The organism is Moraxella sp. E33BD, assembly GCF_041807865.1.
Taxonomy (GTDB): domain Bacteria; phylum Pseudomonadota; class Gammaproteobacteria; order Pseudomonadales; family Moraxellaceae; genus Moraxella; species Moraxella haemolytica.
This window is the reverse complement of record NZ_JBGTZD010000012.1, coordinates 1-57671: the sequence shown is the minus strand read 5'-3', so window position 1 is coordinate 57671 and position 57671 is coordinate 1. Positions and strand designations below refer to the sequence as shown.

Below are 57671 nucleotides of genomic sequence, written 5' to 3'. Positions count from 1 at the left end.
GCTTCACGGTTTTGGCGAAGTCGCTCTTGCATCAAAACAGAACGCTTATAACTCATGCTTTTATTCTCTCTCATTTAAAAATGAATTGTCAATCATTTTTTTAATAAAATTCACTTTTTTTATTAAAAATATTATGCTACATTATTCCCAACCACCAAAACCAACCTCATAAGGGTTGATTTACCTTGTTTGGTTTTTGCTGGCAAGTCAAATATTTTAACACAAGCCATTCTTTGTTTAGGCATTTACACAAGGACGACACCATGAATCTAAGCAATCTAACTTTCGGCATCGATGAAACTTTATTGGCAGTACAAGATGAGGTACGCAAATTCTGCCAAAAAGAGGTTGCTCCACTCGCTGAACAGACGGACAAGAACAATCAATTTCCCAACCATCTTTGGAAAAAGTTTGGCGAGATGGGGCTACTTGGCATGACCGTCTCCGAAGAATTTGGCGGTGCCAACTTGGGATACCTAGCCCACATTCTGGTCATGCAAGAAATCTCTCGTGCTTCTGCTTCTATCGGGCTATCCTATGGAGCTCACTCCAATCTATGTGTCAATCAAATCAACCTAAACGGCAATCAAACACAAAAAGAGCGTTTTTTACCCAAGCTCATCAGCGGTGATTTTATCGGTGCATTGGCAATGAGTGAGCCGAATGCTGGCTCTGATGTGGTCAGCATGAGACTAAAAGCCGAACAAAAAGGCGATCGATTTATTCTAAACGGTTCAAAGATGTGGATTACCAATGGTGGTGATGCTGATGTGATGGTCGTCTATGCCAAGACCGACCCAAGTGCAGGTGCTAAGGGCATCACGGCATTTTTGGTAGAAAAAGGCATGAAAGGTTTTAGTCATGGCACACACCTTGATAAGCTGGGTATGCGTGGCTCAAACACTTATCCCATCTTCTTTGATGATGTTGAAATCCCAGAGGAAAATGTGCTTGGCGGTGTGGGCAATGGTGTAAAAGTACTGATGAGCGGATTGGACTACGAGCGAGCTGTACTTAGTGGCGGTCCTTTGGGCATCATGGATGCTTGTATGGATTTGGCGATGCCTTATGTGCATGAACGCACGCAGTTTGGGCAAGCGATTGGCGAGTTTCAACTCATGCAAGGCAAAATCGCTGACATGTACTCTACCATGCTCGCCTGCAAAGCTTTAGTCTATGCAGTCGGTAGTGCTTGTGATAAATCAAATCACGACAGAAGTCTAAGAAAAGACTGTGCCAGTGCAATACTGTATGCCGCCGAAAAAGCCACATGGCTGGCAGGCGAAACCATTCAGACGCTAGGTGGCAACGGTTATATCAATGAGTTTCCCGCAGGCAGACTGTGGCGAGATGCCAAACTGTACGAAATCGGTGCAGGCACATCAGAGATTCGCCGTATGCTGATTGGTCGTGAACTATTCAACGAAACCAAATAAGCATCAAGCGGACAATTCAATACAGGCAAAATCCCAACCAAAAACTAAAACAAGGACAGATTATGACCGCCGATTTTAATACATTGACCAGTAAAATCAATATCCGTAGCGATGCGTTTCAAACCAATCAAGCCGCCATGCTGTCGCTCGTAGAAGACTTAAACCAACAAGCGACTCGCATCTGTCTTGGGGGACATGAACAAGCCCGAGCCAAACACACCGCCAGAGGCAAGCTACTTGCTCGTGAACGCATCAACACTCTTCTTGATACAGGTTCTGCATTTTTGGAGATTGGGCAATTTGCTGCCTTAGGGGTCTATGAAGACGACATTCCTTGTGCTGGTGTGGTGGCAGGGGTCGGCATGGTCAGTGGTGTCATGTGTATGATTGTCGCCAATGATGCGACGGTCAAGGGTGGTACTTATTATCCTTTGACTGTCAAAAAACACTTAAGAGCCCAAGAAATTGCCAAAGAAAATCGCCTGCCTTGTATTTATTTGGTGGATTCTGGCGGTGCTTTTTTGCCATTACAAGACCAAGTTTTTCCCGATAAAGAGCATTTTGGGCGGATTTTTTATAATCAAGCACAGATGTCAAAAGCAGGCATTCCACAAATTGCGGTGGTGATGGGTAGCTGTACTGCAGGAGGTGCTTATGTGCCTGCCATGAGCGATGAAACCATCATCGTACGCAATCAAGGTACTATCTTTTTGGGTGGGCCGCCATTGGTCAAGGCAGCCACAGGCGAGGTGGTGTCCAGCGAAGATTTGGGTGGTGGTGATGTACATACTCGACTATCAGGCGTGGCAGACCATTTGGCAGAAAATGATGAACATGCCCTCATGATTGCTCGTAGCATCGTAAGCAATCTGAATCAGCCAAAACAAACCCTTAAGAATGAGTTTGAGGAGCCGAATTTTTCTCAAGATGAGCTGTATGGCATCGTTCCTGCCGATGCCAAAACCCCTTTTGACATCAGAGAGGTTATTGCAAGATTGGTCGATGGCTCACGCTTTGATGAATTTAAGGCAAGATTTGGCACAACTTTGGTTACGGGATTTGCCCAAATTTATGGTCAAAAAATCGGCATCATCGCCAACAATGGCATCTTGTTTTCAGAATCTGCCCAAAAAGGTGCTCACTTTATTGAACTGTGTTGCCAACGCAAAGTCCCATTATTATTTCTACAAAACATCACAGGCTTTATGGTGGGGCAAAAATACGAAAACGAAGGCATCGCCAAACATGGAGCCAAACTTGTCATGGCGGTGGCTACTGCCAATGTACCCAAAATCACCCTAGTGATTGGCGGTTCATTTGGGGCAGGCAACTACGGTATGTGTGGTCGTGCGTACTCACCACGATTTATGTGGACCTGGCCAAACTCTCGCATTTCTGTCATGGGTGGTGAACAGGCAGCAAGTGTGCTATCGACCATCAAGCGTGAACAAATTGAAAAAGCTGGTCAGTCTTGGTCTATTGATGAAGAAAACAACTTTAAAGCACCCATTCGTGAACAATATGAAAGACAAGGGCATCCCTACTACGCTTCGGCACGCCTATGGGACGATGGTGTCATCGATCCTGCTCAAAGTCGCCATATTCTCGGTCTTAGCTTTGCCATCGCCATGAATGCACCGATTGATGATATGGGCTTTGGGGTATTTAGAATGTAATTTGGTATGCAATGCAACATTTAGACGACAGATAAAAAGGACAATACCATGAATTTTGATACCTTAGAATGCACCATTCACGACCAAATCGCCCATGTTTGGCTAAACCGACCTGATGTGCATAACGCCTTTAATGCGACCGTCATCGCCGAACTGCACGCCTGCTTTGATGAGCTTGATGGGCGTGATGATGTGCGTGTCGTTGTGCTGGGTGGGCGTGGCAAAAGTTTTTCAGCAGGGGCGGATTTAACTTGGATGAAGCAAATGGGTGAAGCGGATTTTAATACCAACAGCCAAGATGCTCTAAAACTTGCCAAGATGCTTCATCGTATCGCCACCTTGACTAAGCCAACCATCGCCCGTGTTCATGGGGCGGCATTGGGCGGTGGTATGGGGCTTGCGTCAGCGTGTGATATTTGTGTTGCCAGTAGTGCTGCCAAATTTGCCACCTCAGAGGTTCGCTTAGGGCTGTCTCCAAGCACCATCAGTCCTTATGTCATCAAAGCCATCGGTGCAAGACAAGCTGGTCGTTATTTTTTAACCGCCGAACGCATCGATGCTAAGCAAGCCCATGCCATAGGACTGGTGCATGAAGTTACTGATGACGAGATGGGTTTGGATGCTTTGATTGATGATCTTATCGATAACATTTTAAAGGGTGCTCCAAAAGCACAGCACGCCTCCAAAGAACTCATCGACATGGTCGCTCATGCCGACATTGATGATGAACTACTACAAAAGACCGCCAATCACATCGCCAAGATTCGCACAGGCGATGAAGCCAAATCAGGCTTAGGTGCTTTTTTGAGCAAACAAACACCCACTTAGATAAAATAACAACTCTACAAAAGGACCATATCATGTTTCATAAAATACTCATTGCCAATCGTGGTGAAATTGCCTGTCGAGTCATCAAAACTTGTCGAAAGCTGGGGGTTGCCACTGTCGCTGTCTATTCGGACGCAGATTCGGACGCTGAGCACACACTACTTGCGGATGAAGCGGTTCATATCGGTGCCTCGCCTGCTACCCAAAGCTACCTGCAAATCGACAAAATCATCAATGCCGCCAAGCAAACAGGTGCTAGTGCCATTCATCCTGGTTATGGGTTTTTGTCCGAGAATGACCAATTTGCCAAAGCCTGTCATGATAACGGCATTGTATTTATCGGACCACCTGTTGAAGCCATTCTTGCCATGGGATTAAAAGCAACCTCAAAGGCTCTCATGGAAAAAGCTGGCGTGCCTTTAACCCCTGGTTATCATGGCAATAATCAAGACCCTGATTTTTTAAAGGCACAAGCTGACAAAATCGGCTACCCTGTTCTCATTAAGGCAAGTGCTGGTGGTGGGGGTAAGGGCATGAGCTTGGTAGAGCATGAAGCCAATTTTCTTACCCAGTTAAAATCCTGTAAACAAGAGGCACTGTCAAGCTTTGGTAATGATGATGTGCTCATCGAACGCTACATCGTCAATCCTCGTCATGTTGAAGTGCAGATTTTTGGCGATACTTTTGGCAATGTCGTACATCTGTTTGAGCGAGACTGCTCGGTGCAAAGAAGACATCAAAAAGTCATCGAAGAGGCTCCCGCTCCAAACATCAGCGAAGACAAGCTACAACAGATGCGTACTGCCGCCATCAATGCCGCCAAAGCGGTCGGCTATGTGGGTGCTGGTACGGTTGAGTTTATTGTTGAACAAGATGGCACTGCTTATTTTATGGAGATGAACACTCGGCTACAGGTAGAACATCCTGTTACCGAGATGATTACTGGGGTTGATTTGGTTGAGTGGCAGCTAAGAATTGCCGATGGGGAAGCACTACCAAAAACTCAAGATGAGCTAATGGCACAAGGTCATGCCATCGAGGCTCGCATCTATGCTGAAATTCCAGAGCAAGGCTATCTGCCCGCCACTGGTAAAATTACCCATCTAACCTACCCAAGCAGTAGCGATGGCATTCGCATTGATAGCGGCATCACCTTGGGTGATGAAATCACCACTTTTTATGACCCCATGATTGCCAAGTTGATTGTTTGGGGGAAAAATCGTGATGAGGCGATTGGAAAGCTGTATCATGCACTTAGTCAGACGCATATTGACGGACTGGGGAACAACATCGCCTTTTTAGGACGCATCTTACAATCTGAACGCTTTAAAAACATACAGTTAGACACCAATCTTATCAACAAAGAAGAAGATTTTCTACTCAATCCTGTCATTAACATCACTGATGAGCTGGTGATTAAAGCATCATTCATTAAGCTGATGAAGCAGATTGGTCAAGGCAATATATGGCAGATGCACCCATTGTGGCGACCAAATACCACCACCTGTCATCGCATTCATCTAAAATATCAAGACCAGGAGTATGTCGTCTCATGGCATAATGATGGCAAGCGGTGGCTGGCGAATCATCATCAACGCACCTTTGTCGTGAATGGTGAATTATTGGATGCCAATACCGCCAGCATCACCTTAGACGGTCATCATCAAAAAGTATCTTTTAATCACAGTAAAGATACTCTTACTCTGTATGACAATACATATGGGATTAATGCCGTACCGTTCGCTCTACCCAAGATTGGCTGTGGTCAAAACGATAGTGAAGCACAAGGCGGACTAACCGCCCCCATGCCAGGTATCATCGTTGATGTCTGCGTTCAAGCAGGGCAAGCGGTCGCCAAAGATGAGGTACTGCTCACGATGGAAGCGATGAAAATTATTTATACCATCAAAGCCCCCGATGACGGCATCGTACAAGAGTGCTATTATAAAACTGGCGACCAAGTCAAAGCAGGCGATGAGCTGGTATCTTTTGAGGCAAAACAATAATGACTAAGCGTGCTGTGTTTAAGATACAGCACACACATCAACCCAATGTATCAAGGATGGCATTATGACCCACATAAAAATCGTTGAAGTCGGTGCAAGAGATGGATTACAAAACGAAAAAACCCCACTTAGCGTTGATGATAAGCTGACGCTTATTCATGACCTAATGGCGGCAAATTTAAAATTCATTGAGGCAGGCTCGTGTGTATCGCCAAAATGGGTTCCTCAAATGGCATCAAGCACCGAAGTATATCGTCAGCTACCCAAAGATACAGACATCAGTTTTTCTCTTTTAACTCCCAACACTCAGGGCATCAAAGATGCGTTAGCGGTGGGCTGCCAAGAGGTTGCTGTCTTTACCGCTGCCAGTGAGTCTTTTACTAAAAAAAATACTAATTGCACGATTGATGAGAGTTTTGAGCGAATCTTAGACATCATATCCTTAGCCCAAGAACATGATGTTAAGGTGCGAGGCTATGTCTCTTGTGTGGTGGATTGTCCTTATGAAGGAGCGATTGACCCCACTAAAGTCGCCAGCATCGCACGCCGTCTGTATGATATGGGGTGCTACGAGATTTCTTTGGGAGAGACCATCGGCACAGCCACGCCCAATCAGGTAAGACGACTTTGGCAAGCGTGCCGTGATGAGCTTGATATTAGCATATTAGCAGGGCATTTTCATGACACCTATGGTATGGCGATTGCCAATATTTATGAATCGCTTGAACAAGGCATTGCCATCTTTGATGCCTCTGTTGGTGGTTTGGGTGGTTGCCCTTATGCCAAGGGAGCATCTGGTAATGTCGCTACCGAAGATGTACACTATCTGATGACAGGCTTGGGGCTATCTACAGGCATTGACATTGATAAACTGGTACAAGCCAGTCATGCCATATGTCAAAAATTAGCTCGCCCCAATGGCTCAAAATTTACCAACGCCTATCTGGCAAATTGCCACTAGTTAAAAGAGGTCATCATGAACGCCTACTACACTCGCCTCAGTCGTCACCATGACAATGATACGACCATCAGCCATTATCAATCCACCAAGCACGCACAAGGGGCTTGGAATGACTTTGAGCAGCACATGGCAGTTGCCACAGGGCTTTTGGCACATGAGCTTGAGCAGTTTTGCCCAAGAGATGATTTGATGATTGCTCGTCTTAGTCTGGATATTTTGGGTGTGATTTATTTGGGGGAGACCATCATACGCACTCACTTTATCCGCATAGGACGCACCATTGAGCTGATTGAAAGCACCTTATCTACCATTGATGGCGATGGGCGTGAGCGAGTAAGCCTCATCATGCGTGCATGGCGACTTGCCAAAAGCGACACCCGCAGCATCGCAGGGCTTGAAGACGCCATCCAAGACCCAAGCAACCTGCCCACTTGGCAAGGTCTACAAATATGGGGCGGCGGCTACATTCAAAGCCTACAAGCAAAGTCAGCACAGCATAGAGCAGGTAAAAGTGTGGTATGGCTAGACACCGATATTCAGATGGTCTTAGGCGAGGCAACATCGGATTTTGTGCATTTGATTGGCATGGTGGATACCGCCAATGGGATTGCTGCCAGAACCCAAGATAAGTCGTGGATTTTCCCCAGCATTGACCTACAAATTCACCTGCATCGCACCCCTGTTGGGCGATGGCTTGGGCTTGAGACCGTTCAGCAGATTGGGGAGAGTGGCGTAGGGTTGACCAGCAGTATTTTGCATGACGAGCTTGGTCCATTTGGTCGTGCTCTACAGATTTTGACCGTGCGGCAACTGAACTGATTGCTTGACAATCATGGGTTGCTTTGGTGAGTTTGCAAAAATAGTATTCTGTGCTATTATTTTTTAAGCTCAACTATAATTATCAAAAACCATGAAAATCCATGCCGCCCTAGCCCTGCTATTGGCTTTAACCGCCTGCCAATCGCCAACCAATACCCCAAAAACCACCATCAGCGACATCATGCCGTCAGTGCAAGTTCAACCCGCCACATCACCCAGCCATGTTACCGCTCGCTCTTTGCCCAATCAGACACTCCAACTCATCATCTTTGCCGACCAAGAACCCCTAAACATTCGCAGCTGCAAAGATTCTATCGGCATCACCTTAATCAACGACGACAACCCAAAAGAAACCCATATTCGCCCCCAGTTAACCTGCCTTGATAACGGTATTCATCTTCTTAAAGGCTCAAAACTCTCCTTGCTCATTCCTCTAGATTACGGCTTTATCCCACCTTTGGACATGGATAAGACTTATCGTGCCCACATTAGCCTATATGGTAATAAAACCATCTATGACAGCACCCCCTTACCAAAAGAAAAAACCACCAGCAACCCCTTTGCCATCTTCCCCTAAAATAAGACAAATTTCATGACAAGCACCCCCACCACCCCCCTTGCCGAGCGAGTTCGCCCACGCTCGCTCGCCGACATTGTCGGTCAAACGCACCTACTGGGCGAGAATGCCCCCATTGCCCAAATGGTCAAAAACCGCCATCTACCAAGCTTGATTTTGTATGGTGAGGCTGGCATTGGCAAGACAACCTTAGCAAGACTGCTTGCCAATGCGATTGGGCGTGAATTTCATTTACTATCCGCTCTTGATTTGACCGTCAAAGAACTTCGTGAACTAATAGACAGTGATAAAAGTACAGTTGGCGGTCTAGATTTTGGCTCACCTGTGCTTTTTATTGACGAAATTCATCGCTTTAACAAATCCCAACAAGACGCCCTGCTTGGAGCGGTAGAGTCTGGCAAAATCACACTCATCGGTGCAACCACTGAAAACCCGTCTTTTAGTATCAATAATGCCCTGCTGTCTCGTTGTCAGGTTTATCATTTAGAGCCACTGACAGCAGACGAACTGGTCAAGGTGCTACAAAGAGCGTTAGCGATTGATAAGGTGCTAAAACACTTCACGGTGCAAGGCAACCTTGCAGACATCGCATATCTTGCTAATGGAGATGCTCGTAAGGTATTAAATTTATTAGAAATCGCTTGTCAAAACTCGGACAACAACCAACTAATCATAGACGATACCCTACTACAAAATATCGCCCAAACCGTGCTACCTCGCTATGACAGAGCAGGCGATATACACTATGATATCATCTCCGCCTTCATCAAATCGGTGCGTGGTTCGGATGCGGATGCTAGTATCTATTGGCTTGCTCGGATGCTAAGTGCTGGCGAAGACCCTGCATTTATTGCTCGCCGTTTGGTCATTTTAGCTTCTGAAGACATCGGGCTTGCCAATCCCAATGCCTTACTGCTTGCTGATACCGCCTTGCGTTCAGTGCGGTCTATTGGTATGCCAGAGTCAAGAATCATTCTTGCCCAAGTAGCCGTTTATCTTGCCACCTCGCCTAAGTCCAACAGCACCTATAAAGCAATGAATGAAGCCCTTGCCTTCGTCAAAAACGACAGTTCGCCTGTACCACTTCACCTTAGAAATGGCGTAACCGAACTGATGAAAAAAGCAGGTTACGGCATTGACTATGTTTATCCGCATGATTATACCAATCATTATTATCCACAGCAGTATCTACCCGATCACCTTATGGGTAAATGCTTTTATCAATTTGCGGATAACCAAAAAGAGCAGGCAAGTTTTGCTTTTATCAAGTGGCTAAAAGGGCAAGCGTAAAGACCCAATAAGACAATTTAGTCATTTGGGTGTTTGGCTTACAATCACAACCTCCCAACACCAGCACGCTCAATATGTGATAGAATAATACCAACCCAACAAATAACACCCATACAACTAAATATGTACCAGATACTTTATCGCCAAACACGCATATAAAGTTCGTTTTATTCAGCAGCCACAAGGATTGTTTCACGTGAAACAACAGCCAAAGCCATCATCAGCCAAAGCCATTCCCATCGCCTTTCTTGCCATAGCATTGGTACTGCTCGCCATCAATATGCGAGCACCCATCGTGATGCTAGGCTCGGTTGCACCCATCTTAAAAGATGCTTTAGGGCTTAATGACGACATGATTGGTTGGCTTGGAGCTTTACCAATGCCTGCATTTGCCTTAGGCTCACTGCTATCACCTTATATCGCCAAGCGATTTGGTCTTGAGATGACACTAGTATCAATGATTGGGCTGATTACCCTAAGCCTTCTTGTGCGTGTGCTTGATGAGTCATCGCTATTTTTCATGGGAACGGCGATGATGGCGATTGCCATTGGTTTTGTTAATACACTTGGTGCTCCCATCATCAAAAAACACGCCCCAAATCACATCGCCTTAATGACAGGGCTACTTAGCCTATGTATGTCAGTGTTTGCGGGGATTATCGCATGGGCGGTACTGCCCATCACACACGCTGTTGGTTGGCGGATTGGCATGGGTCTATGGGCGTTCGTTGGTATGGCAACGCTCATCGTATGGCTCATCATTGCTCGCTACTCATCATTAAGGTCGGCATTATTACCACCTAACACCTTAGCTACCAATCAAGACAAATTAAGATTTAACGCATGGAAGGATATCAACGCATGGGTTTTGGCGGTATTTATGGGTATTCAGTCAATGTTGTTTTACGGTTTGGCGACTTTTTTGCCAATGATTGGCGTTGCCAAAGGGCTTATCCTTGAAGATGCCACTCAGCTTGCTTTGACCTTTCAAATAGCCGCCCCTTTTACCATCATCGGATTAACTTGGTTGGTTAATCGTGGTGTACCTGTGCGTATGGTGGCAATGATGGCAGCGGTATTGAACACGATTGGCGTAGCAGGTCTAATTTGGCTACCTAGATACTTGCATCTGTGGTCGCTATCAATGGGACTAGGAGCGGCATCTATTTTTACACTATCACTCATGATGTTCTCACTTCGCACACACGACAGCGATACCGCACGAGATGTCTCTGGCATGGTGCAAGCAGTCGGTTATTCCATTGCATTTTTTGGACCGCTCATGCTTGGTAAGCTATTTAATTATTATCAAGATTGGCAAACGCCACTTACTGCCTTGCTAGTACTCATGGTGGTAAATGTTGGTGTTGCATGGTTTGCCACCCGACCCTATATTTTTGGTCAATAAAAACCAAAATACAAAAATCTACAAATCACTCTTTATAAAACCCAGATCACCCCCATATTTAATAAATCATCAGTAAATCAGGCAGATTCTCATGGCTCTAAATACCGCCCAAGAAATCATCGAAGACATCAAAGCAGGCAAAATGGTCATCTTAATGGATGATGAAGACCGTGAAAACGAAGGCGATCTTGTCATCGCATCAAGCCACATCACACCTGAAGCCATCAACTTCATGATCAAGCACGCACGAGGCTTGGTATGCCTAACCATCACCGAAGAGCGAGCCAACCAACTCAATCTTGGGCTGATGAGCGGTAAAAACGGTGCCAAATTTAGCACCAACTTTACTGTATCCATTGAGGCTGCCACAGGGGTTACTACAGGCATTTCAGCAGCCGACCGTGCTTTGACAATCCAAAAAGCCATTGCACCTTATGCCAAGCCAACCGACATCGTCAGTCCGGGACATATTTTCCCTATCGTTGCCAAAAAAGGTGGTGTATTGCACAGAGCAGGACATACCGAAGCAGGTTGCGATTTGGCTCGCCTAGCAGGGCTTGAGCCATCTGCGGTCATCTGCGAAATCATCAAAGAGGACGGTGAGATGGCTCGTCGTGCCGACCTTGAAGTCTTTGCGGTAGAGCATGGATTAAAGATTGGCACGATTGCTGACTTGATTCACTATCGCATGACGAATGAGCAGACAGTTGAGCTTATTGATTCACAGGATTTTGATAGCGAATTTGGACAATTCACCTTGCATCGCTTCCAAGAATATGGTGCTAACGAAATTCACCTTGCTCTCACCAAAGGCGACCCATCAAGCGGTGTTAGTACCGTAAGAGTACACAGTCTAAACCCACTACGAGACCTATTGGGTGCAAGTGATAACACCACAGGTAAGACAGGTTGGACAATCCGTGAAGCCCTACAAGAAATCGGAAACAGCGAGCGAGGCGTGTTTGTATGGATTGACGATGGCAGTCCACTAAACCTAAGTGATGCTTTGGATAAATGCAAAGTCAATAGTAGCATACATCAATCCCAAGAGCCTTACCGCAGTATTGGTGTGGGTGCTCAGATTTTAAAACTCTTGGGTGTTCAAGATATGCGACTGCTATCAAGCCCTGCCAAATTTAATGTCTCAGGCTTTGATTTAAATATTGTTGAGTCGGTCTCTGCCCCTAGATGATACGGGTGGTGAATGATTCACATAAAATAACTGTTTGGTTGCTCTATGGATAAAGATGGTTTTTTAAGCCACAAACTCTATACAAATCCATCTTATAGATCACAGCACAAGCTCACATAATCTTGTATAATAAATCTCAAGGTTGTAAAAAATTTTTTAAAAATCTTAAAGGTTTTGCAAAATCTTAAAACACAAAATTGAGGAGAAAAAGATGATTGGGTCAATTATTGCTGGACTTGTGGTAGGTTTATTAGCTCGTGCAATCAAGCCAGGTGCTGATAGCATGGGTTGGATTTTAACCATTATTTTAGGTATTGTTGGTGCAGCTGTCGGTAGCTTTATTGCCAGTGCATTTGGTATCCAAGCGAACGGTGGATTTGGCGGTTTGGTGCTGTCGGTGATTGGTGCAATCATCGTATTGTTCATTTATGAGTTTTTTACCAAACGCACTTAATGACAAAACCAATCTGTAGATTAATTAAGCTGTTTTTTAAAATAAAAAGATGGGTATCACACCCATCTTTTTATTCATGCTAATTAACTTATTAGCCACAACCTTAGAACTTAAAGGTCGCCCCAATGCTAAAATTACGGCCCATCTGTGGAATGTTTGGCAAAAAAGTCTCGTGAGCATAGATTTTTTGATTCAGTAGGTTATTTGCTTTAAAGAACACCGAATAATCCACATCGCCTTGATTGCCTTGATAATTTAGCCCTAAATTTAGCAGATGATGCCCTTTTGTAGCATTTTCAAAACCTGAAGTCTTGGTCTGCTTAAAGGTTCGTACATATTCAACACCCCCCGACCAGCTTTCATTAAATTCGGCCTCAACTTTTGCCCCTACTCGCATCGGTGGCAGGCGTGGCGTGTAGCGGTCGTTGGGTTTGGTATATTCTTTGATTTCTTTGCCAAAAAATCCTGCTGGCTCATAGCGACTGACAATCGGTGCTAAATCATGTAGCCTACCATACACATAATCCCCAAAAATCGAGCCATAATAATTCGGTGAGAATCGATAGCCAACTTTCGCTTCCACGCCATAAAATCTGGCTGGCGACTGATCATAGCGGTTGATGCGTAGGTGTAGCGGATGATTAACTTTGGCAGTGCCTAGATATTCGTTAATGGTGTGCAGGTAGATATAATTATCAAAGTCATACAGATATCCAGATACTTGATAATCAAACTTCTCGCCCTTAAAATCAAGGCTTAATTCATAACTTTTTGACTGCTCTTTGGTTAAGTTGCGATTACCAATCTCAAAAGAATTTGTCGCCAGATGCATACCATGCGTGTATAACTCCTGAGCATTTGGTAATCGCTCTTGGTAAGAAGCGTTAAAAGACAGACGATAATTTGGCAAAAATCTCCAATGCACACCCACGCCATACGAATTGGCATGGCTTTCATGCGGTTTGGTTGTATCAATCGCATCATTGATGGCTTTGTCCAACGCCTCGCCTTTTAGAGCCACGAGACGATGATTCTTGATTCTATCTTTGATATAGTCAATGTCATAGTCCATCGCTACTGTCTGTTTTTCGGTACGCCCGCCCAATTCTAGCTCAACATTACCCAGTTTATATTGTCCCACGCCAAACAAACTTTGATTGGTTAAAGTGTTGTGCGTAAGTAGTGGCAATTTTCGCCACTTTGTCTGCGGTGATAGTCCGCTGTTATCCTGTTTGATGTATTGCACACCCCAAAAAGCACTAAAGCGGTCTGTTGGGCGATGCGTCAACTCAAGCCGTGCAGTCTTGCCTTTATTCTTAAAAGAAGTATTGATGGCGCCACCTTCTTTTTCATCATGCTGATAGTCCACCACGCCTGCATTGATGCGAACTTTATTAATGAGTGGCGTTGGGTTCTGCCATTCGCCACGCACATCATAACGGCGAGTGGTTAAGTCAATATATGGGTTGCCAACCTTTTCGTGTTCCGCAACCACACCATGCGAGCCATGCTGAGAACCGCTATGATTATGGATGTGCTTGCCACAGTCAGGGCGTGGATTGATATAGTTAATATCATCAGCATTGATGAGCTGTGGGTATCTTGCCAAGTAAGGCTTGGTGCGAATGGCATCAAAGGTAGAAATCACACCACAACCTTCGTACAGGTGGTTATGTGCAGGCAAGCCATACTTATCCTTTCGCTCACTAACTGACGCCCCCAAAAATCCAGTCTCACCCACCCAAGATATGCCAACGCTGCCCGACTTTGAGTCTGCCCAGCTGTGTGGCAGATGATCAAGGCGAGTTTCTTTAACGGCATTTAGATGCGATTCATACTGCTCTTTTTGTTCTAGATAATCCCGATCGGAGCGAATGTAGTGATTCTCATCACGCCAGTGTAGTTTTTTACCCTGTTTGAATACCTCATATTCAGCATTCAAGCTAGCAAGGCGATTGGGAGCGGCTACATAATTATCCAAATCCTTCAAAGAATCAAAGCTCTGATGAATATAGTCAGGCGTGGCGTAGTCGCTCGAAGTCTTATGTAGCCCCTCAACATGTAAGGCAAAATGACTGCCAAGCTGGGTAGTCAATCCACCCGTTACTAGCTTTTCGTTATTGCCTGTGTTAAAGCGAACGCTCACTTCGGCATCAATGGGCTTGGCAGGTAGAGTGCATGGAATTTTATTATCCACAACATTTACCACACCTGCCGAATTGCCAGACTTATATAACAAAGTACTAACCCCACGCACCACCTCAGCACGCCGTGCTAAAGCGGTATCCACCATCACTGCGTGGTCAGGTGATAGGTGTGCCATATCGATGACATCAGCGTTATTTTGCAAGATGGTAATGCGCTTTCCTTCTTGTCCACGAATGATGGGGGCAGATGCACCGCCACCAAACTGGTTGGAATGAATACCAAGCTCCCCATCTAAAGCATCGCCTAGCGTGGTGGGTTTGGTTTGCAGTGTTTCTTTGTTAACAACCACATCACTTATCTTTTTGGCACCACCAAAAGGGGTGGCATCCACCCTTGCTGTAGGCAATTCAACCACCAGCGTATCTAATAGCACCTCAGGCAGTGCAGATGGTATGGACGGTATAGGCAACACCTCATCAGCGAACGCACTCATACTACAGCCAAACAAAACCGCCCCCACTGACAGATGCAACGCATTTTTTACCATCAAAAACTCCATATCAGAAAAATAGAAATATTATATCATTAATATCATAGAAATGTAATAACACAACACCATGAATGATTTAAAAAATCCATCAATAATGATGGATTATATGTTTGATAAATGGAGTGACGGTTAAATCATCGCAAAATTTTACCTGTCTTAATATCAACGATCTGACTAGGACTACCAAAACCCAAACTCTTTGCGTTTAAATAACCCACCTGATGCCCAAAATACGCCATCGCCTCCTGTAGTGTGGTGGCAGATGGTTGACCGCTTAAGTTACAGCTGGTTGATACCAAAAAACCATAAGGATTATTCACATCAGTCAACGCTTGGCAAATCCCTGCTAGTACAGGGTGATGCGTTACCCTCACCGCCAAAGTATCAAAACCACCCGTCAGTACGCAGGGCAAGCCAGCCGATGTTGCCACAGGCATTAGCCAAGTCTGAGCTTGCGTGGCAGTGCGAACATCAAACGAATTGTATCGTTGCCTTATGTCTGTCATGAGCATATCTTGCATCTTTTGGGGTAATTCCGCCAACAAAGGCGACAACTTCTCCACACCATCTGTCAGCACAATCAGACCTTTATGCTCTGAACGAACCTTTAGCCTAAAAATCCGCTCTATCGCCTGCTGATGATACGCATCGCAACCAAGCCCCCACACACTCTCGCTTGGATAGGCAAGCACACCGCCTGACTTTAAGAATGTTGCCACCGCCTCGGTATCATCCATCTCAAAGACTCTATACTCGCCCATAACGACCTCCAACACTTGTAATCAATCCAAGCAGTTCTAGTTCTACAAGCTGTGCCAATAGCATACCTATATCCATGCCTGTCTGTGCAACCAAAGTATCTAAATCTTTAGGTGTAAGTTCTATACACTGCATCAGTGATGATAAGTGTGATGGTATTTCTGATGTGATGGCTGATGTCTGCGTCTGTCGCCCCGCTGTTTCTTGACTGGTGTCAGTCGTGGCATCAATAAAAGCTGATACACCTTTAGAGAATGATTTGGGTAAGGCATTGTATGGCATACCACCACAGACATCTTCAATGATTTGGTCAGGATGATAAATCAGTGTTGCCCCCTCACGAATCAAATGATGACAACCTTCTGCATTCTTATTATCAATATAACTTGGCACAGCAAATACTTGTTTACCTTGTTCAGCGGTTAGGCGTGCAGTAATCAGCGAACCACTTTGTAGGGCAGCTTCGGTAACTACCGTTGCCAATGACAGACCTGCTACCAATCGGTTGCGGCGTGGAAAGGTGTGTTTGCTGGCAGGTGTGCTTGGTAAAAGTTCAGTAATCAGCACACCACCTTGTGCGATGATTTGAGCAAACAAAGCATTATGGTTTTTTGGGTAGCACACATCAATGCCTGTACCCATCACACCGATGGTACAGCCTTTTAGCTTATCTTGACTTAGTGCCCCCAGATGTGCCTCACGGTCCACACCCTGTGCCAGACCACTGGTAATACTAAAACCAGATTGCACCAAATACTGTGCCAAATCAAAGGTGATTTTTCGGGCATGTTCGGTCGGATTTCGGCTACCAACGATGGCAATCTGCCTATCTGTTAGGCGTGCAATCCCCCCTCGATAAAATAACACAGGTGGCGGGTCGTAGATGGTTTGTAATTGCTCAGGATAGTCGTCATCATCCATAAACAATAGTCCATATGCCCCACGAGACACTTCATCATACACCCGACCAACAAAGGCAAGTACATCACTACTGTCTTCAAATCGCTTTAGATGAGCAGCATGAATGGATAGCGACTGCCATGCTTCTTTTGTCGCAAGCAAAGCTGTGTGTGCATCATCATAAGCATCAATCAGCTTATAATAAGACGACAGTGAGGTATTGACAATATACCATAATGCCAACACCGACTCATGACTATTTAAATTTTGATAAGTCATACCACCCTTTAAAAATAACAATGCTTATAAATAACCATTTTGAAAAAACAGCCAAACCCAAAGAGCATGGCTGTTTACCAATCATTCACCCCAACTCATCAATAATCAACGAGCCAAAACAAATCGCTCAATTTCTTTAGCAACCAGTTCAGAGCGATTAGCAAGTACTGTTACAAACTGGGGCTTGTCCTCTAAACCAACCGTATGAATGGGTCTTGGTAGAGTTACCTGACCTAATGCCTCAGTCATCGTCTCTTCAAACTTAATTGGCAATGCCGTCTCAGCAACAACAATACGCTCGCCCGCTTTTTGTAGCTCAAGAGCAACTTTTACGCCATCTGCAGTGTGAGGGTCAATCAGACGATCCGCCTTGGCATACACCTCCTTAATGGTGGTCAGGCGGTCAGCATGGGTAGATTTACCAGCAACAAACCCAAATTTATCTTGAATATCAGTCAGATGCTCAGACAATTCGAACCCCTTGCCAGTCTTCACATCACCAAATAGCTGACTTACCCGATTAGCATCTTTACCCAAGAGTAGATAGATAAAGCGTTCAAAGTTTGATGCTTTTGAGATATCCATTGATGGGCTTGATGTAACATAAGTCTCATCCGCCTTGCGTGGGGCATAATTACCTGTATTAAAAAATTCATTTAACACATCATTTTCGTTGGTCGCCACAATCAGACGGTCAATCGGCAGACCCATCTCACGAGCAATGTGTCCAGCACAGATGTTGCCAAAGTTGCCAGACGGCACACAGAAACTCACCGTTTCGTCATTGTTGGTCGTCGCCCCAAAATAACCTTTAAAGTAATAGACAATTTGAGCCAGAATACGACCCCAGTTAATGGAATTAACCGTACCTAGGCTATATTTTGCCTTAAAATCAGCATCTTCTTGCAGTGCCTTGACGATATCTTGACAATCATCAAACATTCCTTCGATGGCAATGTTATGGATATTGTCATCATCTAGGCTATACATTTGGGCACGCTGAAAGGCACTCATCTTGCCATGCGGAGACATCATAAATACCTGAATATTTTCTTTACCACGCAAAGCATATTCAGCAGCCGAACCTGTATCGCCCGATGTTGCACCAATGATGGTTAGGCGTTCACCTTTTTTTGCCAGTACATACTCAAAGACATTGCCCAAAAACTGCATCGCCATATCCTTAAAAGCAAGGGTTGGACCGTTCGATAACTCAAGTAAATACAGCTCATCATACAGATGAGTAACAGGTGTGATATCATCACTGTTAAACACCGCTTTGGTGTAGGTCTTGTTAATAAGTGCCTGCAACTCTTCACAAGGAATGTCGGTGGCAAATAAACTCATGATTTCTAATGCCAACTCAGGATACGACAACTGTCGCCAAGCATCCAAAGTCGCACGATCAACCTGTGGATAGCATTCAGGCAACATCAGACCACCATCGGGTGCAAGCCCCATGAGTAGTACATCACTAAAGGACATAGGGGCAGTCTGCCCACGAGTACTGATATATTTCATTATTCTCTCATCTCATCACAATAAATCACTAAATTTTAGCATAATCCACGCCCAGTTTATGTAATAATTTATACACAAAAAATACAAAGACAATAATGCTACACGGCTATTTTTTGTAATAAACCATAATAAAACCCATCGCCATCATCATTATCAAAAGGCAAACATTGATAGCCAACACTTTGCTTAATCTGATTGAGTAAGGTTAAATCAAAGTCCACCACTTTAGCATCTGAGTGTGCATTTAAAAAGTTTGATAATTGGTATTCGTTTTCAACTTTTAACAGCGAGCAAGTAACATACAAAAGGTAGCCACCAACCTTTAAGTTTTGCCATAAATTGGCTAAGATTTGGGCTTGCAACTGCACCGTTTGCACAATATCTTGCTCATCTCTAAGCAGGGCAATATCAGGATGCCTACGAATTACCCCTGTGGCAGTACATGGTGCGTCTAGCACAATCATATCAAAAGGTATATCACTCTGATAGGTTCGCCCATCAGCACAGATGACCTGAACACCATCTGTCAGCGATAAGCGATGTAGGTTGTCATGCACCCTACTTAGGCGTTTTTCGTCATTATCCAAAGCAATAATGCGTTTCACATGAAACTTACCTACACCGCTCAGCTCAAGTAGCTGTGCTAGCTTACCACCAGGAGCAGTACAAGCATCCAAAACTTTTAACTCATCAGGCAAGTTTAGTGTTGACAAGATATGCCCACACAACTGAGCATGACGATCCTGCACACTGACATAACCATCAGTAAAGTTTGGTAACTGAGCGATTCTAACGCCATCAACCAGTTTAATTACGCATTCATCACCAACCCCCAAAGGCAGGATATCATAAGCAATGCTAGCATCTGCCAACTTTTTGGCGTACTCATCAAGCGTGATATACTTTGGATTAACCCTTAAAAATACAGGGGCTACCTGACGCAAAGATTGTCCGATTGGCTCATAATACACTCCCCAATCGCTCTTTAATTGCTTGGCAAGCCAGTTGGGTAAACTGTGGTTTTTATTGATTTTTTTGGCAAACTTTTCAGGACTTGTAGCCACTTTTCTTAAAATGGCATTAATCAACCCCACGCCATAACTCTTGTCAAGTTCTTTAACAGCATTTAAAGTTTCATTGATGAGCGCATAGGCAGGCGTACTCATGTAGATAAGCTCATAAATCCCCATGTTCAACGCACAAGTGATGCTAACATCGCTGGGCGGTATCTTTATTAGACTTTCACCAATACGACTGATGGCGTGCCACTGGCGTAGCGTACCCAACAATAACTCATGAGCAAAGCCTCGCTCATTATCTTGAGTGGCATTTAATAGCCCATCAAGCAATGATGACAACGATTGTCCCTGATGGATTTTTTCAAGAGTGGCGATAACATTAGCACGCACCGATGGTTGTTTATTCATATAAATCGCTTTTAATCATTTTTTTGAATTATTTTTTTAAATTTTGGCATATTCTCAATCAAACACCCACCCATCTTGCAACTTATCGCCCACTGCAATTTGCTCAGCGGTCAATGGCTTACCCCCCGCCCATTGCATTTTGGTAATATTAATCAGATGTTGTTCACCATTATCAGCAGTCCCACAAGCGATTAAAATCGCTTTTCGCCCAACACTGACGATTGTACCAACAGGTGCTGTGGTAGTCTGGTCATGTTTGATGGGCAAACACTCAACAATTTTGATGCGTTCGCCATTCATAAAGGTATAGGCATTTAAACTGCGAATCTGGCGATTGATCTGCTCGGCAGAGCTTGTCCAATCAACCCGCCCCTCATCAGTGGTGATTTTTTCGGCATAGCTAGAAAGCATATCATCTTGAGCTTTGGCGTTGTGCTGATAATCTTTGAGATTTTTTAGCACCGAAACAATCGCCTGTCCGCCAAGGTCAGCCAACTTATCATGCAGACTTTGAGTTGTGTCAATATCGCTGATTGCACATTCTACCTTATGCAACATATCGCCTGTATCTAGTCCCAACGCCATCTGCATGATGGTAATACCTGTTGTCTTATCACCTGCCAAAATCGCTCGATGAATTGGAGCTGCACCACGCCATTTGGGCAGTAGCGAAGCATGAATATTTAGGCAACCATAGGTTGGCATATTTAGCACACCCAATGGTAATATCAACCCATATGCAGCAACAACCATGACATCAGGCTGATAGCTCGCCAATGTTTCACGTGAAACCAAGCCTTGCTCACTCTTTAAACTAAAACTCTGCGGTTGCTCCACAGGGATATCATGCAATAATGCCAATTGTTTAACAGGGCTTGCGGTCAATTTTTGTCCACGACCTGCCTTGCGGTCAGGCTGTGTATAAACCGCCACGATGTCAATATTAAGAGCATCTTGGTTATCAAGCAAAGTCTGTAGAGCAACTTTAGCAAATTCAGGCGTTCCTGCAAACACCAAGCGTAATTTTTTATCGGTCATACCTGTCCTTTGAGCATACTTTATCTATGTTTTATTTATATAATGTTGTTTAATCACTTACCTTAGCAACCACATCTTTATCAGTGATGATAAAACTTGATAAACTACCTAAAAAACCCGCTTTTAAGTAGCAGCTCTTCAGTAATGTTGCTTTGGGTTGTATTTGATTTTATGCCAATAAGTCGCTCCAGATAGCGCGCCACCAAATCCACTTCAATATTCACCGCTCGACCCACCATCCAATGGCGAGCAATATTTGTCATGTCTGCAGTATGCGGAATGATATTTAGGCAGACAATATTTTCAGCAGGCTTGATGCGGTTGGTGGTCAGGCTAATGCCATCTACCGTGATAGAGCCTTTATCGGCTGTATATTTCATAAGTTCAGCAGGTATAGCAACCTCTATATAAATTGAGCGAGCATCTTTGGCGATTTTTGCGATTTTGCCCACACCATCAACATGACCTGCCACGATATGCCCCCCAAAACGAGTGGTTGGAAGCATTGCTTTTTCTAGATTTACTGTGTCGCCAACTTTCCAGTCATTTAGTGCTGTCATGGACAATGTTTCCCGTGAAACATCAACCGCATAACTATCGCCATCAACCGCCACTACCGTCAAGCAAATGCCATTAGATGCAATAGAATCACCCAATTTCACATCGCTAAAATCCAAATTAGGAGCATGAATAACCAATCGAACATCTCCACCTATCGGGGTAATAGCACTTAGTACACCAGTTGTTTCTATGATTCCTGTAAACATCTTTCCGCCTTAATCATTCCACCCTCTTTATCACTACCAATCTTAACCCAAGAAATCAAGTCAAATTTTAAACACATAAACCTGTGGATAACCCAACTGCAAGCACATACATTTTATTGACAACAAAATTCTATTAAAAACTTATCCACAAGACAAATCTTGTAAAAAACAAAATTATTTATCAATAAAAATCAATAAGTTAAATAAAAAAATACCAAATAAACATAGATCAATGCAAAGTTATCCACAGCAAATGTTTTATATATAAATAAAAGAATCCTTGAATCAAATCAATGAATTTATGCTGTGGATAACTTAATTTTTAAGATTTCATACAATCCCAAAACCCATTCTAACTGCGTCTTAGTACTATTTTTAAGTCTTGACCGATTTTTTGATATTCAACCAAATCAAATCGTTTTTGTGCTGAGAATCGCTCAAGCGTCAACTCAAACCCCGCCTTCGCACCACTACCTAAGATGCAAGGTGCTTGATAAATAATCAACTCATCAACCAAATCTTGTGCAATAAAAGCCCCTGCCAACCCACCACCTGCCTCCACCAAGACATCACGGCATTCAGACATCGCCAACTCATCAAGTAGCTCATCAAGCCCTTCACGCCAAATCATAGTATCTGCACGGTCAAATACTTGATAGGGGCTGTTGGCATGCAACCTGCCACGCCTATCAAGTATCGCAACTTTTGGCTGCACAATGTTATCCATTGGTACACCCAAGCGAGATGATCGCACCGACAAAGCAGGATTATCAGCGATGATGGTGCCAGAACCTGTGATGATGGCACCGCTTTTTGCTCTTAGTAATTGCACATCTTCTCTGGCTTCTGCATCTGTAATCCACTTTGATTCACCATCTTGCATGGCTATCCGACCATCTAGGCTCATGGCCATCTTTAGGCGGACATAAGGTTTGCCGGTTTGCATTGCTTTTAAAAACCCACGATTGAGCTCATAGGCAGCCTGCTCACAAACACCCACAACAACCTCAATGCCCGCCTGCTCCAACCTATAAACACCCCTCCCTGACACCAAAGGGTTAGCATCAAGACAAGCAACCACTACCTTAGACACCCCTGATCGGATAAGTGCATCAGCACAAGGTGGCGTTCGACCTGTATGACTGCACGGCTCAAGCGTTACATAGGCAGTCGCTCCTTGTACATCAGCACCGCAATTTTGAGCATCTTGTAAGGCAAAAACCTCAGCATGAGACAATCCAGTTTGTGGATGGAACCCTCTGCCTATTATTAAGTTATTCTTAACAAGAATACAGCCAACTATAGGGTTGGGTCTGGCAGTAAATTGCCCTTTTTTTGCCTCTTCAATTGCCAAATTCATGTAATACACATCATCTGAATGAAATGCTATTTTTGCTTTATTTATTGGTAAACTTGATAAATTCACGGGTATTATCTCATTACTTTTTAGTTATGACATCAGCATGGATATTGGCAAGCTCCGCCTGAAATGCAGCAATATCTTGAAAATCTCGATAAATACTGGCAAAGCGCACATAAGCAACATCATCTAACGATTTCAACTCCAACATCACCACCTCGCCTAGTATCTTACTAGACACCTCCCTCTCTCCCATATTGCGTATTTTTTGTTCAATACGGCTGATGGTGGCGTCAATCTCTTCGGTCATGATTGGGCGTTTTTGCAGGGGCAGAAAAATGGAACGCTTCAATTTGTTTTGATCGTATGGTTCAATACGCCCATTTGCTTTGATGATGCGTGGCATAACCACCTCAACCACCTCAAAAGTCGTAAACCGCTCTCCGCATTCAGCACATTGTCGCCGCCGTCTCACCTGAGAACCCTCTGCAGCAAGCCTAGAATCTATCACTTTGGTATCTACCACACCACAATAAGGACAATGCACAAACCCACCTTTTTTTATTTACCAATACAAAAACTTGAAAAAATCCTACCCAATAATTCATCTGCTGTCATTTGACCGGTAATCTCGCCCAATGCCTGCTGTGACAACCTTAGACTCTCCGCCACTAACTCACCAGCAAAAAACACTGTTAATTGCTCCTTAGCATCTAGCACATGATCTTTGGCACGCTTTAAAGCGTCAAGATGTCTGGTACGAGCAATTAAGCTATTTTCCGGTGGATGAAATCCTACTTTTTGCTTTAGCTGAACCACAAGCTCATCAATACCCCCACCTGTTTCACATGAAACATAAGTTGGAGAAATGATACATTCGCCAACTTCCAATGTTTCATGTGGAATCTGAATGCCATTCAACAAGTCTGACTTATTAGCAACCATCATTAACTTTTTAGCAATCAAATCAAAGTCATCTGTATTAAACAGCGTGCGAGCCAACGCAACAGGATCGCTCTCTAACACCACATCATACACCATAAGTAGCACATCTGCTTGACCAATCGCCTCTTTGGCACGGCGAATACCAATCTGCTCTACCTTATCTTCGGTATGCCTTAATCCTGCAGTGTCTATCAGATGCACCATCAACCCATCTAGATTTAACTGCTCTTCTAGCGTATCTCGGGTCGTGCCTGCGATGTCAGTTACGATGGCACGCTCTGTACCTGCTAAGCGATTAAGCAGGCTAGATTTACCTGCATTAGGCTTACCTGCAAGCACCACATGGACACCGTCTCGAAGCAACTGACCTTGTTCAGCTGTTGATAAAATCAACTCAAGCTTCCTCAAGATTTCATCAATCCTTGACTCAATTACACCATCTGACAAAAAATCCACATCCTCCTCGTCAGGAAAATCAATACTGGCCTCTACATACAAGCGGAGCGTGGTTAGGTTTTCTAGCAAGTCATTGATTTTATTGGAAAATTCACCAGATAAAGAACGGATCGCACTGGTCGCTTGAGCGATAGAAGTAGCACTGATGGCATCACTGATTGCCTCTGCTTGCACCAAATCAATCTTGTCATTTTCAAAAGCACGCATAGAAAACTCGCCCGCTACCGCCTGCCTTGCTCCCAACTCAAAACAGCGAGATAACAGCAGATTTTGCAACACAATACCACCATGCCCTTGAATCTCCACCACATCCTCGCCTGTGAACGAATGTGGTGCTTTAAAATAAATAATCACCCCTTCATCAATCAATCCATACTCACCCATGAACTTAGCAAAATACGCATGGCGGGGTTTCAAAGCGGCTTTTTGACTGATCTGACAACCAATATCATAGGCACTCTTGCCTGATAGACGAATAACACCTACCCCACCTTGACCAATAGGTGTGGCAATGGCGGCGATGGTTGGCTGCTGTATGGTGCTAACTGATGACATGATAATACTCAAATTTTAGATTGTTTATTGTAACATTTTTATAAAAAAAGGCATAACACAAAATAAGCAATCCCGCCAAAAGGCGGGATTGCTATAAGTATAAGCACCAATTAAGCGTTAGATTGCATCTCTTTTCCAACACGCTTATTCACCCAGTGCTGATGTGCCATACTAAACAAGTTATTTACCGTCCAGTAAAGCACCAAGCCCGCTGGGAAAAACAGCATGAATGCAGCAAAGATAAGCGGCATGATTTTCATCATTTTTGCTTGCATGGGGTCGGTTGGTTGCGGATTTAGCAACTGCTGAATGAACATGGTCGCACCCATGATGATAGGCAAAATAAACCATGGATCCATTGCTGACAAATCTTTAATCCATAAAATCCAAGGGGCGTGGCGAAGTTCCACAGACTCTACCAAACACCAGTACAAACCTAGAAAAATCGGCATTTGTAGCAAAATTGGCAAACAACCCGCCATTGGATTTACCTTCTCGTCACGATACAACTGCATCATCTCTTGGCTCATCGCCATGCGGTCATCACCGTGCTTTTCTTTTAGGGCTTGTAGTTTTGGGGCAATGGCTCGCATTTTTGCCATGGATACATAACTTTTATTCGACAGCCAAAATAGAGCGATTTTTACCAAAATGGTTAAGCCAATAATCGCCCAACCCCAATTACCAAGCACTTTATAAAGTGCTTCTAGTATCGCAAATAAAGTCTTAGAAATTGGCCAAAGCAAGCCATAATCCACCGTCTTTTCAAGACCAACCGCCACAGGAGCAAGCTCTTTTTGCACCTTTGGACCTGCATACAAAGTTGCATCCAAAGTGATTTGCTTGCCTGATGCCACATTGACCATAGGGCTATTAAAACCAATAAAATAATCCTGCCCACTGGTTCGGCTATAAAATTGCCCATCAAACTCACCAGGCGTCCATGCTGAGACAAAATAATGCTGAACAATACCCACCCAGCCATCTTTGCTAGTGATGTTTAATTCGCCATCATTAAATTTGCCAAATTTAAGCTTATTATATGGCTCATCAGGCGTACCCCAAGCACCGCCCAAATAAGTTGCCATACCCATCATGCCTTTGTTCTCAACACCAGGGTCAGCACTATCATCACGCTTTAATTGTGCATACATCTGACCTTGCCACGCTGCAGCAGAAGCATTGTTAATATTATAACTTAGTTTAATTGGATACTCGCCCGACTTAAAAGTGTAGGTCTTGGTAATGGTCAAACCATCTTTTTGGTAAGTTAATGGTACTCTTAGCTCACCCAAACCATCTAACTCATAATGCGTCTTAGGACTGGTATAAGTTGCACGACCTGATGCTGTATCAATGCCATCTTTGCCAATCAAGCCAGACTGTGCCACATAAGTGCGAGCATTTGACTCAAGTAAGGTGAAATACTCCTTGCTATCTAGTGCTTCGTTGTACTGTTTAAGGGCGGCATAAACGATGTCGCCACCCACAGGATTGATACGAATGTCATAGCGGTCAGTTGAGACGCTAATGAGATTGGCAGTACTTGCAGTAGATGCAGGGACATCAGCCGTTTGCCCTGCTGCCACTGGCACATCTCCACTGCTGACGGCAAGGACATCAGCCACGCTTGACTGTGTTGGCACAGAAGGGGCTTTTGGTATATTCATTAAGTCATCTCGCCAAGCCAACACAAGCAAATAGGTTGTGATTAAGATGGCAATGATGATTAAAATCCGCAGAATCTTTTGCATGGAATCGTTCCTAATAATGCGTTTGGGCGACACAAAAAGACGCACCTTGACAACATTTTATGAATAAATTGTGAGTAAACCCTTTATTTTACTAAAATTTACGCCAAAAACCTAGAAAATTCTTAAAAAGCTGGCAGACTAAGTGGTTCGCATCAAGTGATTTAATCTACCAACATAATCAAAATCATCAGTAAATACCCCAATACCAGAATGATTTGATTTACTGCCGACATACCGATAGTGATACACAGACATTGGCACAGGCACAAAGTCTATACCAGAGCCACCCAAGGGATGACAACTTAAAATGCGTTTAGCCACCAAAGGCAATCCTGCCCAAGTCCCATGCCACAAAATCGCCCACCTACCATAGTGCGAGCAACTTGGATAATAGCGACAGCGAGCAGACATCAGAGGACTGATGGCCTTTTGATAAAACCAAATCAATCCAATTAGCACTTTTTTTATCATGACAGACTTAGCACAACATTTTTAATGATTAATCCATACCAATCATTATTTATAAAAATATTCTATAAATAAAATTTTGGATACAAGCTCTTAATTTTCTCAAAAATCTCTGCTATCTCAGCATAAATATCTACTTCTTTTGTTAAGCTAATCTTAACAATAAGAACTAAATCTATATCACCAATACAATGCTGATGCAAACGAAACACTTCTCTGGTGCAGCGTTTGATCTTATTGCGAAGCACGGCCTGCTTAACTTTTTTCTTAGTAATAGCGAGTCCTAATCTGGGTGTATTTTTTTGATTGGGTTTAATAAACACAATGCAGTGTTTGCTATGGATCTTTTTTATGGGAGCATCAAACACCAACTTAAATTCAGTAGGCTGCAGTAATCGATGATTTTTAGTAAAAGAAAACAACTCAATGGTCATATAATCATGCTTAAAGAAAAAAATATCAGTATATAGGAATATCAAAAAATGGTAAATAAAAAAAGCACCAACAAGGTGGTGCTTTTTAGTGCGTGGTTGCTTATACGGTCAAACGATGACGACCTTTAGCACGGCGGCGAGCCAAAACTTGGCGGCCTTTTTTAGTAGCCATACGAGCACGGAAACCGTGGGTACGCTTGCGTTTTAGAACGCTTGGTTGAAAAGTACGTTTCATGTTACACCTTAAGGTTAATTAGAATCACTAAGCTCTGCAGAAGCCTGAAATAGTGAATACTGTATATGCCGCAGCTTAACAACTGTGGCCGTCTCAAACTGTCATTTAGCCAAATAAGGCAAAAAACGCAGAAATTTTATCAAAAATAAAATTGCTTGTCAAGACATGTTGTTTTTTAAATTCAAATGGGTTTGTTGTTATAAAATTTCATGCTTAGAGCAAAATAGATTTCTCTTATAAAAACATCATTATGCAATCATAATATTTTTTTGTGTATTTGTAGCGTAACACAAAATTTGAAGAGCTGAACTATGTTTTGGTAGGTTAATATGTAATAATAGCAAGGCTTTGACTGCGGTTAATAAAAAAGTTATCCACAGATTTTCATTTTCTCTGTTATTATATTATAGAGATAATAATGGTAATAATAAAGTATATAGAATTATGTTGATAACTAATAAAAAATAATAAAAATCATCAAGTTAACTTGTGGAAAAAATTGTATATTAAGTGTTGAGAATATGTGGGAAAAACAGTATTTTTAGTTATCCACAATATTTTCCATAAAGTTATCCACAGAAAATTTATATTTGAATTTTGGCAAAAGTATGCTAATATTTCACCAAAATTTGCTTAATACCTAGATTTTTCTTTATTGTTTAATAAAAATTAATATATTAATTATTTTTTCTTAATTAATATTTTTTTAAAGGTTTATTTAATATTTTTAAAATAAACAAACTTTTAGGTATTTTTGTTTTGAGGATTGTTCAAAGATGTACTTGTTTGATGAAGATGGGGAGAGTCCGCCTAAGTTGCCTAAATCGCAACCAACTTCGGTAAAGTTTTGGCAACAGTGCTTAGAATTTTTGTCTTCTGAGGTGTCAGAGGTGGATTTTACAAGCTGGCTTGCCCCACTACAGCCGAGCTTAGATGGCGGTGTGTTGGTGTTATCTGCCATCAATCACTATTTTGTAGAGCATGTCAATAAGCATCATCTTGAGCTGATTAAAGAGGCTGTCAAGCGTTGTGCTCCACCAGAGGTAGGTGAGGTTCGTTTGGCGGTTGCCAAGGTAATTGAGGCTGAACCAAAAGGCGATAAGCCTACTTTGAAAAAAAGCAAGGTAAGTACGCAGATTGATGAAAGTGAGCAAATAGAAGAGCATTATACTTTTGATGCTTTTGTTAAGGGTAAGTCTAACGCCTTTGCTTATAATGCTTGCTATGATTTGGGAAAAAAGGCAGGGAGTAGTCTATACCCTTTGGTGTTTTTGTATGGCTCATCAGGATTGGGTAAGACGCATCTGATGCATGCGGTGGCACACCGTTATCAAAAAGCTGGGTTGAAGTTTTGTTGTTTGACCAAAGACCACTTTTTTCGCATCACCAAAGAGGCATTTCGAGATAATAAAGTGGACCAGTTGGTCAAAAGGATTTGTAAGGCGGATTTGCTGATTATTGATGATATTCATCTAATTAACGCCAAAACCGCACCACAAGTATCTGAGCTACTGTTGACAATTTTTAGTGAATTTGGCAAAAATAAAAAACACCGCATTATTTTGGCATCGGACAGACAGCCAACCCAACTAAATAACTTTGATGAACGCTTTAAATCACGGTTTTCTGGTGGGCTAAACTTACTGATTGAGCCACCTGATATTGATATGCGGGTGCAAATTTTGGAAAAAAAGGCAAGTATCTTAAACATGGGGCTGCCTAAGGAATGTGCATTATTTATCGCCCAAAATGTCGCCCCTGATGTTCGCCGCTTAGAGGGTGCGTTAAATCAAGTGCATGCAAGTTTTACCATGTCAGAGGAGCCTGTTAGTTTATCCTTAGTGCGTCACGCCATTAAGGATCATGTTGAGGCACGAGCTAGGGCGGTTAATGCTGATAATATCCGTGATTTGGTCGCTCAGTATTATGGTGTATCCGCCAAGGATTTGATGGGTAAAAAACGCAGTCGTAATATCGCAAGACCACGCCAGATGGCGATGGCGCTGATTCGTGAGTTAACTCAAGACAGCTTTCCTGAGATTGGACAGTTTTTTGGTGGGCGAGACCACACGACCGTAATGCACGCTTGCAAGGCGATTGAAGAGTTGCGTTTAAGTGATGTAAAGGTGGAAAAAGCCTATCAAGCCTTAAAAGCAACATTGGAATTTGAATGATGAATGCTGTAGCCAAACAAAACTTGTGTTTGTCTTAAAAAATGAGTAACATAGATACATTAAAAATTAGGAAGTAGCAATGAAATTAACCATCAATCGTAACACCCTGATTAATGCCATCAGCCTTGTGGCAAAGGCGGCAGATAAGCATCACCGCTTAGGACCTATCTTGGCAAATATTAAGTTTGTTTTAGAAGATGGTCTGTTGACTTTGGTGGCGTCTGATTTGGAGCTTGAATTAACCGCTCGGGTGCATCTACCAGAAGGTGCTTGCATTGAAGCAGGTGAGACCACTTTACCTGCCGAAAAACTGTTTGTGATTTGTAAGGCGTTGTCTGATGAAGTGGTAACGCTTGATGTTGGTGATTCACGCTGTTTGGTGGTTGGTGGCAAGATTAAATATACCTTAAAAACCTTGCCTGCTAAGGATTTTCCAAGCATTGGCACACCAAGCGTGGCTACCGCTATTGATATTAATCGTGCTGCCTTATTTGATTTAATTAATCACACCCGTTTTGCCATGGCAACCCAAGATGTCCGTCATTATTTGACGGGTATGCTGTTTGAGATTCATCAAGACAAACTGACGGTTGTGGCGACAGATGGGCATAGATTGGCGGTGGCTCACAGAGTATTGAGTGCCAGTTATGATGAACGCCGTGTCATTATCCCTGGTAAAGCGGTGGGTGAGCTTGAAAGACTACTGAGTGAAATTGTTAAGTCTACAGAAGATGAGATGGTGTCGCTAGGCTTTGATGAGCAGTTTTTGCAGGTATCTTTGACATTTGGTAGTGACAGTGATTATGTAGGTATGCAGGTAACTATGGTGGCACGCTTGATTGAGGGTAAGTTCCCAGACTATCGCCGAGTGTTGCCACCAAGCTATGATAAGGCAGCGGTATTTAATAAAGATGAGGCGGTTGAGGTATTGCGTCGCCTGTCGGTATTGGTCAGCAAAGAGTCGCCAGGCGTGCTGTTTGATTTTGCAGAGGCTGATAAAGTCAAAGTAAGCGTACGCAACCAAAGAGAGCAAGATGAAGCAGAGGAGTATCTTTCTGTCAGCTATCAAGGTGAGCCACTTGAGGTATTATTCAATGAAACCTATCTGCGTGCAGTACTAAGAGTCTTGCATGGCGATATTCGCATTGAGATGACTGAGTCGGTAAAACCTGCACTCATCTACCAAGTGGGTGATGAGATGAATTATCAATATGTTGTTATGCCGATGCGTGTATAGTTATGATTCATCAATTACGCGTTCATACACTGCGTAACTTGCATCAAGTTTCACTGTCATTAGCGGATTGCAATCTTATCATTGGTCAAAATGGCAGTGGCAAAACATCGCTTTTAGAGGCGGTGTTTTTGCTTTCTCGAGGCAAAAGTTTTCGCCATCATGAGCCCAGACGGTACATCACACATCACACTAAAGCCTGTACCATTTGGGCAAGGATTGATGGTGATAAGACCATTGCCATCCAAAAGCAGTTGGATGCTGCTTCGCTTGCCACCACGACACTAAAAGTTGATCACAGCGTGGTTAATAGCCAGAGCATCTTGTCATTTTTATTACCAACCTTATTGATTGATCCGGCTGGCATGGCGGTATTAGAAGAGGGTAGTGCCAATCGCAGACAGTTGCTTGATTGGCTATCGTTCCATGTGGCACCAAAGTTTTATCCTGCTTGGCTAGCCTATCAGCGTCTATTAAAACAGCGTAACACCTTGCTAAAATCCGCCTATCTACCCATCAATGAGCTAGGGGCGTGGGATAGAGAGTTATCGTCTTATGCTTCTGTTTTGCACGAGCATCGGCGAGCGGTGTTTGATGAGTGGCGAGGTTTTTTTGATGCGATGGTGGGGAGACTTTTACCCAGTTATCAAGAGCGGATTTATCTTGCTTATCAAGCAGGGTTTGATGATAAGTTGGGGTTGTTTGATATACTGCAATCTCGGTCTGCTCAAGATAGAGAGCTTGGATATACACGCATCGGAGCACATCGTGCTGATGTTACCATACTGTTAAAGCAGACGAATGAGCAGGGCGAAAAAATCAGAGAGCAGGCGGTTAATGTCTTGTCTCGTGGTGAAAAAAAACTGCTGATTACCGCCCTAAAACTCTCACAATTACAGATGATTTGTCAGTATTTGGATGGTATAAAGCCCGTGGTGCTGATTGATGATATTGATGCAGAGCTTGATGAGCAGGCGGTGGATTTATTGCTTGGGGTTTTGCTATCACTGCCTTGTCAGGTATTCATCACAAGTTTGCAGATGGATATCAAAGATAAAGTTACTGATAAACTGCGACATCTTAATAGGGGTTCTGGGCAGTTTAAGGTGTTTCATGTGGAACAGGGTGATGTGGAGATGGGTTAGGTTTGAAGTGATATATAACCGCCGTCCGTGCAAATTCATGACTTTTTGCGAAAAAAATGCTATAATAGACAATCATTTTAATTTTTAGTCATGCCTTTGCAGGCAAAAAAATTAAGCATAAATCTTAAGGAAGTTTCATGATTGAGCAGCCACAACACGGTGATTCTACCGATACCCAGAATACTGAATACAGCTCAAAAAATATCCGAGTTTTGCGTGGGCTTGAGGCTGTGCGTGTCAGACCAGGTATGTACATCGGTGATACAGATGATGGTACAGGCTTGCATCACATGGTGTTTGAGGTGGTGGATAATGCCATTGATGAGGCATTAGCTGGGCATTGTGATGAGATTAACATTGTCATTCATGAAGATGAATCAGTTTCGGTCATGGATAATGGTCGTGGCATTCCTGTAGATATTCATCCAGAAGAAGGGGTGTCGGCAGCTCAAGTGATTATGACCGTGTTGCACGCAGGTGGTAAGTTTGATGACAATTCCTATAAGGTGTCAGGCGGTCTGCACGGTGTGGGTGTGTCGGTGGTTAATGCTTTATCCAAGAAACTCACCCTAAACATCTGGCGTGATGGTTATTTGTACACCCAATATTACACTGATGGTGTGCCCAACTTTGATTTAAAGCAGGTTGAACCTACTGATAAGACTGGCACACAAGTGAGATTTTACCCAAGTGGTGAAATTTTTAGTGGTACGGTGTTTGATTATGATATTCTTGCCAAACGCTTGCGTGAATTATCTTTTTTAAATTCAGGTGTACGCATCGTCTTAACTGATGAGCGTGATGATAAGGTGCAGGTTTTTGAGCATAAAGGCGGTCTGTCTGAGTTTGTTACTTTCATCAATGAAGGTAAACAAACGCTCAATGATATTTTCCATTTTACCACGCAGACAGCAGATGGTATAGGTGTGGAGGTAGCACTACAGTGGTCGGACAGCTATAATGAAAAAGTGTTGTGCTTTACCAACAATATCCCCCAAAAAGATGGTGGTACTCACCTGTCGGGTTTTCGTTCAGCACTTACTCGCTGTTTAAATCACTACATGGAAGCTGAGAATATTGGTAAAAAAGAAAAAACTCAGATAACAGGTGATGACGCACGAGAGGGTTTGGTTGCGATTGTTTCGGTTAAGGTTCCTGACCCAAAATTTAGTTCACAAACCAAAGATAAGCTAGTTTCTAGCGAGGTAAAATCAGCGGTTGAAACCACCATGCATGAACGATTGAGCGAGTATCTGCTTGAAAATCCAGCCGCAGCCAAAGCGATTGCAGGTAAAATTATTGATGCTGCTCGTGCTCGTGAAGCGGCTCGTAAGGCACGAGAAATGACTCGCCGTAAGACTTCGCTTGATATTGCAGGCTTGCCAGGAAAGCTGGCAGACTGTCAAGAAAAAGATCCTGCTTTGTCTGAATTGTATATTGTCGAGGGTGATTCGGCAGGTGGCTCTGCCAAGCAGGGTCGCAATCGTAAGATGCAGGCAATCTTGCCACTTAAGGGTAAGATTTTAAATGTGGAGCGTGCTAGATTTGACAAGATGTTATCATCTGCTGAGGTGGGCACGCTGATTACAGCACTTGGTACAGGCATTGGTGCTGATGAATATAATGTCGAAAAACTTCGCTATCATAAAATCATCATCATGACCGATGCCGATGTGGACGGCTCGCATATTCGCACATTGCTATTGACTTTCTTTTTCCGTCAAATGCCAGAACTCATTGAGCGTGGGCATATTTATATTGCTCAGCCACCACTTTATAAGGTTAAAAAAGGCAAGCATGAGCTGTATTTAAAAGATGATGAAGCATTAAAATCATATCTGTTATCATCAACCATTGATGATAATCAGTTGTTCTTGGACCAAAATACCCCTGCGGTAACGGGCGTGGCACTAGAAAAGTTGCTTAATGACTACAACCAATCACAAGTCATCAAACATCGCTTGCAGAATAAATATCCATCAGAGTTACTAGATGCACTGACGCTCATCCCAAAATTCTCGGCTGATTTTGGCAATCAAGCTGTCATGCAGTCATGGGTAGATGAGCTGCAAATAAAACTAAACCAATCAGCAGGGCATTTGTCGCCGAAGGTGGAGTTGATTGAAGTAACAGGTGGTGATGATGCCCAAAAGCAACAATGGCTGCCACGAGTAACGATATTTGTCCATCGTTTGCCACAATATTATACGCTGGATTCAGTATTCCTAAACTCATCGGAATATGCCCGATTGCTCAAATTTTCTAGCCAGTGGAATACCGTGCTTGGCGATGGGGCGTTCTTGCGTCGTGGCGATAAAGATTTGGTCATCAAAGATTTCCATCATCTGTGGGAATACATGATGACAGATGCACGCCGTGGCATGACCATTCAGCGTTACAAGGGTTTGGGCGAGATGAATGCTGATCAGCTTTGGGAGACGACAATGGATCCTGAAAATCGCCGAATGTTAAAAATTACCATTGAAGACGCCATCGCTGCCGATCATCTGTTTAATTGCTTGATGGGTGATGAGGTTGAGCCACGCCGTATATTCATTGAGGAGAACGCACTCAACGCTGAAGTGGATGCTTAATCAAATCAATAAAAAGCCCAAATTTATGTTTGGGCTTTTTTATGGCGATGGGAAGCACCAAGCATTGCTTTTTTGGTGCTGTCATCAGAATTATTGGGTGGGCAAGTGGTGTAGTGGTCGCCATTTTCTCTAAAAAATGCTAAAATAGCCATATTATCTTTACGCATCACAAGGGACGCACCATGACCGCAAACATCACCACCGACCGCATTTTGATTTTGGATTTTGGCTCGCAGTACAGTCAGCTCATCGCCCGCCGTGTGCGAGAGGCTGGTGTGTATAGCGAAATGTATGCCTATGACATCACGGATGAAGAGATTCGTGCTTTTGCTCCTAAAGGCATCATCTTATCAGGTGGTCCTGAGAGTGTGCATGAGGCAGGCTCACCACGTGCACCAAAAGCGGTGTTTGAATTGGGTGTACCTGTACTGGGCATTTGCTATGGTTTTCAAACGATGACCGAGCAATTAGGCGGTAAGGTTGAGGCGGGCGACATCAAGGAGTTTGGCTATGCCAAAATTGATATTGTCCAAAACGATGGCTTGCTTAATGGCATGGCGGATGCACAAAATCAATCGCAAGTGTGGATGAGTCATGGCGATAAAGTCACCAAACTTGCTGAAGGTTTTGGTGTTACCTCCAGTACGCCAAGCTGTCCTTTTGCGTCTGCCTCCGATGAAAATCGCAAACTGTATGGCGTGCAATTTCACCCAGAGGTTACCCATTCAGAAAAAGGCGAACAGCTGATTAGCAACTTTGTGCATGGCATCTGTGGCTGTGGCAATGCGTGGAATTCGGATAATATTATTGAGCTTCGTATTCAGCAGTTGCAAGAGCAGATTGGCGATAATCAAGTATTGCTGGGTCTATCAGGTGGCGTGGATTCATCGGTGGTGGCAGCACTCTTACACCGTGCCATTGGCGATAAGTTGACTTGTGTGTTTGTGGATAATGGACTGCTGCGTCTCAATGAAGGCGATCAAGTCATGCAAATGTTTGCTGACAATATGGGCATTCGCGTGATTCGTGCCGATGCTGAAGAGCGTTTTTTAAATGCACTGGCTGGCGTAACTGACCCAGAAGCCAAACGCAAAATTATTGGTCGTGAGTTTATTGAAGTATTCTCAGAAGAAGCTCGTAAACTAGATGGCATCAAATTTTTGGCACAAGGCACGATTTACCCTGATGTCATTGAGTCTGCCAAATCCAAGCATGGCAAGGCTCATGTGATTAAGTCTCACCATAATGTTGGTGGTTTGCCCGATGATTTGGCGTTTGAGTTGGTTGAGCCTTTGCGTGATTTATTCAAAGATGAAGTGCGTAAACTTGGCGTGGCATTAGGCATTCCTAAACATATGATTTATCGCCATCCGTTCCCAGGGCCGGGTTTGGGTGTGCGGATTTTGGGCGAAGTCAAGAAAGAATATGCCGATATTTTGCGTGTAGCGGATGATATTTTCATGCAAGAGCTGCGTGCAAGCGGTTGGTATGATAAGACCGCCCAAGCCTTTGCCGTATTTGAGCCTGTTAAGTCGGTTGGTGTGGTGGGCGATGGTCGCCGCTATGCGTGGGTGATTGCCCTTCGAGCGGTGGAGACGGTGGATTTTATGACCGCTCGTTTTGCTCATCTGCCTTATGATTTAGTAGATAAAATCTCAACTCGCATCATGAATGAGATTGCCGATGTTTCTCGTGTGGTCTATGATGTATCAAGTAAGCCGCCTGCGACGATTGAGTGGGAATAATCATGGTCTTGGCATTGTAGAACGCCATAAACAAACCCCCTTGTATCATAAGGGGGTTTATTGTTGGTGCTATTTAAGAAGTTCTTTTACTTTGTCTTCAAATGCTGGTAAGTGTTTTTTTGTTGCTTCTTCAACCTTTTGTAAAAACTTCGCATCTTTACTGATAATGTCAATCGCTTTGTTGCTTACCTCATTCATTATCATATTTTCTTTAACGACAATATCCTGACCGATGGGGGATTGATAAAAATTAATCATCGCATCAACTTCTTGTTGGGTGTGGTGCTTTTTGGCGACCTGTAGATAAATTTGTTTGGTCTTTTCAAAAAGTTCGATGGTGTCATCAATGTCTTGCCATACGGTTTCGCCAAATTCGTTGAATAGAATTTCAAGCTGTGCTTTTTTGTCATCAGGCAGGTGTCGAAAGCCAGGTCCGAGTAAAGCTGATTGGGTCAATGAGCTGGTAAAACCAAGCTTCATGCTATCTTTTAAAACTTGCTCGGCATGAGTAACTTGCATCAATTGGTCTAATGATGTATCGCTAGGGGTCTGGGCAATGGCATAAGTGCCAAATATTAATCCTGCCAATAAATATGCTGTGATGATGCCTTTTTTGAGTGTCATGATAATTCCTATTAAATGAAAATCATTATCTATTATATCAAAAAGATGGATTCTGTCAAGAAGACTGGCTGTTTGCACCAAAAACAAAACCCTAAATCGTATATGATTTGGGGTTTTATGTTTGGTGGTTAAAATGGTTGGGTTTATTCCATCTCACCTAAAAACCCACCAGATTGCCTTGCCCAAAGACTGGCATAGACGCCGTTTTTGGCGATGAGTTCATCATGGCTGCCCATCTCAATGATTTGTCCTTTGTCCATCACCACCAGCTTGTCAAGACTTGCAATGGTGGATAGACGATGAGCGATGGCGACAACGGTTTTGCCCACCATCATATCATCTAGGCTTTGGGTGATGGCATATTCAACCTCACTATCTAGGGCGGATGTCGCCTCGTCCAAAAGAAGAATTGGGGCATTTTTGAGCATCACACGAGCGATGGCGATACGCTGACGCTGACCACCAGAGAGTTTTACGCCACGCTCGCCCACTTGGGTATCTAGCCCTGTGTTGCCGTATTTATCTTGTAGGGTCTGGATAAAGTCCCATGCGTGGGCAGCTTTGGCAGCGGCGATGATGTCTTCATCGGTAGCATCAGGTTTGCCATAGGCGATGTTTTCACGGATGCTGCGATGCAATAGGGCGGTATCTTGGGTTACCATGCCAATGTTCTTGCGTAGGGAAATTTGGGTAACATGGCTGATGTCTTGACCATCAATATAGATGCCACCACTATTGATGTCATAAAAACGAAGTAGTAGATTAACCAAGGTGGATTTTCCTGCACCGCTTCTGCCGACCAAGCCGACTTTCTCGCCTGCTTGAATGCTTAAATGAAACTGCTTGAGTAACTGGCTTTGGTTGTCATCTTTGCCATAATTAAACGACACATTGTCAAAAACAATCTCACCACGAGTAACGCTAAGTTCATGAGCATCTGCCCTGTCAGTAATGGCGTGGATGGTGGTTAGTGTACTCATGCCATCTTGTACTGTACCGATATGTTCAAATAGGCTTGCTACCTCCCACATGATCCACTGAATCATTGCTTTTAGGCGTAGGGCGATGCCAGATGCAACTGCAATTGCTCCGACTGTTATCTCGCCCATCATCCATAGATATACACCAATGGCGGTGCTACCGACAATCATGAATAATGAGACTGTTTCACTGGTGGTACTAAGCATGGATACCCATCGCATTTGAGCGTGTACTGTTACCATAAACTCTTGCATGGCGGATTTGGCATGGCGAAGTTCACGGTTGGAGTGGCTAAATAGCTTGACCGCACTGATGTTGGCATAAGCATCGGTTACACGCCCTGTCATTAAGGCACGAGCATCTGCTTGGTCGCTGGCAGTTTGTCTTAGGCGTGGCAAAAAGAACTTTAGCATCGTTGTTACAACAATCAGCCATAGGACAAATGGGGCAAATAACCAAATATCCAACCCTAACAAAATCACGCCACTGGTAATCAAATATGCCAAGACGAATGACACCATCTCTGCCATCGTCATGATGGTATCACGCACGCTCAAGGCAGTCTGCATGACCTTGGCAGAGACTCGTCCAGAGAATTCGTCTTGATAAAACTGCATGGATTGTCCTAGCATGTGCTTATGAAACCACCAACGCAGTCGCATGGGAAATACGCCTTGTAGCACTTGAAAACGCACCAGATTACCGATAAATTCGCCAATGATTGACAGTATGCACAGACCCAGTATCATGATGATGGTCTGCCCTTTTTCCTGCCAAAGGGTTGTGGGTGTATAAACAGTCAGCCAATCCACCACATCACCTGCCCAAGCAAATAGCAACGAGCCAAATACCCCAAGCAGAATTGATAGTATCATGCGAATAAAAATCCAAAATCTCGCCCCTTCGCTACACGCCCACAGGAATGAAAAGAGCTGACCTTTGGTCATGATGGGCATGTCGTTGTCTGGATATGGATTGATTTTGCGTTCAAAATAAGAAAATAAAGACATGATTTGGCTGTTTATTATAAAAATTGGTTTTATTATAGCAGATTTTGATTGGCGGTTTTGTGCTTTAAGTTGGACAAAAACCACACCCAAAGAGTGTGGTTTTATGAAAAGGTCTATATTTTTGATGAGTGTATTACCCAGTATCAAAGCTTATTTTGTGTTGGCTAACCAATCTTGCATTTGTTTGATTTCTGGCGTTTGGGCGTTTTTGATTTGAGTTGCCAGTGCTTTGATATTAGCATCTTTGCCGTATTTGAGTTCAATGTCTGCCATTTCAATGGCACTTTGATGATGGGGAATCATGCCTTTAGCAAAAGCGATGTCAGGATTTTCATCCATGATGCCATTCATCATCTCGTCATGACCTGATAATTGTTCATAATCTTGAATGTGCGAGCTGTCATCACTGGTTAATGACGCATTGTCTTTTAGCCATGATTGCATGATGTCAATCTCTGCTTGCTGACCGTCAATGATGGCTTGAGCCAATTTTCGAAGCTCATCATCTTTGCCATATTTTAGTTGGATTTGAGCCATGGCAACTGCCCCTTCGTGATGGGGAATCATGCCTGCCACAAATGCTGTATCAGGGTGGGCGTGCTTCATGGCGGCTGTCATTTTATCGTGCATGACCTGCATGGCTTCCATGTATTCTACAGCATGTGCAGGTGCGTTATCGGCATGATGATGTGCATGGCTGTCCGTTTCGGTGTGTTGGGCGGTGTCTGTGGCAACGGGTGCGTCAGATGTTGCTTCTTGTTTAGGCTGACTACAAGCGGTTAAAGCGATGAGTGTAGAAATTGTCAGTATGGCGTGATAAGTTTTCATTAGATAACCTTTAAAATGGATAACAAAACAGCTCTTGGCGGTCTTGCTTTTTAGTGTGGATTAAGAAATATTATAACAAAAGATACTATAACATAAGTATGAAGATTGTCAAATTAGGCGATGAGTTCTAATCAGACGACCTTGAAAAATTTGTCAAATCGGTGCTAATGGGTGGATTGATATATCTTTGAATTTAAATGATATAATCACTCTTTGCGATTAGGGCGATTAGGCTTGGGTTTGTTTGGATTGATTTTTTGCAAATGTCTTGTTTTCGCTGTGGGTATGATATAGAATATCTGTAAGGCTTGCTATTGGCAAGCTATTTTATTTTGCCCCTTGTTTTATTATTGTTCATATATAAGGACTGTTATGAAGATACTTATCTTGGGCGGCGGTGTGATCGGTGTAACATCCGCTTATTATCTTGCTAAAATGGGCGTAGAGGTCACTGTCATAGACCGTCAGCATGATGTTGCTGAAGAGACGAGCTTTGGTAACGCAGGACAAATATCCCCTGGTTATTCAACCCCTTGGGCAGCCCCTGGTATTCCTATCAAGGCCGCCAAATGGCTTGTGCAAAAACACGCACCATTTTCCATCAGACCTGATGGCTCATGGTGGCAGGCAAGTTGGGCAATGCAAATGTTTGCTAACTGCAATGAGTCTTGTTATGCCATCAACAAAGAGCGAATGATGCGTGTTGCAGAATATAGCCGTGATTGCTTGCGAACATTAAGAGATGAGACAGGCATTCAGTACGAACACCGCACCAAAGGTACGCTACAGCTGTTTCGTAAGCAGGCACAGTTGGATGTTGTTGGGCGTGATATTGAGGTTTTAAAAGAATGTGGGGTGGCTTATGAGCTACTCAACAAAGACGACCTAGTAAAAGCTGAGCCTGCCTTGATTCATGCCAAAGATAAACTGGTTGGGGGTCTAAGACTACCCCATGATGAGACAGGTGATTGTAATTTATTCACAAAACGCCTAGTGGACATTGCCAAAGGACTGGGTGTAAAATTCTTGTTGAATAACAACATTCACGCCATTCATCACAACGGCAATCGCATCACAGGCGTATTGACGGATGAAGGTATGTTAACCGCTGATGGTTATGTACTGGCGATGGGTAGCTATTCACGAGAAATGGGACAAACTTTGGGTTTGGATTTACCTGTTTATCCTGTAAAAGGTTACTCGCTGACCATACCTATCATTGATGCTGACAACGCCCCTGTATCAACTGTACTTGATGAAACTTATAAGATTGCCATTACTCGCTTTGATGACCGCATTCGTGTGGGTGGCATGGCAGAATTAAGCGGATTTAACCTGATGCTAAATCCTGCTCGCCGTGCTACGCTTGAGATGGTGGTGAGTGATTTATTTACAGGAGGTGATTTGTCAAATGCGACTTTTTGGACAGGGCTTCGTCCAATGACTCCAGATGGCACACCCATCATCGGTGGTACTAAGTTTGATAATTTATTCATCAATACAGGACATGGTACGCTTGGCTGGACGATGGCGTGTGGTTCAGGCAAACTTATTGGCGACATCATCACAGGGCAGATGCCTGAGATTAGCCTTGATGGGTTGTCGCTGGCACGGTATTGAGAAAATTTGGTTATTTTATTAGGAGAGAATGATGACAACCATCACCAAACTAGACAGTAATGCCACTTTAAGTGAAATTGCCATTCATGGTGGCGTGGTTTATTTGGCAGGGCAAGTACCCAATGATGACAGCCTAGATATTACAGGTCAATCCAAAGAGGTGTTTGCCAACATTGATGCTGCTCTGGCTAAGGCAGGTTCAGACAAATCAAAAATGCTATCAGCACAGGTGTTCATTACCGACCTTGCCAACTTTGATGCTTTTAATACAGCATGGAATGAGTGGATAGATGGTGTTACACCGCCTGCTCGTGCAACCGTTGAGGCCAAGCTAGTCAATCCAAATTGGTTGATTGAAATCATGGTCATTGCCGCGATTTAATTGCCTAGCTAAACTAAACCCCTTGAATCATTGATGTATTTTAATGCTTCAAGGGGTTTTTATTGGGTTGGTCAAGGGTGTGGGTGGTGCTTAGCCTTGTTGATAAATTTTTCTTACCACTTCACCAATAGTAGCAATGCCTTTGATTAGGGTGTCATCATCTTGGGCGATAGATAGGCGGATACATTCATGTGCGTGCGGATAATTATCGGTATCAATGCCTAAGAAAAAATGCTCGCTTGGAATGATGAGCGTGCCTTTTTCTTTTAAAATTTCGTACAATTTGGTTGTAGAAATTGGGAAATTTTCAAACCATACCCACAGGAAAATCGCCCCTTCAGGTTTATGAATTTTAACCGGTAAATCACAAAACTGCTCTTTTAAGAGTTTGATGGCAAATTGGGCTTGCTTGGCATAAAATGGACGAATATGCTCATTAGATAGGCGTATGATGCTATCATCGGCGAATAATGGCGTCGCAATCGTTGCTCCAAAACGCACAGGCGAGAGATTGACGATGGCATTCATCGCACTCACGGCACGCACCACATCGCTATTTGCTACGATAATACCTGTTCTGGTGCCAGGCAGTCCGATTTTTGATAGGCTACAACATAAGATCGTCTGTGTATCCCAGTTGAGTGTTGCTTGGGTGTGGATGATGTTGGGAAAGGGAGCACCATAGGCATTATCAATGATCAGTGGAATGTTGTATTTTTTTGCAAGTCGGTCTAATCTTGCCATTTCCTTATCGGTCAGCACATTGCCTGTAGGGTTGGTGGGGCGAGAGCAACAGATTGCTCCGATTTTGCCATTTGTAAGTTCTGGTAGATTTTCAAGTTTGTCAAAATCCACTCGATATTTAAAAAATCCTTCTTCACCATCGTGATTGATCTCTTCGATGATGGGCGGTGTGGATAAAAAATGTGTGTCATCAATATGGGCTTCCGCATAGCCAACATACTCAGACGCCAAAGGCAACAAATTGCCTTTTCACCATCATCAAAATGCCCAGCAAATAAATTAAATAGATAAAAAAATCCATTTTGTGAGCCGTTGGTTAAGACGATGTTATCCGCTGTCAGTCCCCAACCGTAATGACGATTAAAAAAATCTACCAAAGTGGCGATGAATTTGGCATCACCTTGCGGGGTGGAGTAATTTGCCATGCTCTCTAAGGCGTGTCGGTCATTTGCTATCTTAATAAGAGTGTCTTGAAAGACAGTATTAACCGACCTGATTACTGCTGGATTACCACCACCGAGCATATTGATGGGTTTGTCGCTTGCTAGGGCTTTGCCCAGATCGTCCATCAGCTGTAAAATACCGCTATTTTTGGTGAATTTCTTACCGAAGCTTGAAAATTTCATTGTCTGCCTGCTGGTTGCTTGCTTTGTTGGAGTTTGGTGTCATATTTTATGCCAATTCATCAAAAATTAAAATATAAAAATCATATGTTCCACATGAAACATATGATCTAAAAACATAGCTTGGAATCTACTTAAACTGTTAAGATTTGTCTAAGCCACCTATGCGGTGTAAGACTGCAGTATGCTCAAGAAAGTCATCACAAAGATTTTCTAAGCCACCTATGCGGTGTAAGACGTACCAAGTCCAAAGCCAACAATGCAAATTAATTTCTAAGCCACCTATGCGGTGTAAGACTCCCATCGCTTGCGACGAGCGGCAAGCTGTCTTTTCTAAGCCACCTATGCGGTGTAAGACGTATTTTGTTTTATGTTGTTAGGCGGGCTGATTTTCTAAGCCACCTATGCGGTGTAAGACATCTGCTGTACGATGTTTTGATTGGTTGGATTTTTCTAAGCCACCTATGCGGTGTAAGACTCTACTTATACGGCACTTGGCGTTATACGCTTTTTCTAAGCCACCTATGCGGTGTAAGACTAGATATTTTAGATAAAAAACCAATAAAATTCAAGGTAGTTAGCAAATTTTTTGCTAAAAAACCAATGATTTTTTCCCTAATTATAATTTATTGATTTTATTAAGTTTTTAAATAGTGTCAAAAATAAAGGGTGAAAATCACCATCTTTTTACACTTGATTATAAAATAGCTTTGCCCATAATTCAAACCTTCTTGACAAGGACCAATCATTGTGGTTGAATTTAAAAAAACTTTACATTGAGTTGCGGATAATGGACATCCTTAAACCTACTGACCTAAAAGCCATTCTGCATTCCAAACGAGCTAATATTTATTATCTGCAATATTGCCGTGTGATGCAAAAGGACGGACGGGTATTGTATCTGACAGAAGGTCAAAACGAGAATCTTTATTACAATATTCCAATCGCTAACACCACCTGTATTTTATTGGGTACAGGCACTTCCATAACTCAAGCGGCGATGCGACTATTGGCAAGTGCAGGGGTGTTGGTGGGATTTTGTGGGGGTGGTGGCACGCCTCTTTTTACTGGCTGCGAAATAGAATGGCTCACACCACAATCTGAATACCGACCAACAGAATATGTACAAGGCTGGTTGTCGTGGTGGTTTGATGATGACAAATGCTTAATCATCGCCAAACAATTACAATTAGCACGACTTTGTTTTTTGCAAAAAGTTTGGCAAAAAGATAAAGACTTTAAATCTTATGGTTTTGATATTAAGGATGAGTTTGTTGCCAAACTGCTTGATCAATATCAAAAAGAGATTGTATTACAAGACAGTAATCATGATTTGCTTGCATTAGAAGGACGAATGACCAAAGAGCTTTATAAAATCGCCGCCCAAAGCACCCGCAATGCAGGATTTCATCGTGATGTTGATGGCATTGATAAAGCCAACCGGTTTTTAAATCATGGCAATTATTTAGCCTATGGTTTGGGGGCAACCACCACTTGGGTGCTTGGCATTCCGCACGGCTTTGCGGTGATGCATGGTAAAACAAGGCGTGGGGCATTGGTGTTTGATATTGCTGATTTAATTAAAGATGCGATTGTGTTGCCACTTGCTTTTATTTGTGCAAAAGACAATGCCAGCGAACAAGAGTTCCGCCAAGAAGTATTAAACTATTTTACCGATTATCATGCACTTGATTTTATGTTTGATACGGTTAAGGAAATGGCATTAACAAAGGATTTTTCAAAAAGAGAAGGGCAATGAATGTTATCTTTATTTCAGAGTGCCAGAAAAAAGCCTTAAATCGTACTCGCAAAGTATTGGATGCCTATGCCAACCGCATTGGCGGTAATGCGTGGCAAACTGCCATTACCGAAGAAGGTTTGGCGATGGTCAAAAAGCTACTTCGCCAATCGGCAAGCAAAAATATGGCAGTGAGTTGCCATCGCATTGCCACTCGAAATCGCACGGAACTGGTTTGGATGGTGGGCAATAAAGACAAATTTAATGAACAAGGGTTTGTACCCGTTAATTATACAGAAAAGGCAGTTTTTATGGATTTACCAATTGAAACCAAAGGTATTTTAGCCAATACACACAGACAACCATTAAGCCAGCATTTATTTGCGGTGGGCTATTTGGCATATCATATTATTGAAAAATTAAATATAGACAACCCTAATTTATCAAAATCAGCATTTATCGCAGGGATATTGCACGATATTGGCAAACTTGACCCCAAATTTCAAGAATGGGTAACAAAAAAATATAGTCCCAATAGCGATGATGAATTGGATAATATCATATTGCCTGATGATGGTGTACATATTAGCAGTAATGATAAAGGGTTTTCTAAATTTAGTTTTGAAAAATATCCCCGTCATCACGAAATATCTTGGTTGTTGGCAAATTCTTTATTAAGAGATGAAAAATCATTAAATAAAAGTCAATTAAAACAAATCTTTCATGCCATTTATTGGCATCACACTCGTCCTTATCGTAAAAAAGAAGATGAAAAATATTTTGAAACCGCTCGTGGTATTGATAAAAAATGGCAAGAATATGTAAAATTAGCCCCATTAAAGAATCAAATTTCTGCTGTTTTTAAAGACATTCAATCTTATATTGAACATTTTGATTATCCTATTGCCCTACCAAAATTCAATGATGATTATGAATTAAGTGACAATGACCTACCAGATTATAGAGAATATGATAATTTAGCCGATAAAATTGATGAATTTACCGTTAATATTCAAGATAATGCCCTACATAATTTAGTGCGTATGGCGGTAATTAGTGCCGATAGAATGGTCTCTAAAATGTCGCCTGATGATTTGGCAGAATATTTGGCGGAAAAATCCTTAATTCACGCCCTAGATAATGAATTAAATCATGGCAATTTATTATCATCACATATTGAACATTGTTTAAATCAGTTTAATAAAAACCACCCCAATAGCGAAAGAAATAAAGCACAAACAATCTGTGCTGACCAATTAAAGTCGGTTGGCGAATATACAGGCTTTGACAAAAATTATATCGCCGTATTGCAAGGACCTGCTGGCTGTGGTAAAACCAAAATCGCCCTAGAATGGGCGTTCAAAACAGACGCCAAACAAATCATTTGGGTTTGTCCAAGAGTGCAAGTATGTTTGGGGATTTTGCAAGATTTAACAGGAAAAGATTATTTACCAAATGCCAATATTGAAATTTTTACGGGCGAATACAAAAAGATTATAACAAATCATCAAACATTTGATGATGCACCCGATACCGACCCAAAAGATTATTTTTCTGGAGATATTGTGATTACCACCATTGACCAAATGGTAAATCACATTATTTCTCATCAAAAAATTACGGGCTTATTAAAATTTATGCAATCACATATTGTGTTTGATGAGTTTCACGAATTAATTGTTCAGCCTGCCCTAAACTTATTATTTGCTGAACTGATTGAGATGAAAAAACATCAAAAACAGCATGCCAATACATTGCTGGTTTCGGCAACACCGCATTATTATTTCATTCAAAAGGTATTGAAATTGGATAATAACGACATTGTCAAAATAGACAGTTTTAATACTGCTCAATATCGTATTTCTTTGCAATCTTATGACGAAACTTGTGAAAATAATCCATTGGTGCATCAAAAACAGGACAGTCAGAAAAAAACCTTTGTGATTAGCAATACCGCCCAAAATGCTCAAATCGGGTTTTTAGTACATCAAAATGATGAAAAGGCCATTTTATTGCATTCCAAATATACTCGCCAAGATAAGGCGGATTTATTTTATCAAGTTTTTGAATGTTTTAAACAAAATGGCAATGGCAATTATGACATTTTGCGTAGTGGACCGATTGTACAAGCGTCATTAAATATTAGCTGTGAAAAAATGCTGACTGAAATGACGATCGCCGAAAATTGGTTACAGCGAATGGGGCGACTTGACCGTTTTAATTTAAATGGACAAGTAAATGATTATATTACTATCTACCCAAATTCTGCCATAAGCGGTAAACAAACCAGTAAAACCGCCAAATTTTTAGCCAATATGAATGGCTGGTACAGCAGTGTGGCTTGGCTGAATTTTTTACAAAATTATTTAAAAGATAAAGACACAGATACCGTTTACATCAATGAATTGTATCAAGTTTATGATAATTTTTATCAAAATGAACAATGCAAAGAAAAAATTAAAAACGATGTACTCGGTGCTTTAAAAGAAAGTGTGAAACTTATCAATGATAAAGTTACCGACCCAATCAGTACGCCTGCAAACAAAAAATCAAAAGACGGTGTGATGAAAATGTCTAAAACTTCATTGCGTGGCGATAATTGTTTTGTGCAAATGGCGGTGTGTGAAGTGGACAATCAATTAACACCAACATTTATTGATGAATATGCTTATGATGAAGATACCGACCATAGCGAAATTGTGGTTGGGCTGACTGAAAGCATCAATCGCATTCAAGGCGGGCATATTAAGTATCGAAATGAAGACAGAAATTTAGTTGCCTTTATGCGAAATAAACATTGGGAAATTAAAGGGGTGGACAAAGCTAGAAATAATAGCATATTATTAACTTTTGCACGTTCTCCCAAAACACCAATTTATTTAAGCTATATTCCAAGTGATTTGTTAAGTATTAATGCGAAACAAACCAACCATGATTATGCAATGTATTATGTAAAATCAACCAAACAAGTTGTGGGAACAATGTCCATTCAGGCATTGAAAGACCTACAGTCTGAAGACAGTAGGTCCGAGGATGAAGCCACCTAAGCGGTGGAAAAACGATAAAATACAGCTATTAATTGCTAAGCTACCTAAGCAGTAGAGATATAATCTTAGCATTTTTAGAACGATTTTGCTAAAAAACAACTATTAAGGAGTTGATTTTGACAAGTTAGGGTGTTATCATCAGTGTATGGGTAACACCCTATCTTTATTTATATACATTTTTACCCCTATTTAATAGAGTATTTTAAATGAGCAAAATTATCGGCATTAAAAGCGTTGATTTTAAAATTCAAGCGTTTGGACATGGCGTGGTAAACTATAACGGTCCAACGACTTTAAGTAATGAAGGTGTGGAAATTAATAACCACACCTTGCCGAAATTGCGTGGTTATACAAACTTAACAGGTCAAATTAAGGAAAGTAAGAGCTACAAATACAAAAAAGAAGCTAGCGATATTGATTTTAAACAAACGCCTTTATACATCAGTCAAAACTGCATTCGTCATCATCTATTCCGTGAACAAGCATATGACTTGCATTTTGTTAATCAAGAAAAAGATGGCGTTTTAAAACTGTTGTGTTCTTTGGTGGGTTTGGTTCGTGGTTATGTTGTTACCAGTTCCACACCTTTGAAGCGTACCAGTCCATTATTATTGGAAGACTTTGTAGACCAACTCGGTAATGGCAATTTTGAACAAATGGGGCGTTCTGGCTCAAAAGCAAAAGAGAAAAATAAAAAAGGCGAAGAAAGCAGTAAGTCTTTTTTCTCCAAAACCACTTTTGGTGATACTGAATATATCGCTTATGGTTCTATTAGCATTGAGCAATTACAATTTATTTCACTGGACAATAAATTTGACCGTTGTGCCATGATTATTAAAGACAATCAAGGCGAACAAATTGCCAAACAAATCCAAGATTTTATTCAATCTTTGGATAATACTCGCACGCCAAAAGCCACATTTCACGCCAATTATGTGCGTAAAGGCACGATTTATGAACAAGGCGAAGCGGGTATTTTATTGGACGATGTGGCGATTGATATTTTGATTGATACCACTTTAAATCTGATTTGTGATTTGGCAATTCGTCAAGCCAAAGGCTATATGTATGTAGATAATATTGAAGTGGATTATAATGACAGCAATAAAATGATGCGAATTAAACGCAGTCCTAATGAAGTCAAACCAGAACAATCAGGCCATTATGCAGTTTATTTTGAAGCCAAATGATATTGGGGGATGAATAATGCGAATTATCATTGAATATGAAGCCTCTTGGCGAAATTCTTTTTTGGACGGCTCTAATGATGAGCCGTTACCCAGAAAGGGGCGTAATTTTATTGGCTCAATGACCGAATTGAAAAGGCCTGAAAACTTTTTGCCTAGAGAAGTTAGTAAAAATACGGTGTTGGGGATTTTAAGTCGTTTGATTGGCGACCAAAGAAAATTGTATCAAGCACGGCAAAGCCAAGATTATTATTTTGCGGATTTGGAAGATTTTATTGATTTTAAAGATAATCCCAACATTATCAATCACGAAATTGCTTATATTCGCAATATGAAAGGCAGTACTGACCAAAATGCCTTTACAGGTATGATTAAAGTTAATGACCCGATATTTTTGTCAGATTATTCTTATGAATTTTGGAATGTATTGTCGTTAAATATTGATGAATTATGTGATTTTATTATCAATGATAAAGCAATTACTGATTTTAAGATTGATAATCCAATTTCACTTGACCCTATTGCTATTTTAAATCGCCTTGAAACCATTGGAAAATCCAAACCAGTAGACTGCATAGATGTCATTAAACGAGCGTCAGACAAATTAGCAAGTTTATTTGATAAATACAAACCATTGAATGCTAAAGGTTTGCAACTGATTTTACCAATGTATTGTTCGGCATTGTATTTACAAATGCAGCGATTGGCAAAGCGTTTTGACATGACTACCGCCAAGTCTAGAATGGGTGGGATTAGTGGCATTTCTAATAATGGTTTTACGCCCAAAGATTTTATGGACAAATACACAACAGGGGCGAAAAAAATAATTTATGGTAATCCCTATGTGCGTGAAGAGTTTATCAAAGGTGAAGGCAAAATCAACCACACTTTAAAAAAGGTAAGCGGGAAACTGGAAATCATTTTAAATATTGAACCACAAAAAGCCATTGAGCTGAAACAAATGATTGATAATGCAGGCGTATCGTCATTTTATTTGGGCAAGAAGGGCTTGGCGTATGTAACAGACATTCGGGAGAAATAATGAATTATTATCTTGAAATCACGCTGATTGATGGTGAAAAATCATTATACGAATTGTGGGCAGCTTTGTATTCGCAAGTGCATTTTTCATTGGTAGCAATGCAAAAAATGAATACTCACAATATTGGTGTCAGCTTTCCCAATTACCGTTTTATACAAAAAGACGGTAGAACTTTTGCCAGTTTGGGTGATAAATTGCGGATTTTTGCTGATGACGAAGAGCTTTTAGGGGTTTTTATGGCGGATTTGCAAAATCGCTTGAATGATTATGTAAAAAATTGGGAAGATTTTTTGCATTTTAAATCGATTAAAGCTGTTCCTGAAAACCATGGCCACGCCATTTTTAAACGCTACCGTGCCAAAAACATGGAAAAAGTCGCCCAAGAATTTGCCGAATTTAAGGGTATTGATTTTGATACGGCTTTGACCCATTGCCAAACACACAAAGCCCGGCCCAAACACCATCCGTTTATCCGCCTAAAAAGCGAAACCACAGGGCAAGATTTTTGTTTGATGATTGAAAAACAAACCGTAGAACAGGCTGTCATTGGTAAGTTTAGCAGTTATGGCTTAGGCGGGGCGAGCGTGCCTGATTTTTCATAACCATAAAAAACACAGTCGTTTTTGACCGTGTTTTTTATGGGTGGTAAGCCTAGCCTTTTTTTGTAATGACTTTGCGTACTTTTTCTCGTGCTCGGTCTTGTTTTAGGCGAGATAAATAGTCCACAAAAACAATGCCTTTTAAGTGGTCAAGCTCATGCTGAATGCACACCGCTAACAAACCATCTGCTTCAACGCTAAATTCCTGCCCGTTTTCATCCAGTGCTTCGATTCGCACTCGAGCAGGGCGTTCTACCGTATCGTACACCTCAGGAATGGACAGACAACCCTCTTGATAAGGAACAAGCTCATCGGTCAAAGGGGTAACTTTAGGATTGATATATACTTTTGGTTGTGGCTCTTCATCTTCTTTGGCAAGGTCCATCACCACTACTTGTATATGTCTGTCCACTTGCGTGGCAGCAAGTCCGATACCTCGTGCATCATACATGGTATCAAACATATCCTGAATTAAGGTCTTGATGTCATCATCAATGTTATCCACTTCTTTGGCGACCGTACGCAGGCGTGGGTCAGGGTAATTTAAAATCGGTAATAATGCCATAATGACTGCTCATTTTTTATTAAATCGTCCCATTATAATGCAAAGCCCAATGATTGGCAAAATTTATTGCTATATTGATGATAATTTCCCCAAAAGTCGCTTATTTTTGTGTAAAATGATCAGTTTGTATCATTCACCGGTCTTTTAGCCAAAAATATCTTTATCAGGAATAATGATGACAACACCACGCACCGCCCAGATTACCAGAAATACCGCCGAGACGCAGATTTTTGTGGCCATCAACATTGACGGTACAGGCATTAGTAAACTTGATACGGGTGTGCCATTTTTGGATCATATGCTAGAGCAGATTACCAGACATGGTCTGTTTGACTTAGAAATTAAATGTGTGGGCGATACTCACATTGACGATCATCATAGTGTAGAAGATATTGGTATTGCTTTGGGTCAGGCATTAAAAATTGCTTTGGGTGACAAAAAAGGCATTCGCCGTTATGGTCATTTTTATGCACCACTTGATGAAAGTTTAAGTCGTGTGGTGGTGGACATTTCAGGTCGCCCAAGTTTGCACATGGACATACCGTTCACCCGTGCTTATGTGGGCAAGCTCGATGTGGATTTATTTAGTGAATTTTTTTATGGATTGGTGAATAATGCTGCCATTACTTTGCACATTGATAACCTAAAAGGTAAAAATAGCCACCACCAGATTGAAAGTGTGTTTAAAGCATTGGCACGAGCATTGCGTATGGCGTGCGAGATTGATGAGCGAGCCAATGGTGCGTTGCCATCAACCAAAAATGTATTATAAGGTACTTTTTTATGACAAAAATTGCATTATTAGACTATGGCGTGGGCAATCTGTATTCGGTTGCCAATGCTCTAAAAAAGGTGGGTGCAGATGTCATCATTACTAATGAGCCTGCCAAGATTGATGTCTCTGACAAGGTGCTACTACCAGGGGTTGGGGCAATTGGTGATGCGATGCGTTACATGATGGATGCTGGTGTGGATGTGGCGGTCAAAAAGGCATTAAATGAAAAACCTGTCATGGCAATCTGCGTGGGTATGCAGGCGATGTTTGATTACTCAACAGAAGGTGGGCAAGTGCCATGCCTAAGCGTTATTGCAGGCAGTGTACAGCGATTTGATGCCAGCTGGACAGATAACGGGCAGGCTATTAAGATTCCGCATGTGGGGTGGAATGTGGTAAATGCCGATACCGACCATGTGCTGTGGCAAGGATGTGCTGGTAGGCACTTTTATTTCACACACAGCTACTACTGCGAGCCTAATTTTGATGATGAGAGAAATAAGGATATCATCGTGGCGACTTGTGATTATGGCAAGGTATTTTGTGCCAGTGTCATTAAAGACAATTTGTTTGTCACGCAATTTCACCCAGAAAAAAGCCATGATGCAGGTCTAAAACTACTATCCAACTTTGTTGAGTGGCAACTTTGATGTTTCATGTGGAACATTGATGGTGTCATGGGGTGTATGGTTTTTTGGTGGAATGCCAAACACACATAGAAGGACCAATAAACGCTCAAGAGAGTATTAAAAATAAAATGCACATCACATCCGATGTGCATTTTCATTTAGGTCAATAGCCAGTGGGATAGGCTTTTTTGAATAATGTCATCAGTTTTGCCAGCGGGCAAAGACCAGACTGCCATTTGTACCACCAAAACCAAAGCTGTTGCTAATGGCGTAGTTGAGATTGTTTACTTGTCTGGCTGTATGAGCGATGTAGTCTAGTGTACAGCGTTCATCAGGATTATCTAAGTTGATGGTGGGTGGCAAGGTTTGGTTTTGTAGGGCAAGCACCGTAAAGATTGCTTCAACCGCCCCTGCTGCACCGAGCAGATGCCCTGTCATGGATTTGGTAGAGCTTACCAAGATGTCATCGCCAAAGACGGCTTGAATGGCGGCACTTTCAGCGACATCGCCAGCAGGTGTGCTGGTGCCATGGGCATTAACATATCCAACTTGGTTAGCATCAATACCTGCATCATTTAGGGTATTTTTCATGGCACGCTGTGCTCCTTCACCATTCTCTGGTGGGGAAGTAATGTGGCTTGCATCATCGCTCATGCCAAAGCCAATCAGTTCTGCCAAGATGGTCGCTCCACGAGCCTTAGCGTGAGCTAGACTTTCAAGTACCAACGCACCAGCACCATCACCAAGAACGAAGCCATCACGGTCCTTATCAAAAGGGCGACTGGCTTTAGTTGGTTCGTCATTGCGAGTGGATAGGGCATGCATCGCTCCAAAGCCTGACATGCCAAGAGGTGTAGAGGCTTTTTCGCTACCACCGACCAGTACCGCATCCAGATCGCCATAAGCGATAAGACGAGCTCCAAGTCCGATGGCGTGTGTTGAGGTGGTGCAGGCGGTTGCGGTGGCAAGGTTTGCCCCTTTTAATCCGTGGCGAATCGCAATCAGACCTGCTGGCATATTAACAATTGCACCAGGAATGATAAAAGGTGAGACCTTTTTTACTCCATGTGTTTTTAAGGTGTCTCGGCTGCTTTCAATGGTGCCAATTCCACCGATTCCAGAACCCATCACGACGCCAAAACGCTCACCACCAACATTGATGGGTAGGCGATCGCCTTTGGTGCTGTCAATCAGACCTGCATGATGCAGTGCCTGTGCAGAGGCAACCTGTGCATAGCACATGAACTCATCATAACGGCGGACTTCTTTGGGGTTTAGATGCTCTTTGGCATCAAAGTCTTTCACCATTCCTGCAATTTGTGAGCGTAGTTCTTCAACAGGTGTGCCATCAAAAAAAGCATCAATCTTAGTAATGCCACTGATACCATGAGTAAGGTTATGCCAAATGGTGTCAAGGTCATTGCCCACTGGTGTGATAGCCCCCATGCCAGTGATGACGACACGCTGATGGTCTGGACGCTGGGAGTAAATGATTTTTTGTGTCATGGCGATATTCCATTAAAAATTGACTTGGCATCAAGTGCCAAGAGTGCATTCATGTTTTGTTACAAATTGCCTTATCTTAGCATGATTTTTTAGTGATGAAAAGTTTACAAGTGTATTTTTATGCTAATGGGTTTTATTGATGTTATTTGTTTGGTTGCATAAAATATCGTAGGTCTGTGCCGTGCTTTATCCGAAAACAAGACAATAAGCCATTGAGTTATTTAGAAGATGCTGAATTGATAGGGCTAATGGGTATCTGCTAATGAGTACTTGACTTGCTTTTACCCCTGATTGTTTGAGCTGTTTTGACTGTATTTAACAAACTGAGATAGCCCATAAGTTTGATGAATGCTCTTTATTATCAGATGATGGCTTGTTCAACGCTCACTGCATTAAGAATCATGTTTAATCCAGTGAATATAGGCTTATTTATTGGTAAGGTTGTCATCATGCCTTAAAAATAAAAACCGCAATTTATGTTATGCGGTTTTTGTTTTATGAAACGATAAGTTATTTAAGGAAAGCACACCTGACCTAGCACCACACTTTGACTTGCACCTGTTACACTTGGCAAATTGCCAGTACGCAAGAGCATGGTTTGGCAAGCTAGCCAAGCAAAGGCTAAACTTTCAACAAGCATGGGCGGAATACCCATGTCATCACTCAAATGAATCTGCCAATTAGGCAGATGAGTGGCAAGTCGTTCTATGAGATAGTCGTTTAACGCACCGCCACCACAAACGACCAGCTTGCCGTGCTTGGCGATTTGTAGTAGTGCATGAGCAACGCTGACGGTAGTCAAATCAATGAGCGTGGCTTGAACATCAGCGGCGGTGTAGGGAGTAGGATTTGTCTTGTCAAAGATACTTAGTTCTTGGTCAAGCCATGATAAGTTAAACTCTTCTCGTCCTGTGCTTTTTGGATAAGGTTGCCCAAAAAATGGGTGGGTTAATAGCTGACCAAGTAAATCGGGGATAATTTGCCCAGTTTTTGCCCAGTTGCCATCTTTATCAAAATCTTTCCCAGTATGGCGTTTACACCAGCCATCAAGCAATAGATTGGCACAACCTGTATCAAAGCCAATGGTTGCACGCTCGCCGTTAGATAATAAAGTAATGTTGGCAATACCGCCTAGATTTAGCACGGCTTTTTCGCCGTGTTCGTCAAAGTTGTTAAAAATTGCTTCGTGAAATGCAGGAGTAAGTGGTGCTCCTTGACCACCCACCGCCATATCACGGCGACGAAAATCACTGACGACAGCGATGCCGGTGCGTTCAGTCAATACATTTGGGTCGAGCAATTGGAGGCTAAAATGCCATTTTGGGCGATGACGCACCGTTTGTCCATGACAACCAATCGCACAGACGCTCTCGGTCTCTACTTTTGCCTTATGAAGCAGCTCCAGCACCGCAGATGCCGCCAACTCACCATAAAACACACTCGCCCAGCCAAATACATCAAGCTCGCTTTCAAAAGCAAGACAATTTTTCTGAATGTAGTCGCTCACACCATTAGGTACAGTAAGAGCCAGTAGGGCGGCTTTTAGGTCGTCAGGAAAACGAACGCTATGGCTTTCAATGACCACAGGACGCTCATCATCGAATCGACACAAGACCGCATCCAAAGCATCTAAGCTTGTGCCGCTCATCATGCCGATGAAATAAGGCTGATTGTCTATGTTTGCCCAGTCTAAGGATTCGTGTTGTAGAAACTCGTTCATCATGATTTGCCATCGCAAAAAGTCAAAGCATAGCAAATTTTCCAAGAAATTGTAATCATCGTCGTAAAATGTAATGATTTTTTGCAAAAAAGGGATTTTTGGGGTCCAATATTGCTTGGTAGCAATAAATTTTAACCATATTGTGCTACAAACCCTCGCTTTTTAGACCTATAGTTTCATCATGGAACAGTAAGGCTCCATATTCTGTGTATTGTCACTATAAGGAACAATAATGAAAGCTCTAAAAACAATCGCCCCAGTTCTTGCTCTTGGTTTGGCTTTTGCAGGTACTGCACACGCACAAACGATGGACGCTCGTCAAGCCGATGCGACAGCAACCAAAGTTCGCCAAGTAACTTACCAATGCAACGCAGGTGGCAGAGTTACGGTCAATTTTGGCTTTAATAAGCACAATCTGCCAACTTTCGCCGAAGCTCGTTTGGGCGGTAAGACTCGGTTCTTGCCAATCAACTTGTCAGCATCGGATAATGTAGACACCAATTTTGGCGACGAGAACAGCTGGAACATCAGCACCGATGCTTTGACATTGAACAACTACCACAAGTCTAGCTTGATGGTACAAGATTCAGACTCAAGCATCGCTTACAAAAATTGCCGAGTCGTCAGCACTAAGAGAATTAAAGGCTGACAGTCAAAAGCCGATGTTGATTCTACAAAAAACAGCCCACACCCGGGCTGTCCCCCCCCTTAAAAAACCCCATAAAAACCAATCACCTACAAACTTTCTACCACATTCTTAAAAAAACCTCTTTACAACCAAAAAAATCAAGGTATAATACCCACCACTCAAGCACAGCAAGTCATAAAAAACTTATTTAAATTCAATAAGTTAAAAAATTTGAGACGAGAATTAACAAATCTCAAAAAAACTTTAAAAATTTTTAAAAAAACGCTT

The 57671-nt window shown here is 42.5% G+C and carries 50 protein-coding genes and 1 CRISPR repeat array (1 of these 51 running past the window's edge); of the genes, 26 read left to right on the top strand and 24 right to left on the bottom strand.

The features are described 5' to 3' along the window. On the bottom strand, positions 1-56 hold the start of the coding sequence (locus ACERC6_RS08425) for a TetR/AcrR family transcriptional regulator (protein ID WP_373628649.1). The gene continues 547 nt to the left of window position 1, outside the view; only the first 56 of its 603 coding nucleotides appear in the window; the start codon lies at positions 54-56; its stop codon lies beyond the left edge, outside the window. A 207-nt stretch (positions 57-263) separates the two neighbouring features. Between ACERC6_RS08425 and ACERC6_RS08420 the strand changes: the two genes are divergently transcribed. From ACERC6_RS08420 to ACERC6_RS08370, 11 genes are all read left to right on the top strand, one after another. Continuing rightward, positions 264-1436, top strand: a complete 1173-nt coding sequence (locus tag ACERC6_RS08420) for an isovaleryl-CoA dehydrogenase (protein ID WP_373628648.1) — start codon at positions 264-266, stop codon at positions 1434-1436. Between the two features lie 62 nt (positions 1437-1498). Continuing rightward, positions 1499-3112 (top strand): carboxyl transferase domain-containing protein, encoded by a 1614-nt coding sequence (locus ACERC6_RS08415; RefSeq protein ID WP_373628647.1) that lies wholly within the window; start codon positions 1499-1501, stop codon positions 3110-3112. Positions 3113-3160: 48 nt separating this feature from the next. Next, positions 3161-3940 (top strand): enoyl-CoA hydratase/isomerase family protein, encoded by a 780-nt coding sequence (locus ACERC6_RS08410; RefSeq protein ID WP_373628646.1) that lies wholly within the window; start codon positions 3161-3163, stop codon positions 3938-3940. 32 nt (positions 3941-3972) lie between these two features. Continuing rightward, entirely contained in the window at positions 3973-5946 is a 1974-nt protein-coding gene (locus ACERC6_RS08405; protein WP_284673663.1) for an acetyl/propionyl/methylcrotonyl-CoA carboxylase subunit alpha, read from the top strand. A 61-nt stretch (positions 5947-6007) separates the two neighbouring features. Then, complete coding sequence (locus ACERC6_RS08400) at positions 6008-6907, top strand: hydroxymethylglutaryl-CoA lyase (RefSeq protein WP_373628669.1); 900 nt, start codon at positions 6008-6010, stop codon at positions 6905-6907. A gap of 15 nt (positions 6908-6922) precedes the next feature. After that, positions 6923-7726, top strand: coding sequence for a thioesterase family protein (locus ACERC6_RS08395; RefSeq protein WP_373628645.1), 804 nt, complete (start codon positions 6923-6925; stop codon positions 7724-7726). Positions 7727-7817: 91 nt separating this feature from the next. After that, a complete protein-coding gene (locus ACERC6_RS08390; protein ID WP_373628644.1) occupies positions 7818-8303 on the top strand; it encodes a hypothetical protein in 486 nt (161 codons plus the stop codon). 15 nt (positions 8304-8318) lie between these two features. Then, positions 8319-9593: a replication-associated recombination protein A gene (locus tag ACERC6_RS08385; protein WP_373628642.1), complete on the top strand. Its 1275-nt coding sequence runs from the start codon at positions 8319-8321 to the stop codon at positions 9591-9593. Positions 9594-9789: 196 nt separating this feature from the next. Then, the gene (locus tag ACERC6_RS08380; protein ID WP_373628640.1) at positions 9790-11001 is read left to right on the top strand and encodes a CynX/NimT family MFS transporter; all 1212 of its coding nucleotides are present in this window, start codon (positions 9790-9792) and stop codon (positions 10999-11001) included. Positions 11002-11092: 91 nt separating this feature from the next. Beyond that, positions 11093-12193, top strand: a complete 1101-nt coding sequence (gene ribB / locus ACERC6_RS08375; protein WP_373628639.1) for a 3,4-dihydroxy-2-butanone-4-phosphate synthase — start codon at positions 11093-11095, stop codon at positions 12191-12193. Between the two features lie 211 nt (positions 12194-12404). After that, complete coding sequence (locus ACERC6_RS08370) at positions 12405-12647, top strand: GlsB/YeaQ/YmgE family stress response membrane protein (protein WP_373628638.1); 243 nt, start codon at positions 12405-12407, stop codon at positions 12645-12647. Positions 12648-12750: 103 nt separating this feature from the next. Here the strand turns inward: ACERC6_RS08370 and ACERC6_RS08365 are convergent, their stop codons facing one another. The 14 genes from ACERC6_RS08365 to rpmH form a co-directional block, all read right to left on the bottom strand. Then, complete coding sequence (locus ACERC6_RS08365) at positions 12751-15342, bottom strand: TonB-dependent receptor (RefSeq protein ID WP_373628637.1); 2592 nt, start codon at positions 15340-15342, stop codon at positions 12751-12753. Between the two features lie 137 nt (positions 15343-15479). After that, positions 15480-16106: an L-threonylcarbamoyladenylate synthase gene (locus ACERC6_RS08360; protein ID WP_373628636.1), complete on the bottom strand. Its 627-nt coding sequence runs from the start codon at positions 16104-16106 to the stop codon at positions 15480-15482. Continuing rightward, complete coding sequence (dprA, locus tag ACERC6_RS08355) at positions 16093-17283, bottom strand: DNA-processing protein DprA (protein ID WP_373628635.1); 1191 nt, start codon at positions 17281-17283, stop codon at positions 16093-16095. The genes ACERC6_RS08360 and dprA overlap by 14 nt, the downstream gene beginning before the upstream one ends. 105 nt (positions 17284-17388) lie before the next feature. After that, positions 17389-18804, bottom strand: coding sequence for a threonine synthase (gene thrC / locus ACERC6_RS08350; protein ID WP_373628634.1), 1416 nt, complete (start codon positions 18802-18804; stop codon positions 17389-17391). Between the two features lie 98 nt (positions 18805-18902). Then, positions 18903-20231, bottom strand: a complete 1329-nt coding sequence (rsmB, locus tag ACERC6_RS08345; RefSeq protein ID WP_373628633.1) for a 16S rRNA (cytosine(967)-C(5))-methyltransferase RsmB — start codon at positions 20229-20231, stop codon at positions 18903-18905. A gap of 54 nt (positions 20232-20285) precedes the next feature. After that, positions 20286-21269, bottom strand: a complete 984-nt coding sequence (fmt, locus tag ACERC6_RS08340) for a methionyl-tRNA formyltransferase (RefSeq protein ID WP_373628632.1) — start codon at positions 21267-21269, stop codon at positions 20286-20288. 104 nt (positions 21270-21373) lie between these two features. After that, a complete protein-coding gene (locus ACERC6_RS08335; protein ID WP_373628631.1) occupies positions 21374-22036 on the bottom strand; it encodes a riboflavin synthase in 663 nt (220 codons plus the stop codon). A gap of 352 nt (positions 22037-22388) precedes the next feature. After that, complete coding sequence (ribD, locus tag ACERC6_RS08330; RefSeq protein ID WP_373628668.1) at positions 22389-23426, bottom strand: bifunctional diaminohydroxyphosphoribosylaminopyrimidine deaminase/5-amino-6-(5-phosphoribosylamino)uracil reductase RibD; 1038 nt, start codon at positions 23424-23426, stop codon at positions 22389-22391. Between the two features lie 49 nt (positions 23427-23475). After that, complete coding sequence (gene nrdR / locus ACERC6_RS08325; RefSeq protein WP_284673677.1) at positions 23476-23943, bottom strand: transcriptional regulator NrdR; 468 nt, start codon at positions 23941-23943, stop codon at positions 23476-23478. A gap of 14 nt (positions 23944-23957) precedes the next feature. After that, positions 23958-25352, bottom strand: coding sequence for a tRNA uridine-5-carboxymethylaminomethyl(34) synthesis GTPase MnmE (mnmE, locus tag ACERC6_RS08320; RefSeq protein WP_373628630.1), 1395 nt, complete (start codon positions 25350-25352; stop codon positions 23958-23960). 110 nt (positions 25353-25462) lie between these two features. After that, positions 25463-27106, bottom strand: coding sequence for a membrane protein insertase YidC (gene yidC, locus ACERC6_RS08315; RefSeq protein ID WP_373628629.1), 1644 nt, complete (start codon positions 27104-27106; stop codon positions 25463-25465). Positions 27107-27244: 138 nt separating this feature from the next. Beyond that, positions 27245-27577, bottom strand: coding sequence for a membrane protein insertion efficiency factor YidD (gene yidD / locus ACERC6_RS08310; protein WP_284673680.1), 333 nt, complete (start codon positions 27575-27577; stop codon positions 27245-27247). 62 nt (positions 27578-27639) lie between these two features. Further along, entirely contained in the window at positions 27640-28008 is a 369-nt protein-coding gene (gene rnpA, locus ACERC6_RS08305) for a ribonuclease P protein component (RefSeq protein ID WP_373628628.1), read from the bottom strand. A 100-nt stretch (positions 28009-28108) separates the two neighbouring features. After that, positions 28109-28243 carry a 50S ribosomal protein L34 gene (rpmH, locus tag ACERC6_RS08300; protein ID WP_003662232.1) on the bottom strand — a complete coding sequence of 45 codons (135 nt, stop codon included), beginning with the start codon at positions 28241-28243 and terminating at the stop codon, positions 28109-28111. Positions 28244-29019: 776 nt separating this feature from the next. Between rpmH and dnaA the strand changes: the two genes are divergently transcribed. From dnaA to gyrB, 4 genes are all read left to right on the top strand, one after another. After that, positions 29020-30417, top strand: coding sequence for a chromosomal replication initiator protein DnaA (gene dnaA / locus ACERC6_RS08295; protein WP_373628626.1), 1398 nt, complete (start codon positions 29020-29022; stop codon positions 30415-30417). Between the two features lie 79 nt (positions 30418-30496). Beyond that, positions 30497-31654 (top strand): DNA polymerase III subunit beta, encoded by a 1158-nt coding sequence (dnaN, locus tag ACERC6_RS08290; protein ID WP_373628625.1) that lies wholly within the window; start codon positions 30497-30499, stop codon positions 31652-31654. A 2-nt stretch (positions 31655-31656) separates the two neighbouring features. Then, entirely contained in the window at positions 31657-32796 is a 1140-nt protein-coding gene (locus ACERC6_RS08285) for a DNA replication/repair protein RecF (protein ID WP_373628624.1), read from the top strand. A gap of 137 nt (positions 32797-32933) precedes the next feature. Then, positions 32934-35390, top strand: coding sequence for a DNA topoisomerase (ATP-hydrolyzing) subunit B (gene gyrB / locus ACERC6_RS08280; protein WP_373628623.1), 2457 nt, complete (start codon positions 32934-32936; stop codon positions 35388-35390). A 23-nt stretch (positions 35391-35413) separates the two neighbouring features. On the opposite strand, the gene ACERC6_RS08275 is transcribed toward gyrB, so the two are convergent. Further along, on the bottom strand, positions 35414-35557 hold the full coding sequence (locus ACERC6_RS08275) for a hypothetical protein (protein WP_373628622.1): 144 nt from the start codon (positions 35555-35557) through the stop codon (positions 35414-35416). Positions 35558-35572: 15 nt separating this feature from the next. On the opposite strand from ACERC6_RS08275, the gene guaA reads away from it, so the two are divergent. Further along, a complete protein-coding gene (guaA, locus tag ACERC6_RS08270; RefSeq protein WP_284673687.1) occupies positions 35573-37135 on the top strand; it encodes a glutamine-hydrolyzing GMP synthase in 1563 nt (520 codons plus the stop codon). 69 nt (positions 37136-37204) lie between these two features. Here guaA and ACERC6_RS08265 read toward each other — a convergent pair whose 3' ends face one another. From ACERC6_RS08265 to ACERC6_RS08255, 3 genes are all read right to left on the bottom strand, one after another. Further along, on the bottom strand, positions 37205-37759 hold the full coding sequence (locus ACERC6_RS08265; RefSeq protein ID WP_373628621.1) for a DUF2059 domain-containing protein: 555 nt from the start codon (positions 37757-37759) through the stop codon (positions 37205-37207). A gap of 143 nt (positions 37760-37902) precedes the next feature. Beyond that, a complete protein-coding gene (locus ACERC6_RS08260; RefSeq protein WP_373628619.1) occupies positions 37903-39750 on the bottom strand; it encodes an ABC transporter ATP-binding protein in 1848 nt (615 codons plus the stop codon). A gap of 150 nt (positions 39751-39900) precedes the next feature. Then, complete coding sequence (locus ACERC6_RS08255; protein WP_373628618.1) at positions 39901-40578, bottom strand: DUF305 domain-containing protein; 678 nt, start codon at positions 40576-40578, stop codon at positions 39901-39903. Positions 40579-40950: 372 nt separating this feature from the next. Between ACERC6_RS08255 and ACERC6_RS08250 the strand changes: the two genes are divergently transcribed. After that, the gene (locus ACERC6_RS08250) at positions 40951-42198 is read left to right on the top strand and encodes a D-amino acid dehydrogenase (RefSeq protein ID WP_373628616.1); all 1248 of its coding nucleotides are present in this window, start codon (positions 40951-40953) and stop codon (positions 42196-42198) included. Positions 42199-42229: 31 nt separating this feature from the next. Then, positions 42230-42580: a RidA family protein gene (locus ACERC6_RS08245; protein WP_284674640.1), complete on the top strand. Its 351-nt coding sequence runs from the start codon at positions 42230-42232 to the stop codon at positions 42578-42580. 90 nt (positions 42581-42670) lie between these two features. Here ACERC6_RS08245 and ACERC6_RS08240 read toward each other — a convergent pair whose 3' ends face one another. Both ACERC6_RS08240 and ACERC6_RS08235 read right to left on the bottom strand, forming a co-directional pair. Then, positions 42671-43435, bottom strand: coding sequence for an aminotransferase class I/II-fold pyridoxal phosphate-dependent enzyme (locus ACERC6_RS08240; RefSeq protein WP_373628615.1), 765 nt, complete (start codon positions 43433-43435; stop codon positions 42671-42673). Next, a complete protein-coding gene (locus tag ACERC6_RS08235) occupies positions 43336-43950 on the bottom strand; it encodes a hypothetical protein (protein ID WP_373628614.1) in 615 nt (204 codons plus the stop codon). Before ACERC6_RS08235 ends, ACERC6_RS08240 begins: the two co-directional genes overlap by 100 nt. A gap of 146 nt (positions 43951-44096) precedes the next feature. After that, a CRISPR array of direct repeats spans positions 44097-44485; the repeat unit is 29 nt; unit sequence TTTTCTAAGCCACCTATGCGGTGTAAGAC. Positions 44486-44737: 252 nt separating this feature from the next. Here ACERC6_RS08235 and cas1f point away from each other — a divergent pair. From cas1f to cas6f, 5 genes are all read left to right on the top strand, one after another. Continuing rightward, complete coding sequence (cas1f, locus tag ACERC6_RS08230; RefSeq protein ID WP_373628613.1) at positions 44738-45706, top strand: type I-F CRISPR-associated endonuclease Cas1f; 969 nt, start codon at positions 44738-44740, stop codon at positions 45704-45706. Next, positions 45703-48732, top strand: a complete 3030-nt coding sequence (locus tag ACERC6_RS08225) for a CRISPR-associated endonuclease Cas3'' (RefSeq protein WP_373628612.1) — start codon at positions 45703-45705, stop codon at positions 48730-48732. The genes cas1f and ACERC6_RS08225 overlap by 4 nt, the downstream gene beginning before the upstream one ends. Positions 48733-48938: 206 nt before the next feature. Next, positions 48939-49922: a type I-Fv CRISPR-associated protein Cas7fv gene (gene cas7fv / locus ACERC6_RS08220; RefSeq protein WP_373628611.1), complete on the top strand. Its 984-nt coding sequence runs from the start codon at positions 48939-48941 to the stop codon at positions 49920-49922. Positions 49923-49938: 16 nt separating this feature from the next. Continuing rightward, entirely contained in the window at positions 49939-50961 is a 1023-nt protein-coding gene (cas5fv, locus tag ACERC6_RS08215) for a type I-Fv CRISPR-associated protein Cas5fv (protein WP_373628610.1), read from the top strand. Beyond that, on the top strand, positions 50961-51563 hold the full coding sequence (gene cas6f / locus ACERC6_RS08210; protein WP_373628609.1) for a type I-F CRISPR-associated endoribonuclease Cas6/Csy4: 603 nt from the start codon (positions 50961-50963) through the stop codon (positions 51561-51563). Before cas5fv ends, cas6f begins: the two co-directional genes overlap by 1 nt. 49 nt (positions 51564-51612) lie before the next feature. Here cas6f and def read toward each other — a convergent pair whose 3' ends face one another. Then, on the bottom strand, positions 51613-52125 hold the full coding sequence (gene def / locus ACERC6_RS08205) for a peptide deformylase (RefSeq protein WP_373628608.1): 513 nt from the start codon (positions 52123-52125) through the stop codon (positions 51613-51615). A gap of 175 nt (positions 52126-52300) precedes the next feature. Between def and hisB the strand changes: the two genes are divergently transcribed. Beyond that, on the top strand, positions 52301-52897 hold the full coding sequence (gene hisB / locus ACERC6_RS08200) for an imidazoleglycerol-phosphate dehydratase HisB (RefSeq protein ID WP_284674532.1): 597 nt from the start codon (positions 52301-52303) through the stop codon (positions 52895-52897). Between the two features lie 11 nt (positions 52898-52908). Then, positions 52909-53550, top strand: coding sequence for an imidazole glycerol phosphate synthase subunit HisH (gene hisH, locus ACERC6_RS08195; RefSeq protein WP_284673698.1), 642 nt, complete (start codon positions 52909-52911; stop codon positions 53548-53550). A gap of 180 nt (positions 53551-53730) precedes the next feature. Here the strand turns inward: hisH and fabF are convergent, their stop codons facing one another. Next, positions 53731-55035 carry a beta-ketoacyl-ACP synthase II gene (fabF, locus tag ACERC6_RS08190; RefSeq protein WP_284673699.1) on the bottom strand — a complete coding sequence of 435 codons (1305 nt, stop codon included), beginning with the start codon at positions 55033-55035 and terminating at the stop codon, positions 53731-53733. 514 nt (positions 55036-55549) lie between these two features. Continuing rightward, positions 55550-56758: an anhydro-N-acetylmuramic acid kinase gene (locus tag ACERC6_RS08185; protein ID WP_373628607.1), complete on the bottom strand. Its 1209-nt coding sequence runs from the start codon at positions 56756-56758 to the stop codon at positions 55550-55552. Positions 56759-56987: 229 nt separating this feature from the next. On the opposite strand from ACERC6_RS08185, the gene ACERC6_RS08180 reads away from it, so the two are divergent. Further along, the gene (locus ACERC6_RS08180) at positions 56988-57404 is read left to right on the top strand and encodes an adhesin (protein WP_284673701.1); all 417 of its coding nucleotides are present in this window, start codon (positions 56988-56990) and stop codon (positions 57402-57404) included. Positions 57405-57671: the final 267 nt, after the last annotated feature.

Bases quoted from the DNA above. Each gene is read 5' to 3' on its own strand.
- ACERC6_RS08420 (WP_373628648.1), top strand. From the start codon at position 264: ATGAATCTAAGCAATCTAACTTTCGGCATCGATGAAACTTTATTGGCA.
- ACERC6_RS08415 (WP_373628647.1), top strand. From the start codon at position 1,499: ATGACCGCCGATTTTAATACATTGACCAGTAAAATCAATATCCGTAGC.
- ACERC6_RS08410 (WP_373628646.1), top strand. From the start codon at position 3,161: ATGAATTTTGATACCTTAGAATGCACCATTCACGACCAAATCGCCCAT.
- ACERC6_RS08405 (WP_284673663.1), top strand. From the start codon at position 3,973: ATGTTTCATAAAATACTCATTGCCAATCGTGGTGAAATTGCCTGTCGA.
- ACERC6_RS08395 (WP_373628645.1), top strand. From the start codon at position 6,923: ATGAACGCCTACTACACTCGCCTCAGTCGTCACCATGACAATGATACG.
- ACERC6_RS08390 (WP_373628644.1), top strand. From the start codon at position 7,818: ATGAAAATCCATGCCGCCCTAGCCCTGCTATTGGCTTTAACCGCCTGC.
- ACERC6_RS08385 (WP_373628642.1), top strand. From the start codon at position 8,319: ATGACAAGCACCCCCACCACCCCCCTTGCCGAGCGAGTTCGCCCACGC.
- ribB (WP_373628639.1), top strand. From the start codon at position 11,093: ATGGCTCTAAATACCGCCCAAGAAATCATCGAAGACATCAAAGCAGGC.
- ACERC6_RS08370 (WP_373628638.1), top strand. From the start codon at position 12,405: ATGATTGGGTCAATTATTGCTGGACTTGTGGTAGGTTTATTAGCTCGT.
- ACERC6_RS08365 (WP_373628637.1), bottom strand. From the start codon at position 15,342: ATGGTAAAAAATGCGTTGCATCTGTCAGTGGGGGCGGTTTTGTTTGGC.
- ACERC6_RS08360 (WP_373628636.1), bottom strand. From the start codon at position 16,106: ATGGGCGAGTATAGAGTCTTTGAGATGGATGATACCGAGGCGGTGGCA.
- dprA (WP_373628635.1), bottom strand. From the start codon at position 17,283: ATGACTTATCAAAATTTAAATAGTCATGAGTCGGTGTTGGCATTATGG.
- thrC (WP_373628634.1), bottom strand. From the start codon at position 18,804: ATGAAATATATCAGTACTCGTGGGCAGACTGCCCCTATGTCCTTTAGT.
- rsmB (WP_373628633.1), bottom strand. From the start codon at position 20,231: ATGAATAAACAACCATCGGTGCGTGCTAATGTTATCGCCACTCTTGAA.
- fmt (WP_373628632.1), bottom strand. From the start codon at position 21,269: ATGACCGATAAAAAATTACGCTTGGTGTTTGCAGGAACGCCTGAATTT.
- ACERC6_RS08335 (WP_373628631.1), bottom strand. From the start codon at position 22,036: ATGTTTACAGGAATCATAGAAACAACTGGTGTACTAAGTGCTATTACC.
- mnmE (WP_373628630.1), bottom strand. From the start codon at position 25,352: ATGTCATCAGTTAGCACCATACAGCAGCCAACCATCGCCGCCATTGCC.
- yidC (WP_373628629.1), bottom strand. From the start codon at position 27,106: ATGCAAAAGATTCTGCGGATTTTAATCATCATTGCCATCTTAATCACA.
- yidD (WP_284673680.1), bottom strand. From the start codon at position 27,577: ATGATAAAAAAAGTGCTAATTGGATTGATTTGGTTTTATCAAAAGGCC.
- rnpA (WP_373628628.1), bottom strand. From the start codon at position 28,008: ATGACCATTGAGTTGTTTTCTTTTACTAAAAATCATCGATTACTGCAG.
- rpmH (WP_003662232.1), bottom strand. From the start codon at position 28,243: ATGAAACGTACTTTTCAACCAAGCGTTCTAAAACGCAAGCGTACCCAC.
- dnaA (WP_373628626.1), top strand. From the start codon at position 29,020: ATGTACTTGTTTGATGAAGATGGGGAGAGTCCGCCTAAGTTGCCTAAA.
- dnaN (WP_373628625.1), top strand. From the start codon at position 30,497: ATGAAATTAACCATCAATCGTAACACCCTGATTAATGCCATCAGCCTT.
- ACERC6_RS08285 (WP_373628624.1), top strand. From the start codon at position 31,657: ATGATTCATCAATTACGCGTTCATACACTGCGTAACTTGCATCAAGTT.
- gyrB (WP_373628623.1), top strand. From the start codon at position 32,934: ATGATTGAGCAGCCACAACACGGTGATTCTACCGATACCCAGAATACT.
- ACERC6_RS08275 (WP_373628622.1), bottom strand. From the start codon at position 35,557: ATGCGTAAAGATAATATGGCTATTTTAGCATTTTTTAGAGAAAATGGC.
- guaA (WP_284673687.1), top strand. From the start codon at position 35,573: ATGACCGCAAACATCACCACCGACCGCATTTTGATTTTGGATTTTGGC.
- ACERC6_RS08265 (WP_373628621.1), bottom strand. From the start codon at position 37,759: ATGACACTCAAAAAAGGCATCATCACAGCATATTTATTGGCAGGATTA.
- ACERC6_RS08260 (WP_373628619.1), bottom strand. From the start codon at position 39,750: ATGTCTTTATTTTCTTATTTTGAACGCAAAATCAATCCATATCCAGAC.
- ACERC6_RS08255 (WP_373628618.1), bottom strand. From the start codon at position 40,578: ATGAAAACTTATCACGCCATACTGACAATTTCTACACTCATCGCTTTA.
- ACERC6_RS08250 (WP_373628616.1), top strand. From the start codon at position 40,951: ATGAAGATACTTATCTTGGGCGGCGGTGTGATCGGTGTAACATCCGCT.
- ACERC6_RS08245 (WP_284674640.1), top strand. From the start codon at position 42,230: ATGACAACCATCACCAAACTAGACAGTAATGCCACTTTAAGTGAAATT.
- ACERC6_RS08235 (WP_373628614.1), bottom strand. From the start codon at position 43,950: ATGAAATTTTCAAGCTTCGGTAAGAAATTCACCAAAAATAGCGGTATT.
- cas1f (WP_373628613.1), top strand. From the start codon at position 44,738: ATGGACATCCTTAAACCTACTGACCTAAAAGCCATTCTGCATTCCAAA.
- ACERC6_RS08225 (WP_373628612.1), top strand. From the start codon at position 45,703: ATGAATGTTATCTTTATTTCAGAGTGCCAGAAAAAAGCCTTAAATCGT.
- cas7fv (WP_373628611.1), top strand. From the start codon at position 48,939: ATGAGCAAAATTATCGGCATTAAAAGCGTTGATTTTAAAATTCAAGCG.
- cas5fv (WP_373628610.1), top strand. From the start codon at position 49,939: ATGCGAATTATCATTGAATATGAAGCCTCTTGGCGAAATTCTTTTTTG.
- cas6f (WP_373628609.1), top strand. From the start codon at position 50,961: ATGAATTATTATCTTGAAATCACGCTGATTGATGGTGAAAAATCATTA.
- def (WP_373628608.1), bottom strand. From the start codon at position 52,125: ATGGCATTATTACCGATTTTAAATTACCCTGACCCACGCCTGCGTACG.
- hisB (WP_284674532.1), top strand. From the start codon at position 52,301: ATGACAACACCACGCACCGCCCAGATTACCAGAAATACCGCCGAGACG.
- hisH (WP_284673698.1), top strand. From the start codon at position 52,909: ATGACAAAAATTGCATTATTAGACTATGGCGTGGGCAATCTGTATTCG.
- fabF (WP_284673699.1), bottom strand. From the start codon at position 55,035: ATGACACAAAAAATCATTTACTCCCAGCGTCCAGACCATCAGCGTGTC.
- ACERC6_RS08185 (WP_373628607.1), bottom strand. From the start codon at position 56,758: ATGATGAACGAGTTTCTACAACACGAATCCTTAGACTGGGCAAACATA.
- ACERC6_RS08180 (WP_284673701.1), top strand. From the start codon at position 56,988: ATGAAAGCTCTAAAAACAATCGCCCCAGTTCTTGCTCTTGGTTTGGCT.